The sequence below is a fragment of the Rothia nasimurium genome (assembly GCF_049068285.1).
Classification (GTDB): Bacteria; Actinomycetota; Actinomycetes; order Actinomycetales; family Micrococcaceae; genus Rothia; species Rothia nasimurium_I.
Window position 1 is genome coordinate 112468 of sequence record NZ_JBLKPV010000002.1, and the last position, 57671, is coordinate 170138.

Sequence of the window (57671 nt, forward strand, 5' to 3'; positions counted from 1 at the left end):
TTGCCCTCTTAAGTGTGTATTACAGAATGTCCAGGAAGCCCCTGCCTCCTGGCCTGCCGGTCTACAGCTACACGGGGTATCGGTCCCGGGGGACAGCTCCCTTCTGGACGGCCTTTAGCCTGCAAGCAACTGGGTCCTTGCTTTTCCTGCCCTTTGCGGACGTCCTCATCAACCTTCCAGAAAAAATCGTCCTGCTCATAGTGACAGCGGTGCTCCTCGGATCGGCAGTCTTGTTGGCTTCTAAAACCCGTGCCCTCCTCTCGGCGCTCCTCCTGACCTACCAGCTCTTGCTACTCCTGGGAGGCCTAAACTTCTTTACACTTTTCATGCTAGGTCTAACGCTTATAGGCCTCGTCACCTGGCGGCTGCTCAGCCGCGATGACAAGCCCCAGCTGCCTCCGGGCCCGCCACAACCTCTTGTACCACCGTTTGCTCCCCCAGCCCCACCACAGCAGCCCTTACCACCCAGCTCCCATCTGGGATCATCTGCCCAGCCGGCACCTGAGCCTCGCCACACCAAAGCTCCCTGGGCCTAAGGCACCTGGTTTCACAGACGGGCCGGGATTCCTGTGAATCCCGGCCCGTCTGTTGCTTCTTTCTTACTGCCCACAACGCCCCAAGAGCCGCTGGCTCAGGAGCCCATATTATCGGGGCTAAACCCGCATCCCTCACTGGATAAATAACTCAGGACAGCAGAAAACCCCCGCAGATGAATCTGCGGGGGTTTTCATTCGCTACCGCTTTTTACAGCGGTTCAAAATCTGCAGTAAGTCAGACTTACTTGAGGATCTTGGTAACGCGACCTGAACCAACGGTGCGGCCACCTTCGCGGATTGCGAAGCCGAGGCCCTCTTCCATTGCGATTTCCTGGATGAGCTCAACGGTCATCTCAGTGTTGTCGCCGGGCATAACCATTTCGGTGCCCTCGGGAAGGGTGATAACACCGGTAACGTCGGTGGTGCGGAAGTAGAACTGAGGACGGTAGTTTGAGTAGAAGGGGTTGTGACGGCCACCTTCATCCTTGGAAAGGATGTAAACGTTTGCCTCGAACTGGGTGTGGGGGGTGATTGAGCCGGGCTCAACAACAACCTGACCACGCTCTACGTCGTCACGCTTCAGACCGCGGAGCAGCAGACCACAGTTTTCGCCTGCCCATGCTTCGTCGAGCTGCTTGTGGAACATCTCGATACCGGTAACGGTGGTCTTCTGGATGGGACGGATACCAACGATCTCAACTTCGGAGTTGATCTTCAGGGTACCGCGCTCGGCGCGACCGGTAACAACGGTACCGCGACCGGTGATGGTGAAGACGTCTTCGATGGGCATGAGGAAGGGCTTGTCCTTCTCACGAACGGGGTCCGGAATGAAGTTGTCAACCTCGTCCATGAGCTCTTCAACCTTAGCAACCCACTCGGGGTCACCTTCGAGAGCCTTCAGAGCGGAAACGCGAACAACGGGAGCGTTGTCACCGTCGAACTCCTGTGAGGAGAGCAGTTCGCGAACTTCCATTTCAACGAGGTCGAGCAGTTCCTCGTCCTCAACCATGTCGGACTTGTTCAGTGCGACGAGCAGGGTGGGAACGCCAACCTGGCGAGCCAGCAGAACGTGCTCGCGGGTCTGAGCCATGGGGCCGTCGGTGGCAGCAACAACGAGGATTGCGCCGTCCATCTGAGCAGCACCGGTGATCATGTTCTTGACGTAGTCAGCGTGACCGGGGGCGTCAACGTGTGCGTAGTGACGCTTTTCGGTCTGGTACTCGATGTGAGCAATGTTGATGGTAATACCGCGCTGGCGCTCTTCAGGAGCGGAGTCGATCATACCGAAGTCGCGCTGCTCGTTCAGGTCGGGGAACTTGTCAGCCAGAACCTTGGAGATTGCAGCGGTCAGGGTGGTCTTACCGTGGTCAACGTGACCGATGGTACCGACGTTTACGTGAGGCTTGGAGCGCTCGAACTTAGCCTTAGCCAAGAGTATTCCTCCTATAGAGAAGATTTGAGAACCTGCACTCGGGTTTCACACCGGCGCACATCCGCCAAGAAGGCGGTCTAGCTACCACAATAGCGGATAAGCCCGATACTACGAAAGCTAGAAGTAGGTTCAATTACAAGGTTTTTTTGAAAAGCGGTGCGGCTCACACGGGGTGAGCCGCACCCGGGTGAGAATTACTCGCCGCGGCTCTTCTGGATGATTTCATCAGCGACGTTCTTGGGAACCTCAGCGTAGCTGTCGAACTCCATGGAGAAGACAGCGCGACCCTGGGTCTTTGAACGGAGGTCACCGATGTAACCGAACATTTCTGACAGGGGTACAAGAGCGTGAACGATCTTGACGCCTGCTGCGTCTTCCATGGACTGGATCTGACCGCGACGTGAGTTCAGGTCGCCGATGACGTCGCCCATGTACTCTTCGGGGGTACGGACTTCAACAGCCATCAGGGGTTCCAGCAGGACGGGAGCCGCACGACGGGCGCCTTCCTTGAAGACCATGGAGCCTGCGATCTTGAAGGCCATTTCTGATGAGTCAACGTCGTGGTAGGCGCCGTCGATCAGGGTTGCCTTAACACCAACAACGGGGTAGCCAGCGAGGATACCGAGCTGCATAGCGTCCTGGATACCGGCGTCAACAGAGGGGATGTATTCACGGGGAACACGACCACCGGTGACGACGTTGTCGAACTCGTAGAGCTCTTCAGCATCGAGGGGGATGGGCTCGAAGGAGACCTGGACCTTTGCGAACTGACCAGAACCACCGGTCTGCTTCTTGTGGGTGTAGTCGACCTTCTCGACTGCCTTGGTGATGGTTTCACGGTAGGCAACCTGGGGCTTACCAACGTTAGCCTCAACCTTGAATTCACGCTTCATACGGTCGACGATGATGTCGAGGTGAAGTTCACCCATGCCGCCGATTTCGGTCTGGCCGGTTTCTTCGTTGAGTGAAACGGTGAAGGTGGGGTCTTCCGCAGACAGCTTCTGGATAGCGGTTGACATCTTCTCCTGGTCACCCTTGGTCTTGGGCTCGATAGCCACGAAGATCACGGGAGCGGGGAAGGACATGGATTCCAGAACCACGGGGTTAGCGATGTCGCAGAGGGTGTCACCGGTGGTGGTGTCCTTCAGACCAATCGCTGCGTAGATGTGACCGGCCTGGATCTCTTCAACAGGGTTCTCCTTGTTGGAGTGCATCTGGAAGAGCTTACCGATACGCTCCTTCTTACCCTTGGTAGCGTTCAGAACCTGCTGGCCCTGCTCTGCCTTACCGGAGTAAACGCGGACGTAGGTCAGCTGACCGTAGAAGGGGTGGGCTGCAACCTTGAAGGCCAGAGCTGCGAAGGGCTCGTCAGCTGAGGGCTTGCGGGTTACTTCAACCTCTTCGTCGGTGGGCAGGTGGCCGATCATCGCGGGAACGTCCAGCGGTGAGGGCAGGTAGTCGAGAACTGCGTCGAGCATGGGCTGGACGCCGCGGTTCTTGAATGCTGAGCCACAGAAGACGGGGTAGGCTTCGTTAGCTACGGTGAGTGCACGAACGCCAGCCTTGATTTCTTCCAGAGACAGTTCGCCCTCTTCGAGGTACTTTTCCATGAGCTCTTCGGAAGCTTCAGCAACGTTTTCGATCAGTTCGGCACGGTACTGTTCAGCCTTTTCCTGGAGGTCAGCAGGGATTTCCTGGATCTCGTAGGAGGCACCCATGGTGACGTCGCCCTTGGCGTCGCCGGGCCAGACGTAGGCCTGCATGGTGAGCAGGTCGACGACGCCGACGAAGTCGTTTTCAGCGCCGATGGGCAGCTGCATAACGAGGGGCTTAGCGCCGAGGCGCTTGACGATGGTGTCTACGGTGAAGTAGAAGTCTGCACCCAGCTTGTCCATCTTGTTGACGAAGCAGATGCGGGGAACTTCGTACTTGTCAGCCTGACGCCAAACGGTTTCAGACTGGGGCTCAACGCCTTCCTTGCCGTCGAACACTGCAACAGCGCCGTCGAGGACGCGCAGTGAACGCTCAACCTCAACGGTGAAGTCGACGTGGCCGGGGGTGTCGATGATGTTGATCTGGTTGTTCTTCCAGAAGCAGGTGGTTGCCGCGGAGGTAATGGTAATACCGCGTTCCTGTTCCTGAGCCATCCAGTCCATGGTGGACGCACCGTCGTGGGTTTCACCGATCTTGTGGTTGATACCGGTGTAGAAGAGGATGCGTTCGGTGGTGGTGGTCTTACCGGCGTCAATGTGCGCCATAATACCGATGTTGCGGACCTTATTCAGGTCGGTAAGCACGTCTAGTGCCACTTTGTTCTCCCTTGTGAGAAACTCCGAAAGCCTGCCGCTATGTACATATGTAATAACGGCAGGCTACGAAGAAATTACCAGCGGTAGTGTGCGAAGGCCTTGTTGGATTCGGCCATCTTGTGAGTGTCTTCGCGACGCTTCACAGCGGCACCGAGACCGTTGGATGCATCCAGGATCTCGTTCATGAGACGCTCGGTCATGGTCTTTTCGCGGCGCAGCTTGGAGAAGCCAACGAGCCAGCGAAGAGCCAGAGCGGTTGCGCGGCCTGCACGAACCTCGACGGGGACCTGGTAGGTCGCACCGCCGACGCGGCGTGAGCGAACCTCGAGTGAAGGCTTGACGTTGTCCATAGCCTTCTTGAGGGTTGCTACGGGGTCTGCGCCGGTCTTCTGAGCAACGCCTTCGAGGGCACCGTAGACGATGCGCTCAGCGGTTGACTTCTTGCCGTCCAGCAGAACCTTGTTGATGAGCTGGGTAACCAGCGGTGAACCGTAAACGGGGTCGTTTACGAGGGGACGCTTAGGAGCGGGACCCTTACGAGGCATTACTTCTTCTCCTTCTTTGCGCCGTAGCGTGAGCGAGCCTGGCCGCGGCCCTTAACGCCCTGGGTATCCAGTGCGCCACGAACAATCTTGTAACGAACACCGGGGAGGTCCTTCACACGACCACCGCGAACGAGCACGATGGAGTGTTCCTGAAGGTTGTGGCCCTCACCGGGGATGTATGCGGTAACTTCGACGCCGCCGTTGAGCTTAACACGTGCGACCTTACGCAGTGCTGAGTTCGGCTTCTTGGGGGTGGTGGTGTATACACGGGTGCATACGCCACGCTTCATGGGGTTGCCCTTAAGTGCGGGCGCCTTGGTCTTAACGACCTTGGGTGCACGGCCCTTACGGACCAACTGCTGAATTGTAGGCACTTGTTCTCCGTTTGGTATCGGCCTCCCCGTTAGGGGTGACCGGTTTACTTGCCTTCTGACCCCATTACTGAGGGCAAAAGAAAATCTCACGACTTAGCAAAAACTGCCCAGACACGACGAAAAATGGCATTTAGGCCTCAAGATCGCTTTTCCGGCTTTTGCCGGGCGAACAAGGCCAAAGGACGGTGTCCGTTCTGCCATTGGTCTGCTGTACTGGAACTAACATAGCCGCTCATGGCGGACTGCTACTAAGTACTCCACAAAAAACTATATAGGGCTGGGAGCCCTTAATCTACCCCAAGGCCCAGCTTTTGGAGCATTAATTCTCGAAGCTACGGTGACCTTAAGCACCTCAAGTTACTTGAGCAGGTCAGACTATCCCTAGCTTGCTTCTGTCAGCTGGTAATCAGTGGAAATTAACTGCCCGGTTTTTCTGAGTTCAGGCAGAATCTGCTCCTTTAAATGAGTGAGTTCCCCCTGGCGTGTTCCCACCCGGGTAGATACGTTAACCGCGGCGATGATGTTACCGCTCCTATCGTAAATAGGTACAGCAATGGAACGTAGACCAGCTTCTAGAACCTGGTCTGACAGGCAGTAGCCCTGCTGACCTATATGGACCAGTTCCTGGACAAGACAATCCACCGGAACGTTTGAAGCATAGGTCTGCACATAAGACTTTACTTCTTCTTCCGTCAGCCCAGACAACAAAACTTTCCCCATCGACGTCTGAACAGCAGGGAGCCGGGTCCCAACAGTAATGGCTAACCGCATAATTTGCTGAGCTGAGGCACGGGCTATATAAACGATTGATTCTTCATCAAGAACAGAAACGGAAACTGACTCCCCCAAACGGGCAGAAAGGTCATGGATATGGGGCTTAGATACAGTCCGAAGGGACTGGGTGGAGAGGTAGGTGTAACCAAGCATGAGTATTTTCGGGGCCAGCCAAAAATACTTACCGTCCGTTTTAACGTACCCCAGGGTTTCAAGGGTATAGAGGTAACGACGAGCCGACGCCCGAGAAATGCCAGCGACCTTAGCCATATCAGCCAGCGTCATTTTCGGCTGATCACTGCTAAAAGCACGAATGACGTCTAAGCCCCTCTCAAGGGACTTCACAAAATCAGGTGAGTTCCGGCCGTCGCCCCCTGACTTCTCTTGTTCCTGAGCCACCTACCAGCCCCTTCCCCTCGTCCCTGCCATAGGGAGGACAAACCAGTGGTGTCAGCACGTCTTTGAGACTGACACCACCGATAAATTTCTAATCTAGATTACCGTAGGTGAGAGTAATCCCCGGAAAATGTTCAGCAAGTTCTGACTGACTGATACCGTGTAGCTCCCGAACAATAACCCCCTGGTCCTCATCTAGGAGGAATACCCCGTAGTCGGTATAGACCCTTGAAACACATCCGATCCCGGTTAGAGGAAAGCTACAGGCAGACACAATTTTGCATGTCCCGTCCTTAGCAAAAAGGTTCATCATTACGTAGGTATCCTTAGCCCCAATTGCTAAGTCCATGGCACCGCCAACCGCTGGGATAGCGCCAGGCTTACCGGTAGACCAGTTTGCCAGATCTCCCCTCACCGATACCTGGTAGGCACCCAGAACACAAACATCCAGATGTCCCCCGCGCATCATTGCAAAGGAATCCGCGTGATGGAAGTAGGAAGCCCCCTCCAACTCAGTGACCGGAATTTTACCCGCGTTTATTAAATCTTCGTCAATCTGATCGCCCAGAGCTACCGGCCCCATACCGAGCATTCCGTTCTCCGTATGAAGCGTTACGTTCTGCCCGGGTTCCAGGTAGTTAGACACCAGGGTAGGCTGCCCAATTCCAAGATTAACAAAAGAGCCAGCAGCAATGTCCTGGGCAACAATTTGGGCCAGCTCCTCTTTGGTAAGGGGCCGGTTACTCTGCACAAAATCACTCATCCTACTTATCTCTTTCCGTTTACTTGGCTGGGCCCGATGGGGCAGGAATCTCAACAACGGTGTCAATATAAATACCAGGGGTTACAACGTGTTCGGGGTTCAAGGCCCCTGGCAACACGTTATCAACTTGAATAATGGTCTTCCGGGCTGCTGTCGCCATTACAGGACCAAAATTCCGAGCAGTCTTCCGATACACCACATTTCCGTAGGAATCTGCCTGGTGTCCCTTAATAAGTGCAAAATCAGCGTGAATAGGATATTCCAAAACATACCCCTTACCATCTATCACACGGGTTTCCTTCCCCTCTGCGAGTAGAGTTCCGTACCCGGTTGGAGTGAAAAAAGCACCGATTCCAGCACCAGCTGCCCTCAACCGTTCAGCAAGATTACCCTGCGGTACTAGTTCAAGTTCAATTTCCCCCGTCCGGTAAGCCTCATCAAAATGCCAGGAATCAGACTGACGGGGGAAAGAACAGATCATCTTCTTAACCCGACGTTCCTTAATCAACAGGGCTAGGCCCGCGTCGCCCTGACCAGCATTGTTATTAACAATCGTCAGATCTCGAGCACCGGACTCCAAGAGGGCGTCAATCAGCTCCATAGGCTGGCCGGCATTGCCAAAGCCACCAATCAGAACAGTAGCCCCATCATGGATATCAGCTACAGCTGTAGCTACAGAATCAACAAAAACTGCCATTACTTTCTTCTTTCTAAGCCGGAGCGTCTTCGTTCTCAAGCACAAGGGCCAGTCCCTGCCCTACCCCAATACAGAGGGCAGCCACCCCATAGCGGATCTTCTCTTCCCGCATGGTCTTCGCTAGGGTAGCAACCAGGCGGCCCCCTGAAGCTCCCAGGGGATGGCCAATAGCGATAGCGCCACCCTTCCTATTAACAATGTCTTCCTCGATTCCCCAGCCGTCGATACAGGCCAGAGCCTGGGCGGCAAAAGCCTCATTGAGTTCTACAGCCCCAACCTTGTCCCAGGTCAACCCGGCAGCTGCCAGCGCCCGGTTCGCGGCTTCCACCGGGGCAAAGCCGAAATATCGGGGCTCTCCTGCTGCTACTCCACGGCCCGCCAAACGAACCAACGGATCTCGCCCTAAGATGTCATGTGCCCTACTGGAGCCCAGCAAGAGGGCGCTGGCCCCATCGCTCAATGGAGAGGCATTACCTGCGGTCACCCGACCGGTCCCATCCTTACGGAAAACAGGCTTTAGGTCTGCTAGGGCCTCAATTGTTGTAGATGGGCGCAATGGTTCATCTCGCACCAGGTCTGTACCAGGAATTTGTTCTACCAAGTCATCGTAAAAACCTGATTCCCAGGCCTGGGCTGTTAGCCGGTGGGAACGCTCTGCAAATCTATCCATACGTTCCCGATCAATTGAATACTTTTCAGCCAATTGCTCAGTAGACTCGCCCAGGGACAGGGTCCATTCAGGTTTCATGGCAGGATTAACCAAACGCCAACCTAAAGCAGTCGACTCTAGTGTCATATTGCCAGCCGGATACGGTTTTTCAGTCTTCGGTAATACCCAAGGAGCACGAGACATAGACTCAACCCCACCAACAAGAACTAGATCCATGTCTCCACAAGCCAGCGCACGTGAAGCCTGAATCGTAGCGTCTAAAGAAGAACCGCACAAACGGTTAATTGTGGTACCTGGAACCGAATCCGGAACACCAGCCAGCAGAGAAGACATACGGGCCACGTTCCGATTCTCTTCCCCAGCCCCATTAGCGTTACCGAAGTAAACTTCCCCAAGATCGGCAGGATCAAGGTCCTGGTTGCGAAGCAGAATCTGCTCAATGACGAAAGCTCCCAGGTCGTCAGGGCGGACCGAAGAAAGCTGCCCGCCATACTTTCCAAACGGGGTTCGAACTGCGTCATAAAGGTAAGCCTGTTCCATTTTCTTCTCCTTACAATTCACCGATGTCTTGCAAAACTTTTTGGGCCCGGGCGAAGGCCTCATTGGCAGCTGGAACCCCCAGGTAAATAGCTGCTTGCAAAATAACTTCCTTAATCTCGTCAGGTGTCAGGCCATTCCGGATAGCTGCGCGAACATGCATATCGAACTCAGTCCAATGCCCGTGCGCAATCATCGCTGTGAGGGTAATAGCGCTTCTCGTGTGGCGGGACAACCCTGGGCGAGTCCAAATCTCCCCCCAGGCATAGCGGGAAATCAGGTCCTGAAAGTCCTCTGTAAAAGGGATTGTCTTTGCAATTGCTCGGTCGACGTGCTCATCCGATAACACCTGCCGCCTGACTTCCATCCCTGCGGCCTTGACCTGTCCCAAGGTCTGTTCAAGGGAGACCTGCCCTTCCTCAGAGGCTTGAATCCCCTGAGCCGAGAAAAACTGGTGCAGGCAGGAAGAGAGCGCAGCGGGATCTTCTGCCGGGGGGAGGTGGGCTACCCCCTCTAAAATGGTCAGCTTCGCTCGGGGGATACCTGCAGCGATCTCTTCCAGTGACAATGGTGGGGTTGCCTGGTCCTGGCGACCTGCAACTGCCAGCACAGGTAGGCTGATAGCCCCTAAGTCTGCCCGCCGGTCAAATCTCGCAAGCTGACGGCATACTGCCCCATAAGAGAAACGGTCGGCTTCCTGTAGGCTGTGGAGCAACTCGGTGGCTTGAACGGGGTGCTCTTGCATGAATCCTTCTGCGAACCACCTCTGAGCTGACCCCTCAATCTGTGTGGGGGTCCCGGCCTGCTCGACAAGTTCAGCGCGTTGGATCCAGGCCTGGGGCGAGCCGATTTGGGCTCCGGTACAGATGAGGGCAGCTGCCTGGATAGCAGGTTGGGGACTAAGAAGTAATTCCAGACCAACAGCGCCTGCAACTGAGACGCCAGCATAATATACAGGCGGTGTCTTTTTTTCAGAATCAAAAGCCAGAAGAAGCTGAGCAATAAGTTCTTGTACTCCCCCAGCCAAATCTTGGAGGGTGAATTCCTTGGCAGGTGCACTGAGACCGTGGCCAGGCAGATCCCAGCCAACAACGGTGTAGTGCTCCCGCAAGATATTAGCAGCATTAGCCCACAGGGCTTTGACGGACGTCCCAAGGGAAGGTCCCACAATCAGCAGGGGTTTAGTGGTGGATAGTCCTTGCCCATCATGGATGCTCTGTGTTTCTTCCGACGAGGAAAAATAAGTAGCCCGAAGATTGACCATGTGCTTACTCCATTCTTGAACGATTCGGTGTGTTCTCTAATAACTAGTGAGTTGTTGTCCTACCTTCGGAGGCAGAGTACGAGAGGTTAGCGAGGATAACCTAATCTGCTAGCGGCCCAGGCCTCGAGAGAATGAGTAATCATCTCTTGCCCCAGGCTCCCCGAGAGATCCCTCTGAAGTTGCTCTTCTGGGAGGCTCTCACGCAGGTTCTGAGCCATACGATCCGGGAAAACTTCAAGTCCTTCAAGAAGCTCGCGAGCAAGCTGGGAAGCAATGACCGCGTGAGTTATCAAAGATCGTACCGGCTCCCACTCGGCATGCCAGGCCCCGGCAGGACGCTCCTCGTGGGCTAGGGCCGCTGCCTGGTAGAGGGCTCCTACAGCGGTGCTAGCCGATAAGGCAGAGCGGCGTATGAGAATAGAAAGGCTGGGGTTTCGTTTATGGGCCATTGCGCTAGAACTTCCCCGGCCTTCGGCCCTCGGCTCAGCTAATTCGCCGGCTTCCGTCCGGCTTGCCTCAATCACGTCGTTAGCAATCTTGCCCAAGGCTAGACAGACATCTGCTAGTGTTCGGGTTGAAGCAACCCAGGAGACCCGTTGGGTATGCCAGGGATGATAAAAATCAACGCGCAGGCCCAATTCCTCTTCCAGAACCTCTTGAACCGTCAGAATTTGCCCCTGTTTCTCTTCCTCCGGCAGGCTGGCTCCGCCAGCAAGTAGGGTGGAGGCGGTAGCCAGGTCACCTGCTGCACCAGAGAAGCTGGCCCTGATTTCAGGGATCTCCCGACGGAGTAAAGCATGGGCCTGGGTCAGTCCGTTGAGCCAACCCGCTGCCCGTAAACCAAAAGTGATAGGCAATGCGGCCTGCCCCAACGTCCGTCCCATCATGGGGGTACACCGATGACTTACCACCATATCTGCTAACGAGCTTCCGGCGGCCTGGAGCTGGCTGTCGATAGACTCCATTGCAAATTTGAGGCATAGGGCAAGGGCCGTATCAACTACGTCCTGGCTGGTCAAGCCAGTGTGAACGAAGCTGGCAGCCTTTTCCCCCAGGGCCTGAGCTACCCGCTGGCGCAGAAGGCGCACCAGACCAATCACGGGGTTCCCCCCAGCCTCTGCCTCCACGGCCAGGGCCTGGATTTCTGCTTCTACGGGGCTACCCATGCTCGCAAGGATATCCTCACAAAGAGAGGATTCAATTGCGCCACAACGCCCCAGGGCTACCACCCAGGCTTTCTCTACCCGGTACATGGCGTGCAGAAAGGTTGAGTCAGATATAAAGGGTGCAGCCCGGTGGGCTCCCGGTAGGAAAAGGTCACCAACCATCGTCTAGGCATCAATTCCGGGAAAGGCCAAAAAGACCGTTTCGTTCTCTCCTTGCAGATGGATGTCAAACTGCAAGGAACCATCTTCACCCCGACGCGCGATGAGGGTTTTCCGTCTCTCTTCGGGGAGGGAGCTGAGGAGGGGATCTTGACGAAGGGCCTCTTCATCTTCAGGAAGATAAATCCTCGTGAAAAGACGGTTAAGCAGGCCGCGCCCAAAAATGACCATAGAGATAAAGGGGGCATGGCCCGAAGCAACGGGCCCTGGGTTGACCGTAGTGAAGTGGTAGGTCCCCAGGTTATCTACTGCTGCCCGGCCCCAACCGGTGAAAGTGTAACCGTCACGTACTAAGGATCCCTCAGCCTCAAGAATCTTTCCCTGGGCGTCAGCCTGCCAAATCTCGACCATAAAGTCAGGCACGGTATCGCCAGCGCCATCGTAGATAGTCCCAGAAAGATGTACTGCCTGGGGATGTCCCGGGTGAACAAGCTCGTTCCCTTTCTCGTAGGGAAGAGCATACCCATAGAAGGGTCCGATAGTTTGCCCCGGGGTTGGGGTCAAATCAGCAGGCAGGTCAGCGACAGGGGCCCCATAGCTGACCGGGGCTGGTATATTTTCGCGTGTCATCAATGATCTCCTTCAGGTTCCATCCAGGTGCGGTTACTGCCGCTAAGAATAATGTCCCACTTATAGCCCAGCAACCATTCGTGCTCAGAAATATCATGGTCGTATTCGGCCACCAAACGATCTCTAGCCTTCTGATCAGTGATGGACTGATAGATAGGATCGAGAGCGAACAGGGGATCACCCGGAAAGTACATCTGAGTAATCATGCGCTGAGTAAAGTCAGTACCAAACAGGGAGAAATGGATATGGGCAGGACGCCAGGCATTACGGTGGTTCTTCCAGGGATAGGGGCCTGGCTTGATCGTTGTGAACTCGTAAGAGCCGTCGTTTCCAGTAATCACACGACCCACACCGGTAAAATTCGGGTCAATTGGAGCTGGGTGCTGGTCCCGCTTATGGATATAGCGCCCTGCCGCATTTGCCTGCCAAATTTCAACCAACTGGTTCCGCACCGGTCGTCCCTGACCGTCAAGTACACGGCCACGAACCTTGATCCGCTCACCGATGGGCTCACCCCCGTGCTGAATAGTCAAATCAGATTCGAGGATGTGAACGTCCCTGTGCCCAAAGGCAGGGCTCGTCAATTCGATGAGCTCAGGGTCAGTATGGTGCAGGTCTTTCGTCGGGTGTCGCAGGACGGAGCTGCGGTAGGGCGGAAAATCCAGACGAGGCTGAGTCTCCACGAGCCCAGATTTCTGGTAGTCAGCATGGATAGCTGCAATTTCACTATCTACAATCTGCTGGGAATCAGCTGCAGCGTCCGATGAGACGACCGGAGCTTGGTCCTTCTCTGCTTTCATCTCTTATCTATTCCTTCCGTAGGTGAGAAAATCTAGTCCACCGGTGTCAGTTCACTGTCAGAACCTGAGACTTCATACTCCTTGGCCCCGGCCAGTTCCCTGCCAGCTACGTATCCAAAGGTGAGGGCAGGGCCCAAATTGATACCACCTGCCGGGTAGTACCCTCCCATCACTGAGGCTGCGTCATTGCCGGCACAATAGAGACCAGCAATCGGGTTACCCTCTTGATTCAGGACCCGGGCCCGTCCGTCGGTATCAATCCCGGCGAAGGTACCAAAGCTGCCGGGGAGAATTTTCACGGCATAGAAAGGGCCTTCCTCAAGGGGAGCCAGGGAGGGGTTAGGGCCTACCGTTGGGTCACCACCATAGCGGTTGAACTCGGTTTCTCCTCGGTGGAAATCAGGATCAATTCCCTGTCGGGCATGAGCATTGAACTCAGCCACTGTCTTTTCAAGCTGGTCAGGGTCAATGCCACAAGCTAGGGCGAGTTCCCTCAGGGTCTTCCCCTTGACCAGGTACTTATTCTTGACGTAGGGCCACAGGGGGACGGGGAAAGGCTTAGCCATACCAAGGGGGTAGCGACGGACGAACTTGGAGTCAGCTATCTGCCAAGCCTGGACCGGTTCCCCCTCCGGCACTGACTTCACCATGGCGTCAACATAGTCGTAATAGCCGTTAGCTTCATTCACAAAACGACGCCCGTTCCTGAGCACCCCAATGGAGCCAGGCTTAGCCCGGTCCATAATATGGGGGAATACCCCCTCTTGCCCGTTAGGGTAGGGAACCAGAGACACAGGACACCAGGCGACAGAAGACGCCTCAAAGGTGCGGAAAGCAGCTCCCACTTCTTGGGAAACCCGCAGCCCATCGCCTGTTGCTGACTCTGGAGCCAATGAATAGTGCTCCCGCCCGGTTGGGGTACGGGGGAAGAACTTCTGCCTGAGTTCATGATTTTGGGGAAAACCACCGGTGGCAAGGACCAGACCGTCACGGGCTTCCACTTGGTACTCCCCCGCGGCTCCCCGAACCCGGGCACCCACAACCCGGCCATCCTGGCGAACCAAACCAATCAATTCAGCGTTCACACGAAACTCAACACCTAAATCCCGAGCAGACTGGGCCAAACGGCCCACCAAAGCAGTTCCATTAACCAGCTGCATATTACGACGGTGGACAGCCAGGTCCCAGAGGTGGGGGGTGAAACGACGGGCAGAGTGAACCCAACCCTTAACTTCGCCCCTTGATGCTGCAAGGAAACCCTGTAAATCGGGGCCAGCCATTATGCCCATACCCAAAAAGGAAGTCTCATACTTTTGGTGACGAAGGAGGGCTAGAAGATCAGGATCGATTTCCCGGGCGTTCCAGGGCTTAGGGCCTACCGAACGGTGCCCACGTCCTGCACCCGGCAGCTTTCCATAGATGTCTTTGATACCACTACCGGCCGTCCACTGAAGACGGGTCTTCTTCTCAAAAAACTCCACCATGTGGGGGGCTGCCTCTAAGAAGCAATCAAGTTTCTCCTCATCAAGGGCTTCCCCTACAACAGAGCGAAGATAGGTATTAAAGTCCTCTCGACGCTCCAACACGCCATCTTTTTGAGCCAGGTGGGTACCGGGGGTCCATGCCCAGCCACCGGACCAGGAGGTAGCACCTCCTAGCACCTTGCTCTTTTCAAGGACCAGAACAGATTTACCGTGATAGGCAGCTGTGACTGCTGCTGCCAAACCACCAGCTCCCGAACCGGCAACTACAACATCAAAAGTATTGTTCAAGACTTTTCCTCCTGCCTTTTCCTCAGTCTCAGTTCGCTTTATCGGAGCTATCAATAACGACCCTTGCAGCCTGATACAGCTTCTTAACCCAGACAGCAGCCCCGTGTTCCTGAACAAATGACGCAGAAACACATTCCACGCTGACCGGCAACGTGTCGGGGAGCGCGTTGAGGTAGGACCTCATATCAATCACCCCGTCCCCGGGCGCCCGGCGATCGTTACGGGACTCGAAAATAAGGGCCTCCCGATCTGCAGGGACTTCCTCTGCTGCGTCTACCAGCTGAAGAGCAGCCACCCAAGGGGCAACTTTCTCCAAAGCCTGGGGAGCAATGCCACCCCGGTGCAAGTGCAAGGTATCTGCCAGAATTTTGATTCCGCTGCATTCGGCAATCCGTGCTGCGTCTTCAACGGATCGAACACTCTGATAAGAAATGGGTTCTAAAGTAATCGTGATATCTGCTGAAGCCGCTTCTTGAGCCATAGAAGCGAGACGTTCAGTCAGTCTCATTTCGTCTGGGTCTGAAGCTGCTACGGTAAAGGTTTTTGCGCCAAGTGCCTGAGATATCTCGAGGGACCTCTTCCACTGGTATGACTGATCGGTCCCGTCGAGAAGCATAAACTCAGTGTCATGGACAGTGATTCCTGTGTCCTGACAAGCCTTTAGTAGACGCTTGAAAGCGGCAGAGCCAGGTGCCAAATCCAGGATGGGGTCTTGATCAGTAACTTTCTGAACTCTCACACCCACGAAATCAAAACCGACATCAGCAGCCATTCGGACCAGCTCATCCGGTGGTGTTGCCAGGGCAGACAGCGCGGCAATACCCAGAGCGCGACGAGGGAAGTGAGTCATGGAAGGTACCTTTCCAAATGGTGGGTGCTGACCAGTAGTTTTACAGGTTTCTGGCCAGCACCCCGAGCAAAATTTTGACTGTGGCTAGATTGTTTAGGCGTCTGTTGAGATATTCACTCGGTTTTGACGTACCTGCTTCTTGACCGCATGGGCTCCCAACTCATGGATAGGGGTGAAAGCTGTTTCGCGAGTTGTGAGGATAGTCAGGCAGGAGATAGTGATGGAAACGACAACGAAGGCTACGACGCCAATCCAACCGTGATTGCCTTGAATCCAGGTTGAAATTGATGGGGCAAAGCCAACCAGGACAAGACCAACCTGGTTACCCATCGCCATACCGGTAAATCGGACTGGGGCTGCAAACATCTCGGGGAAATAAACTGTCCACACAGCGTTCCAGCATGAGTAAAAAATGCCTTGATTAATAATGCAGAGGGCAAAGATGAGAGGCCAGTTAGCGTCAGTGATCGCCTGGAAGTAGAAGTAGATGGTGATGATACATCCAACCGCGCCGAAAAGAAGAACAGGCTTACGCCCCACCCGGTCAGAAATAATAGCGCAAAGGGGAATCATAATCATTGAAACCGTCATGGCCGCTGCGTTGACCAGCAACATGGTTGAACGTTCCAAACCGACAACCTGAGTGGCATAAGTGAGGGCGTACACCATAGTGACGGACTGGATGACAGAGTAGAAAGTAATGAGGAAGACACGAGCGACGTCGAGACCCTGAGTCTTAAGGACACCCATTGCAGGGACAGCCTGGATAGCGCCGGTTTCTTTTGCAACGTCGAAAGATGGTGTTTCTTCGAGGTGCTTACGGACAAAGTAAGCGACAAGGAGGACTACCGCTGAAAGTAGGAATGGGACGCGCCAACCCCAGGACATGAGCTGCTCTTCCGGGAGCAACATGAAGGGGAAGAAGACGACTGACGCCAGGACGTTACCTGCTGAACAACCCGCCATGGTGAAGCTGGTAAAGAAGGCTCGGCGTCCTTCAGGTGAGTGTTCCATGGTCAGGGTTGAAGACCCTGCTGCTTCCGCGCCTGCAGAGAAACCCTGGGCCACGCGGCACAGGACGAGCAGGGCTGTTGCCCAGTAGCCGATCGCTTCATAGGTCGGCAGAAGGCCGATTGCAAAAGAGGCCACACCCATGATGATGAGGGTAATCATGAGGGCTAGCTTACGCCCCATCTTGTCACCCACATGGGACATCACGAGCCCACCAATAGGACGCATGATGTAGGCTACGCCGAAAGTTGCCAGAGAGGCCATGGTAGCGACAACTGGGTCTCCGGTAGGGAAAAAGAGCTTGTTAAATACCAGGGCCGAGGCGGCACCGTAGAGGACGAAGTCGTAGTACTCCAGGGTGGACCCAAGGAAAGCTGCCAGGGCTGATTTACCTGGGGTCTTCTTTTCTTCCTTAGTAGCAAGCAGCTCTGCTTGCTGATCTAGGATCTTATGATCGGTCATGCTAACTCAATTCTTACGGAGAGTTGCTGGCTGGGCTAAACAACGCCCTTGAGCTAACTCTACACTTGCATTGTTCGCAATGCGAACGCTTGTGCGTATTACGCCCAAGTTGTAATATGGTTCATACTACAATGGAGTTTTGTGAGCCGCAACACCTCACCACAAAATAGTTTGAGCACCAGGAGAAGCCATGAGCCTACACGGAGAATCTTTCCTCGTCGGACTAATCGGAAGCGGAATCGACGCCTCCCTCACGCCCCCCATGCATGAAAAAGCCGCAGATACCCACGGGATCCGCTACCTCTATCGCCCTCTCAACATCGACAAGCTCGGCCCCCAAGAGCTAGCCTTTGCCCCAGAAGACTGCGGAACCCTCCTCAAGCAGGGCCTGGCTCTGGGCTACAGTGCTTTCAACATCACGCACCCCTGCAAACAGCTCATCATGGATCACCTCGACGAGATTTCCACCGACGCCCAGCGCCTCGGCGCCGTCAATACTGTAGTTCTCTCCCAAGGCAAAACAGTCGGCTACAACACAGATTACTCAGGCTTCGCTACAGCCCTCACCACCGGCCTAGCACCCACTCAAGACGATCTCTCCAGCGTCCTACAACTCGGGACGGGTGGGGCTGGTTCAGCCACTGCTTACGCCCTCCTCAGCCTAGGTGTTGAAACCCTCTACCTCTTCGACATCGCCTACGACCGAGCCCAAGAGCGAGCCCAAGAACTCCAAAAGCTCTTCCCCCAGCAGACCGTCCTCGCAGCTAGCGCAGACAACTTACCTGAGCTCATGCAAACAGTAAGAGGACTAGTCAACGCCACTCCCATCGGCATGCACCACCACCCCGGCGCTCCCATCGACCTCGCCCTCCTCCGTCCTGACCTCTGGGTAGCAGACGTCATCTACCTGCCCCAAGAAACCGAACTCATTACCGCTGCCCGGGCCCTCGGAGCCCGCACCCTCACCGGAGGCCACATGGCCGTCGGCCAAGCCGTCGACGCTTTCGAGCTCATCACCGGAATCCGCCCTGATGCTACGGCCATGCACCAGCATTTCAACCAGCTCACCACCAACTAGGGGCTCTCATGAAAACCAGTATCGCCACAGTCTGCCTCTCTGGAACCCTCAAGAACAAGTTCAAGGCAGCAGCAGTCGCCGGGTTCAACGGCGTCGAAATTTTTGAGCAAGACCTCATCGTTGCTCCCGAAAGCCCCGAAGAAATCTCAGCCTACGCTCAAGAACTCGGGCTAACCCTCGACCTCTACCAACCTCTTCGAGACATCGAAGGAGTAGACGAGGCTACATTCGCCCGCAACCTGCACCGAGCAGAAGAAAAATTCAAACTCATGCGCCGCATGGGAATCGACCTGATTCTCGTATGTTCTAATGTCGCAACCGCAAGCTACGATGACGATGCCCTAGCCGCCAAACAGTTAGGCCAGCTGGCAGACCTTGCTAGCGCTTACCACATCAAGGTTGCTTACGAAGCCTTAGCCTGGGGAAAGTTCGTCAATACCTATCAGCGAAGCTGGAAGATTGTTCAAGAGGCCAACCGCAAAAACTTAGGGGTTTGTTTAGACTCCTTCCACATTCTCTCCAGAGGTTCTAGCTTGGATGATATTTCCACGATTCCCGGTGACAAAATCTTCTTCCTCCAGTTAGCCGACGCCCCAGCCATGTCGCTGGATATCCTCGAATGGTCCCGCCATCACAGGCTCTTCCCAGGCGAAGGCAACTTCGATCTCACGGCTTTTCTCGCTGCCGTTCTATCCGCAGGGTACGCAGGTCCCCTCTCCCTGGAAGTTTTCAACGATACCTTCCGTCAGACTAATCTCTACCGAACTGCCCTAGATGCCCACCGTAGCCTCACCTGGCTGATCGACGAAACCCACCATCAGAACCCCAGCACCAGTAGAAGGTGGGCCCCCCTCCCCCGTCCAGAACTACCCCAAAGCATTGGGTGGGCAGAAATCCGGGGCCAGGAAACAGACCAGATTCAACAGACCCTCACCCACCTCGGTTTCCATAAGGTTGGTGAACACCACACCAAGCCTGTCCAACTCTGGGCCCAGGGAGAGGTCCGAATCATCATCAACGAAGACCATCTCACAGAAGAAGAACCTAACCTAGCTTCCCTGGCCTTCCGTGTACCTCACCAAGACTCAGCCGTCGCCCGCTGCCAAGCCCTCAAATTCCCCCAAGAAGCAAGAATCTCAACCCCTACCGACCAGCAATTCACGGTCTTTCTAGCCCCCGACCAAACCGAGATTTTCTTCCTTCCCCTCAACGCTGAAGAAGACCACTGGGTCAAGGAGTTTACCCGCAACACCGGTGCTACCCCCACCGAGCCCCCACTGATTACCAATATTGACCACATCAATCTGGTCCAGCCCAAACAGTACTACCCAGAATCCACTCTCTTCTTCCGGGCAGCCCTCGGCCTAACTCTCGACGACGCAACCAGTCTCCCAGCACCCGATGGGCTCGTCAGCTCCCAGGTGGCCCAAAACCCCAATCAAACTGTCAGGCTCCCCCTCAATATCGCACCAGAACTACGTACAACCGGATCTAGCGAGCACCTAGCATTCACTTGTACCGACATCATGGCTCTCTCGCGCCGAGCCCAAGCTGCCGGGTTAGCTGTCCTCCCTATCCCCGCCAACTACTACGAAGATCTCACTGCCCGCTACGGTCTCCCGAAGCACTTCATCGACCAGATTAGAGAGCTCAACCTCCTCTACGACCAAGACGAGCAGGGGGAATTCCTCCACTTTTATACCCAAACCAGCGGACGTATCTTCTTCGAAGTCGTCGAACGTCGGGCAGGCTATACCGGTTTCGGCGTGGCCAATGCCCCTGTCCGCATGGCAAGCCAACACCGTATGAATCAGGCCATAACCTATGGAAGGAACTAAGATGAACACGGCCATCCCCCATAGCTGGGATCATGACTACGACGTCCTGGTCTTAGGTAGCGGAGCCGCCGGCTTATCAGCTGCCCTCACCGCAGCTCAAGAAGGTCTGAGCGTGCTCGTCCTCGAAAAAACCGACTATATTGGCGGTACCACTGCCTACTCAGCAGGAACCTGCTGGATTCCCAATAATTACCATCAGCGGGCCCAGGGCAATACGGACGACCAAGACCGAGCCCGCCGGTACCTAGATACTCTCATTGGCGATAAATCCCCACGCCAGCTACGTGAAGCCTACCTCACTCAAGGCCCGCGCATGCTCGACTACATGAAAAATCTCGGCGTCAATTTCCTCCCTTCTCCCTATGTCGTCGACTATCACTCTGAACTACCAGAAACTGGTCAGACAGGACGTGCCTTAGAACCAGAGCCTTTCGACGGCAGGCTCCTGGGCAAGTACCGTTTCAGCCATATCAGGCCACCGGTACCTGAATTTGCACTGTTCTCAGGTACCCTCATGGTCCGCCGTCCCGAGGTTAATACCTTGCTGGGCCTCTTCTCAGGCAAGCCCACCACCGCTCTCAAGGCAACTGGGACTGCCCTCAAACTCGGTACCCGTTGGGCACTCGATAGGGTCAGCTATCCTAGAGGTACTCGCCTTGTCATGGGAAATGCCCTCGTAGCCCGCATGTACTATGAACTAATCCAACGGTCAGGTACCGTCTGGAGAAAAGCTAATACCCTCACCATCTACCGCAGTGATGAGGGCGTAGAAGGTCTACTCGTCGAATACCTTGGAAAAACCCACACTATCCGAGCTCGTCGTGGAATCGTACTAGCTGCCGGTGGCTTCGCTCAATCCCCACAGCTCCGCCGTCAACTCATGCCGCACCCTGCCCCCCAATACTCACGTGCAGCAGAAGGAGCAACCGGGGACACCCTGGCTCTAGCCCGGGCAATCGGAGCAGCAGCCGGGGAAGATAACGGGGAAAACGCTCTCTGGTTCCCTTCCTCCATCGGCACCAGGCCAGACGGTAGTACAGCGGTTTTCCCCCACATCTGGGACCGAGGCAAGCCCGGCGTCATAGCAGTCAATGCCGCCGGTCAACGATTCGTCGACGAATCTGTCTCCTACCACCGATTCGTCAGGGCCATGTACGAATCTCATCAAACTACCCCCACTGTGCCGGCATGGCTCATCGTCGACTCCCGGGCACTCGCAACCTACGGCCTAGGTATGGTCACTATGCCACACCTGCCCCAGGCTGCCCTAGCCCGATACATTAACACCGGCTACCTACACACCGGACAGACTATAGAAGAACTGGCCACACGTATCGGTGTCGATCCCCAGGGTCTAGCCAACACGGTCAAACGCTACAACACCTTTGCAGCAACCGGAGTCGATGAAGACTTCCACAAGGGTGAGCTGCTCTTCGGACAAGTTTCAGGCGATCCGAACCACAGCCCCAACCCCAATATCGGCCCGGTAGCCCAAGCCCCTTTCTATGCAATAGCCGTCTACCCTACCCCCCTCGCCACTGCCTACGGAATCACCACCAACCAGCAGGCCCAGGTCCTCGACGCAGAAACTAGGCGTCCTATCCCCGGCCTCTACGCCGCCGGTAACGACGCCCAGTCACCTATGGGCTCAGAGTACCCCGGTGCAGGTGCCCAGGTGGGGGCAGGCATGACCTTCGGCTGGATTGCAGCTCAAGACATCGCCCGCAACCGCTAAACCATAGCTGGGAAAACGTCCTCCCCAACATACAGGACGCCCCGCCCCGCTCCCCTGCCCTGAGGCAGGAAGCGGGGTGGGGCGTCCTCACATATCTAGGGGCGTCTAGTAGACCCGGAACTCGCGGGTGGTACCGGTAAAGGGGGTAATCCAACCCGATGAAGTCTTTGAATCCCCGTGGTAGACCAGGCGGTAGGTGCCGGGGGTAGCGTCAGCAGGAATCTGCCACTCAATAGTGACCCGGGACTGGGCAGCCAGGTGACGCTTCCACTTGAATCTCGTGTTGGGGTCGTTATCCCCAGCCACAGTCACCCAAGAACTACCCTGCTTCCGCTGGACCTCCAGGTAGGTAGAGTTCAGCTGCTGATCGTTATTGGGGTGAGCCCCCACAAAAAGGGCAGAGACCGTCCGGCCCCGAGGGGTATTACCCGGCTGGGTCAAAACCTTCCCATAGTGGTTCCCCAACCCCGGCAGGTCATACCAGACCTTACCAACAGCTGACTTCATGGGGGTTCGAACCTCCGGCTTATCCCCCAGCGGCAGGGCGGTGCCGTCCCTCAAAGAGGTACCCACAGTGTTCAGGACCTGCCGGTAGGCGCCCATCGAGTTAATACCAAAAATCGTTGCCCCACCCTCATACTGCTGGGAGACATACTCCTGCGGGGTAGCAACATAGTGGCTGTAGGCATTGGTTACGCCCTGGACAATAATCTGGGACTGGTCAACCCCCAGCAGCTGGGCCATGTCCTGGCGGTACTGCACACCAACAGCGCTATTGTGCTCACCCGGCAGCCCCAGCACATAGTAGGACCCAAAACGCATAATCTGAATAGGCAGCTTCTGCTGAATCTGCCCATGCACCGCCAAGAAATTAGCCTTGGGGTACTGGCAGGCAGTCAAGGGAGCAGACGCATTGTAGGCAAGCCAGTTAAAATCAGCCAGCACCTTATTAGCATTAGCCCCCTCATAGAAACCAGCCGCACCGGGGCCGTCCTCTAAAGAACCTGCCGCAAAGGGAGCCCCCAGGGAGGCATTACAGGTCGAGCCGGGGTAGCCGGTGCCGGTGAAGCGGGCCTCAACATTAATCTTGGAAAAGTCAGTGTAGGTAATACGCGAATCCAGGCCCTGGCCCACAGGGGTACCGGGGCTAGCCAGCTGGGCCCGTACCGCATCCGCCTGCTTGGTGCCCTGGATCTTGACATTCTCAAACTCGTTGGTGGTTGGCCCCATGCCCGGCTTCAACCAGGTATTGGGCGAAACGTCCCCGCTATTCGAATTCGCAAAAGCCGCGACGAAGGCGTCGTCATCTGCCCCAGCATTCAGGTTCACCCCGTGGTCAACGGTTTCCAGCAGGTAGGAGGCGTAGCCCTTATTATCTGAAGACACCAGAGTGTTCTGGTTAGTCAAGGAGGTGGGGTGAATAGCAAACCAGTTCAGGACGGCCCGGGTCACCCCGTTATGCTCAAAACGGAAGGTGGTGTTGGTGGGATCAACCCCGTTTACTAGCTCCTTCATCAGGTGTTGGGGGTTCTGCTGCTGGGCAACGGCAGAACGGTTCACGCCAATGCCGGTCACCTTAGTTGTCGAGACAGTGACGTTGCCGGGAGCCAGGTCGGCCAGGGCCTCCCGGATAGCTTTCATGGAACCGTTGACCTGGGCTCTGAAGGTCGGCTCATGGAAACCCAGGGTTGTGAGGTTATAGAGCGGGTCCTTGCTGACGCCACCGGGGGTGGCGTGGCTATGGGTAGCGGTAATCATGACGTTTGACTCGCCAAACTCCGGCCCAATCTCGCTCTTGAGGCGGTTCAGCAGCTCAGCGCGAACACTGTTCCAGCCGCTCAGGGCATCCAAAACAACCATGAGGTTGCGGGAGCCAGTTGCCGGATCAATCACAACAAAAGCTCGGGCGTACTGGCGGGTATGGATTCCGCTCCCCTTCTGGGTATCCGTCGCATAACCCATGAAGCCAACTTCAGCGACTTCCCCTGTCATATCAGCAACACCAGCCCCCACCAAAAAGGGATTCTGGGAGGTGGGGCGGGTAGCCTTCACCAGGGCAGAGATACTCGCTGACGAAACGGTTGCAGGCGTCACCTGCTGGGTTGCCTCAGCCGGAGGTAGGAGGGCACCGCCTGCCAGAGCCACGGTAGCGCCCAAGGCCCCAACCTTGATCCAAAGCTGCTTAGTCTTTCTCATCACTAACCTCTAATGTGCGATAGGCGCTCTACAGCGCCTAGAGTGGTGTGTAACCTATCTAGATTACGTTGTTTCGGGCAGCTTCCCTGCCTCATGTGACCAGTTTCAATCGTTCTTCCCCAAGGAATCTTGTGAGCACACCTGACCAGTCCTACCTCGTCGGTTTGATAGGTAGCGGCATCACCGCCTCCCTCACCCCGCCCCTCCACGAGTTTGCAGCAGATTTAGCAGGTATGCGCTACCTCTACCGGCCCCTAGACATCGACCGGCTGGGCCCCTCTGCCCGGTCAGCCCCCGCCCTGTCTGTCGGGCAGATCCTGAACTGGGGTTTCGACCTGGGCTACAACGCTTTCAATATCACCTACCCCTACAAGCAGGCGGTACTCCAAGAACTCGACGACGTTTCTGCCGAGGCCCAGCGCCTCGGTGCGGTTAACACCGTTGTTCTTCAGGACGGACGCACCGTCGGCTACAACACCGACGTCACAGGCTACCGGCAGGCCCTCACCACTGGCCTCTCCCCCAGCGCCACTGACCTCACCAGGGTTACCCAACTCGGTGTAGGAGGCGCCGGCTCTGCCACCGCAGACGCCCTCCTCAGCTTGGGAGTCCAGCACCTAGCCCTCTTCGATACAGACTACGAACGGGCAGCATCAAAAGCCCAGCACCTCTCAGGCCTCTTCCCCCACGCCTGCATACAGGCCGTCCAAGAAGCAGAACTCGCCGCCTCAGTCAGCGCCTCCATCGGCCTGGTCAATGCAACCCCCATCGGCATGCACCACCACCCGGGCAGCCCCCTGCCCCTGGACTACCTCCACCCCGGCCTCTGGGTATCAGATGTCATCTACCTGCCCCAGAACACCCCCCTCATTGAGCAGGCCCGCGCCCTTGGTTGCCGCGTCCTGCCCGGCGGGCTCATGGCCGTCGGCCAAGCCATTGACGCCTTCGAACTCATCACCGGCCACCGCCCGGACGCCACTACCATGCTGGCCCACTTCGAGCAGCTCTTAGCCAACCAGCAGGGCGACTCACCCAGCCCGAAATAAGCTGCCGGGCCGCCGTCCTCCCCTGCCTTCCCGACCCCTACATCAGCAGGAACCTAAACCAAAGGGCGCTCCCCCACCGAGGTGGGGAAGCGCCCTTCATCTATACCCTAGAAGTCGGTTTACTTACCGAACTCGTAGTCATCCAGCGGGATCGCCTGGAACTCGGGGCTAATAGCACCCTCGTTGGTTTCGGCGTAGCTGAAATCGTTGTAGGGGGTAGCGGTCTGAGCGTAGAGGGCTTCGCGGGCCTCGTCAGTAGGCTCAACCTCGATGTCGTTGTAACGGGCAAGGCCGGTACCAGCGGGGATGAGCTTACCGATGATGACGTTCTCCTTGAGGCCAACCAGCGGGTCTTCCTTACCTTCCATCGCAGCCTGAGTAAGAACTCGGGTGGTCTCCTGGAAGGAGGCAGCTGACAGCCAGGACTCGGTCGCCAGTGACGCCTTGGTAATACCCATCATCTCAGGACGGCCTGAGGCAGGACGCTTACCCTCAGCAACAGCTGCACGGTTAGCGTTCTGGAAGGCGATGTTCTCAACCAGCTCACCGGGGAGCAGGTTGGTCTCACCGGAATCAATGACGGTAATACGACGCAGCATCTGACGGACGATAACCTCAACGTGCTTGTCGTGGATACCTACACCCTGGGAGCGGTAAACGCCCTGGACCTCGTCCACCAGGTGCTTCTGAGCCTCACGAGGACCACGAATACGCAGGACCTCCTTGGGGTCAACAGCACCGGCAACCAGCTGGGTGCCGACGGTGATGTGGTCACCTTCAGCAACTTCCAGGCGGGCACGACGCAGGACGGGGTAGGCAACAGGCTCATCGCCGTTGTCGGGGGTGACAACGACCTTGAGGGACTTGTCGGTGTCCTCAATGGTGACGCGACCGGTGACCTCAGAAATCGGGGCAACACCCTTGGGGGTACGGGCCTCGAAAAGTTCCTGAATACGGGGCAGACCCTGGGTAATATCGTCCGCTGATGCGACACCACCGGTGTGGAAGGTACGCATGGTCAGCTGGGTACCGGGTTCACCAATGGACTGGGCCGCGATAATACCGACAGCCTCACCAATGTCGACCAGGTTACCTGAAGCCATGGAGCGGCCGTAGCAGAGGGCACAAACACCTACTGCTGACTCACAGGTCAGGACGGAGCGGACGCGAACTTCCTGGATACCAGCCTTGAAGAGGTCGTCGATGACGATATCTGACACGTCAGCGCCAGCCTCAGCCAGGACGGTGCCGTCTTCAGCCACAACGTCAACAGCCAGGGAACGGCCGTGGATGGAGGACTCGACGTTCTCGTGCAGGGTGACGACGCCAGACTCATCTGCCTGAATCAGGGGCAGGGTCAGGCCGCGGCGGGTACCACAGTCGTGTTCACGGACGATAACGTCCTGAGAAACGTCCACCAGACGACGGGTCAGGTAACCGGAGTTTGCGGTACGCAGCGCGGTATCTGCCAGACCCTTACGGGCACCGTGGGTTGCGATGAAGTATTCCAGAACCGACAGGCCTTCACGGTAGGAAGACTTAATCGGGCGGGGCATAATTTCACCCTTGGTGTTAGACACCAGACCACGGATACCGGCAATCTGACGGACCTGCATCCAGTTACCACGAGCACCAGAAGTCACCATGCGGTTAATGGTGGTGTTCTTCTCTGCCAGGTTCTGCTTCATGGCTTCAGCAACCTCGTCGGTTGCCTTGGTCCAAATATCGATCAGTTCGGTACGGCGTTCAACGTCATCGATCAGACCCATAGCGAACTGGGATTCGATGTCAGCAGCCTGAGCCTCGTAGCCTTCCATAATGGCGGGCTTGGTGGGGGGTGCTGCGATGTCGGTGACTGCAACGGTCACGCCTGAACGAGATGCGTAGTAGAAGCCGGTGTTCTTGAGGTCATCCAGGGTCTTGGCAACCACATGCATGGGGTACTTCTCAGCAAGGTCGTTGATGAGGGCACCCAGGGACTTCTTGTCGGCGATGCCGGTGTACCAGGGGTAGTCGGCGGGCAGGGTCTCGTTGAAGATGACCTGACCGACGGTGGTTTCTACCAGGACGGGCTGACCGGGCTCGTAGCCTTCGGGGGCTTCCCAGCCCTCGTAGGGTACGAAGTCGTCCAGCACGATCTTGACCTTGGTGTAAAGCTCAATCTCGTGACGGTCCATGGCCATGATGGCTTCTGCGTAGGACGAGAAGAGGCGGCCTTCGTTCTTTTCACCCTCGCGGGCGGTGGTGAGGTGGAAGAGACCGATGATCATGTCCTGGTCAGGTACCGCAACGGGGCGGCCGTCTGAGGGCTTCAGGATGTTGTTGGAGGACAGCATGAGGATGCGGGCCTCAGCCTGGGCCTCGGGTGACAGGGGCAGGTGGACTGCCATCTGGTCGCCGTCGAAGTCAGCGTTGAATGCTGAACAGACCAGGGGGTGCAGCTGGATAGCCTTACCTTCGACCAGCTGGGGTTCGAAGGCCTGAATACCCAGGCGGTGCAGGGTGGGAGCACGGTTCAGCAGAACGGGGTGCTCGGTGATGATCTCTTCGAGAACGTCCCAGACCTGGGGGCGGAAACGCTCAACCATGCGCTTAGCAGACTTGATGTTCTGGGCGTGGTTGAGGTCTACCAGGCGCTTCATGACGAAGGGCTTGAAGAGCTCCAGAGCCATCTGCTTGGGCAGACCACACTGGTGCATCTGCAGGGTGGGGCCACCGACGATAACGGAACGACCGGAGTAGTCAACGCGCTTACCGAGCAGGTTCTGGCGGAAGCGGCCCTGCTTACCCTTGAGCATGTCAGAGAGGGACTTGAGGGGACGGTTACCGGGGCCGGTGACGGGACGGCCACGACGGCCGTTGTCGAAGAGGGAGTCAACAGCTTCCTGCAGCATGCGCTTTTCGTTGTTAACGATGATCTCGGGGGCACCGAGTTCCAGCAGACGCTTGAGGCGGTTGTTGCGGTTGATGACGCGACGGTAGAGGTCGTTCAGGTCAGAGGTGGCGAAGCGGCCACCGTCGAGCTGGACCATGGGACGCAGTTCCGGCGGGATGACGGGAACGTAGTCCAGAACCATACCGAGCGGGGAGTTGTCGGTGGTCAGGAAGGCGTTGACGACCTTGAGGCGCTTGAGGGCGCGGGTCTTCTTCTGGCCCTTGCCGGTCTGGATGATCTCCTTGAGGGCCTCAGCTTCGGCCTCCATGTCGAACTTTTCCAGGCGCTTCTTGATGGCCTCTGCGCCCATGGAGCCTTCAAAGTACATGCCGTACTTATCGACCATGCCGCGGTAGAGGGACTCATCGCCTTCGAGGTCAGCGACCTTGAGGTTCTTGAAGCGGTCCCAGACGCGCTCCAGGTGCTCGATTTCGCGCTCCGCATTCTTGCGGACGGACGCCATCTGGCGCTCAGCAGCGTCGCGCAGCTTGCGCTTCTCAGCGGCCTTGCCACCTTCAGCCTCGATCTTGGCGAGTTCCTCTTCGGTTTCGCGGGCGATCAGGTTGATGTCGGCTGCGAGCTGGTCCTGCAGGACCTTCTTGTCGCGGTCGTGGGCTGCCTGCAGGTTGGGCAGGTCCTCGTGGCGGGCTTCTTCGTCCACATGGGTAATCATGTAGGCGGCGAAGTAGATGATCTTTTCCAGGTCCTTGGGGGCCAGATCAAGCAGGTAGCCCAGGCGGGAGGGCACGCCCTTGAAGTACCAGATGTGGGTCACAGGAGCTGCCAGCTCGATGTGGCCCATACGCTCGCGGCGTACCTTTGCACGGGTTACTTCAACACCACAGCGCTCACAGATGATGCCCTTGAAGCGGACACGCTTGTACTTACCGCAGTAGCATTCCCAGTCACGGGTGGGGCCGAAGATGCGCTCGTCGAAGAGGCCTTCCTTCTCGGGCTTCAGGGTTCGGTAGTTGATGGTTTCGGGCTTCTTAACCTCGCCGTAGGACCAATCCAGGATGTTCTGGGAGGTCGCTAGGCCAATACGCATCAAACCAAGTGAAGATTCGTTGGACATTTGGTCCTTATCTCTTTCCTAGTATTTTGAAGTCTTTGTGAACAGATGAGGGAACCGAAACCGGTTTAGACCTCTTCGACAGAGCTGGGCTCTGCGTGGGACAGGTCAATGCCCAGGTCATCTGCTGCTCGGAAGCCTTCGTCTTCTGCATCGCGCATTTCGATGGTCTGACCGTCGGTTGAGAGAACCTCAACGTTCAGGCAGAGGGACTGCATTTCCTTGATCAAGACCTTGAAGGACTCGGGCACACCGGGTTCGGGGATGTTCTCGCCCTTAACGATGGCTTCGTAGACCTTCACGCGGCCGTGAACGTCGTCAGACTTGACGGTCAGGATTTCCTGCAGAGTGTAGGCGGCACCGTATGCTTCCAGTGCCCACACTTCCATTTCACCGAAGCGCTGGCCACCGAACTGGGCCTTACCGCCCAGGGGCTGCTGGGTGATCATGGAGTAGGGGCCGGTGGAGCGGGCGTGGATCTTGTCGTCGACAAGGTGGTGCAGCTTCAGGATGTACTGGTAGCCAACTGATACCGGCTCGGGGAAGGGCTCGCCGGAGCGGCCATCGAGCAGGCGGGCCTTACCTGAGCGGTTGATCAGGCGGTCGCCGTCGCGGTTGGGGTTAGCGTGGTCCAGCAGCTCGAACAGTTCCTCTTCACCGGCACCGTCGAACACGGGGGTTGCGACGTTGGTGGGGCCGGTTTCCTTGGGGAAGTTGTGGAGCTTGTCGAGCCAGGCGGGGTTGCCCTCGATCTTCCAGCCCTGCTTGGCCAGCCAGCCGGTGTGAACTTCGAGTACCTGACCGATGTTCATACGACCGGGAACGCCCAGCGGGTTGAGGATGATGTCGACGGGGGTACCGTCTTCCATGAAGGGCATGTCCTCGATGGGGAGGATCTTGGTAATAACACCCTTGTTACCGTGGCGGCCTGCCAGCTTATCGCCGACGGTGATCTTGCGCTTCTGGGCAACGTAGACGCGGACCAGCTGGTTGACACCGCTGGGCAGGTCTTCGTCGTCGTTTTCGCGGTCGAAGATACGGACGCCGATAACGGTACCGGACTCACCGTGGGGAACCTTGAGGGAGGTGTCGCGAACTTCGCGGGACTTCTCACCGAAGATGGCGCGCAGCAGGCGCTCTTCGGGGGTCAGTTCGGTTTCGCCCTTGGGGGTGACCTTACCGACCAGGATGTCGCCGGCCTCAACCTCGGCACCGATGTGGATGATGCCGCGCTCGTCGAGGGCTGAGAGCACCTCTTCGGAGACGTTGGGGATGTCGCGGGTAATCTCTTCAGCACCCAGTTTGGTGTCGCGGGCGTCGATTTCGTGCTCTTCAATGTGGATTGAGGTGAGTACGTCATCGGAGATCATGCGCTGGGACAGGATGATACCGTCCTCGAAGTTGAAGCCTTCCCATGACATGTAAGCCACGAGCAGGTTCTTACCGAGTGCCAGCTCGCCCTTATCGGTGGAGGGACCGTCGGCAATCAGGCTACGCTCTTCAACGCGGTCGCCCACCTTGACCACAACGCGGTGGTTGTAGCAGTTACCGGGGTTGGAGCGCTGGAACTTGAGGATGGGGTAGGAGGTGGTGGTGCCATCGTCGTTACGAACGACTACCAGGTCAGCGGAGACCTCAGAGACCACACCGGCCTTCTTGGCAACGACGGAGTCACCGGAGTCAAGAGCTGCGTAGCGCTCCATACCGGTGCCAACGACGGGTGCTTCTGATTCGAGCAGGGGAACGGCCTGACGCTGCATGTTAGCACCCATCAGTGCTCGGTTAGCGTCGTCGTGTTCCAGGTAGGGAATCAGGGCGGTTGCCACAGACACCATCTGGCGGGGGGAGACGTCCATGAACTCAATCTCGGAGGCGTCTACCAGCACAGCTTCGCCAGAACCGTCGCCTGCACGGCAGAGGACCTGCTCTTCTGCGAAGGTCATGTCTGCGTTCAGGGGCGCGTTAGCCTGAGCGATGGTGTTGCCCTTTTCGTCATCGGCGGTGAGGTACTTGACCTCGTCGGTGACCTGACCGTTCTTGACGATACGGTAGGGGGTCTCGATGAAACCGAAGGGGTTGATGCGGGCGTAGGTTGCCAGCGAGCCAATCAGACCGATGTTGGGGCCTTCAGGGGTTTCGATGGGGCACATACGGCCGTAGTGGGAAGGGTGCACGTCTCGCACTTCCATGCCTGCGCGGTCACGGGAGAGACCACCGGGGCCCAGAGCTGAGAGACGACGCTTGTGGGTCAGACCTGCCAGCGGGTTGTTCTGGTCCATGAACTGGGAGAGCTGGGAGGTACCAAAGAATTCCTTGATGGAGGCAACCACGGGGCGGATGTTGATCAGGGTCTGAGGGGTGATGGCCTCGACGTCCTGGGTGGTCATACGCTCGCGAACGACGCGCTCCATGCGGGACAGACCGGTGCGGATCTGGTTCTCGATCAGTTCGCCCACGGCGCGGATGCGGCGGTTACCGAAGTGGTCGATGTCGTCAACATCAACACGGATGTCGACTTCCTGGCCGTCGCGGATGCCCTTGATGCTGGTGCCACCTGCGTGCAGGGTGACCAGGTAACGAATCATGGCTGCGATGTCGTCCTGGGACAGCACTGATGCTGAGGGGTCGTTGACGGGGGTGTCGATACCGAGCTTGCGGTTGACCTTGTAGCGGCCGACTTTTGCCAGGTCGTAGCGACGGGGGGTGAAGTACATGTTGTCCAGCAGGTTCTGGGCAGCATCAACCGTCGGGGGTTCGCCCGGGCGCAGCTTGCGGTAGATGTCAAGCAGGGCCTCTTCGCGGGTCTGGACGGTGTCCTTCTCAAGGGTGGCGCGAATGGAGTCAAATTCACCGAATTCAGCCAGAATCTTGGCTTCGCTCCAGCCCAGGGCCTTGAGCAGGGTGGTGACGGACTGCTTACGGCGGCGGTCCAGACGGACGCCTACCTGGTCACGCTTATCGATTTCAAGTTCAAACCAGGCACCGCGGGAGGGGATAATCTTCGCGGTGTAGATGTCCTTATCGGAGGTGCGGTCGGCGGTCTTTTCGAAGTAGGCACCGGGTGAGCGAACCAGCTGGGAAACAACGACGCGCTCGGAGCCGTTGATGACGAAGGTGCCGGATTCGGTCATCAGGGGGAAGTCACCCATGAACACGGTCTGCTGCTTGATTTCGCCCGTGTTGTTGTTCATGAATTCGGCCTTGACGTACAGGGGAGCTGCGTAGGTCGCATCGCGATCCTTGCACTCTTCCATGGTGTACTTGGGGTCGGCGAATTCGGGATCGGAGAAGGACAGGGACATGGTGCCCTGGAAGTCTTCGATCGGGGAGATTTCTTCGAAGATGTCGGCAAGACCTGAGGTCTGGCTGACGGAGGTATCGCCGGTTTCTGCTGCTACAGCGGCTTTGGCTGCCCAGCGTTCGTTACCGACGAGCTGATCAAAGCTGTCGAGCTGGAGCGCGAGCAGGTTAGGTACCTGCAGGGGCTCAGCAATTTTTGCGAATGAGATTCGGCGCTGCGAACCTACGCCGTTAGCGGCTTCAGTGTTAGAGGTGCTCGAGGCGACCAAGATTGGATCCTTCCACAGACATGTCTGTTCGTACCCGCTCCCCCACCAGGGGCGGTACGCTCAAGGACCCGTTGAAGAGGCAAACCAGCCTGTCATAGCACCTGTGCCGTGCTGGGTAGTGGCTAGATTGATGTTCGAGGGTACTGGGGCGTACTTAAAACCTGTTACAACCTGCCCACCGCTATATGAAGGCACAGAAGATTAGGGAAGCGCAAATATTCATGCTACAGCAAAATATTTGCGCTGTCTATACCCAATCTCCGCTCTTTTTGCAAACTCCGGTTAGCACTCCACCACGTTGACGGCCAGGCCGCCCATGGAGGTTTCCTTGTAGCGGTGCGACATATCTTCACCGGTCTGGCGCATGGTTTCGATGACCTGATCCAGAGAGACTCGGTGCTGACCGTCCCCTCGCAGGGCCATCTTGGCCGCGGTCACCGCGTTGGAGGCCGCCATGGCGTTACGCTCAATGCAGGGTATCTGCACCAGACCGCCCACGGGGTCGCAGGTCAGCCCCAGATTGTGCTCCATAGCGATTTCGGCGGCATTTTCTACCTGCTCGTTGGTGCCGCCCATAACCTGGGCCAGGCCCGCAGCCGCCATAGAGGAGGCGGTGCCAACCTCGCCCTGACAGCCCACTTCAGCACCAGAGATTGAGGCCCGCTTCTTGTAGAGGGCACCGATGGAGGCAGCCGCTAAGAAGAAGTCGACGACAGCATCATCAATGACCTTTTGACCGCGGTGACGCACCGAGGGCACATAGTTGAGGGCGTAGTGCAGTACGGCGGGGATAATGCCTGAGGCCCCGTTGGTGGGGGCGGTGACGATACGGCCGCCAAAGGCGTTTTCCTCGTTGACAGCTAAGGCGATGAGGTTTACCCAGTCAATAGCGAACTCGGGTGACTTCTTAGGATCTTCTGCCAGCAGGTCGCGGTGCCACTGGCCAGCACGGCAGCGTACTTTAAGCGGGCCGGGCAGGTAACCCATTCGCTCTAGAGACGAGCCAATGCATTCCTTCATGACCTGCCGAATATGCAAGATTCCGGCGCGGACTTCGCTCTCGCTGCGCTCGGTCTTCTCGTTTTCCATCTTAAGCTGGGCGATGGACAGGCCCGCACTATTGGCCATATCAAGGAGCTCTTCGCCCGACCCGAAGGGATAGGGAGCCTTAGATAGCCCGGTGGAACCCGATGATTCTTCGTTTTCTTCAACGATGAATCCGCCGCCGATGGAGAAGTAGGTGCGCTCTAGCAGCTGGCTCTCCCCCGCGTAGGCGGTGACCTTGATGCCGTTGGTGTGGCGGGGAAGTACGGTGAGCGGACGCAGGGTGATATCGGCTTCCTTGTAGGCCAGGACGGGTCCGCTCACCTTGGTTGCCTCTGGGCCGGGGGCACCGGACTCGAAGGCTGCCGAGGGGTAGCCTGCCAGGGGCAGGGTACCGTCCACCTGGTTGCGGTCCATGAGGGCCTCGGCAGCAGCAATATCGATGGTTTCGGGCACGAAACCAGCCAGCCCCTTAATGGCTGCGCTCATGGTGCCGTGCCCGGCGCCGGTAGCAGCCAGGGAGCCGTAGAGGTCGATGTGAACCCGGGTGACGTCCTTGAGCGTGCCAGCATCAATCAGTTCAGCGATGAACCGGTTGGTGGCTCGCATGGGACCCACGGTGTGGGAGCTAGAAGGGCCAATACCGATGGAGAACATCTCGAAGACGGAAATGTCGTAGTCCAGGGCTTCGGCTTTGGTTTGTGCTTCTGAGTGGGGTGGTTCAGAAAGATAATCGGGGGTGGCTGTTAGCTCCATAGGTGATGCTCCTTTGGGGTGTCAAGGGTTCCTAGGTCAGAAAGAACCCTGTGCTACCAACCGGCTTCCGACCGATCGTGGCGGGGTAACGGTAGCACAGGGTTCTGATCGAGATGCGCTCGTGGCCTACTTCTCGCGCTTGTAGAAAGGCAGTTCTACGATATCGAAGGGGGCAACCTTACCACGGATATCAACATTGACAGTCTCACCTACAGTGGCGTGCTCGATTGCCAGTAGGGCCATAGCCACAGGGTAGCCCAGAGTGGGTGAGGGAATACCCGAGGTAATCTCACCAATCTCGGTGCCGCTCTCATCGACCAGCTTGGAGCCCGCGCGGCCGGGGCGCTTGCCCTGGGCCTTGAGGCCCACCAGAGAACGAGCCGGGGTCTGCTCGGAGAGCTGAACCAGGGCGTCCTTACCCACGAAGTCGGCGGTCTTCTTCGTCAGGGCAATCTCAACCAGCTTGCTCATGCCGGACTCGAAGGGGGTGATGTCGCGGCCCAGTTCGTGGCCATAGAGGGGCATACCGGCTTCAAGGCGAAGGGAGTCGCGAGCGGCCAGCCCGGCAGGGATTGCCCCGTGCTTCTCACCGCGTTCAGAGGCCAGGGCCCAGAGCTGGGCAGCGTCCTCATTTGCGACGTAGATTTCAAAGCCGTCCTCACCGGTGTAGCCGGTGCGGGCCAGCAGGGCCTCGATGTTGCCGAAGCGAATCGGGGCAGCTGCGTAGTAGCCCATGGAGGTGATGGTCTCAGCGTCGGAGGGGTCCATCTCTAGCAGGATGGCTTCTGAGGCCGGGCCCTGAACAGCAACCAGGGAGGTCGCCTCAGTCTCATTGACCAGCTGCACATCGAAGCCCTCGGTACGGGCGCTCATAGCCTCATAGTCGGCAGCAACATTGGCTGCGTTGGGAATGACCAGGAACTCTTCCTCACCCAGGCGGTAGGTAATCAGGTCGTCGATAACGCCGCCGTCCTCGGCCAACAGCAGGGAGTACTTGGCCTTGCCCACCTTGAGAATGGACATGTTAGAGAGCAGGGCGTAGTCCAAGAATGCACCGGCATCGGGGCCGGTGACCCGGAATTCACCCATGTGGGAGAGGTCAAAAAGGCCAGCTGCTGATCGAACAGCCTTATGCTCTTCAACATCGTTGGTGTACTTGAGGGGCATGTCCCAGCCGCCAAAGTCGGTGAAGGCGGCACCCAGGTCAGCGTGGACCTGGTAGAGGGCAGTTTTCTGGGGTGACATAGGGGTAAACCTTTCTAGCCTTAAGCGCTGTGGACTTCGATGTCGAAGGCTTCCATGGGCGGGCATTCGCAGACAAAGTTACGGTCGCCGCCGGCACCGTCGATGCGGCCAACGGGGGTGAAGTACTTGTTCAGGCGCAGCTCGTGCACGGGGTAGGCGGCCTGCGAACGGGAGTAGGGGCGGGTCCATTCATCGGCGGTGACGACCTCGGCGGTGTGCGGGGCATTGCGCAGCACAGACTCCTCGGCGCTGACCTTACCGTCGATGACTTCCTGAATCTCAGCGTGTATCTGGGTCATGGCCTCAATGAAACGATCCAGTTCAGCTAAGGACTCTGATTCGGTGGGCTCGACCATGAGGGTGCCGGGCACGGGGAAGGCCAGGGTGGGGGCGTGGAAGCCGTAGTCCATGAGGCGCTTGCAGACGTCCTCGGCAGTGATGCCGGACGCGGCGGTCAGCTCGCGCAGATCCAGGATGCACTCGTGGGCGACCAGGCCGGTCTCACCCGCGTAGAGCACGGGGTACAGGGAGCCCAGCTTCTTGGCGATGTAGTTGGCCGAGAGGATAGCGGTTTCGGAAGAAGCTCGCAGGCCCTCAGCACCGGTCATGGCGATGTACATCCAGGAGATGGGGAGCACACCGGCTGAACCAAACATAGCCTGAGAGATAGGCAGGGGCGCATCTACCAGCTTGCCTTCGGCATCCGCTTCAAAGCCGTTACCGGGCAGGTACTTCTCCAGGTGGGCACCGACAGCAACGGGGCCGACGCCGGGGCCACCACCGCCGTGGGGGATGGCGAAGGTCTTGTGCAGGTTCAGGTGGGAGACGTCGCCACCAAACTTGCCGGGCTGGGCCAGACCCATCTGGGCGTTGAGGTTGGCGCCGTCTACGTAAACCTGGCCACCGGCCTCGTGCACCAGCTGGCAGACCTCAACAACCTGCTCCTCAAAGACACCGTGGGTGGAGGGGTAGGTAATCATGATGCCGGCGATGGTGTCACCGTACTTTTCAATCTTGGCCTTGAGGTCTTCAACGTCGATGGAGCCGTCGGGGGCGGTTGCCACACCGGCGACGGACAAACCTGCCAGAGCAGCGGAGGCGGCGTTGGTGCCGTGAGCGCTCATGGGAATCAGGACGACGGTGCGCTGGGTATCGCCGTTAGCCTCGTGGTAGGCGCGGATAGCACGCAGGCCAGCGTACTCGCCAGACGCACCGGAGTTGGGCTGCAGGGAGATAGCGTCGTAGCCGGTAATTTCAACCAGCCAGGCTGAGAGCTCATCAATCAGGGCCTTCCAGCCGGCAGCCTGGTCGGCAGGCACGTTGGGGTGGATGGAGGCGAACTCGGGCCAGGAAATGGGTTCCATCTCGGCTGCTGCGTTCAGCTTCATGGTGCAAGAGCCCAGGGGAATCATGGTACGGTCCAGGGCCAGGTCCTTGTCTGAGAGGGAGCGCAGGTAGCGCATCATGGAGGTCTCAGAGCGGTAGAGGTGGAAGACCGGGTGGGTCATGTAGTCGTCGGTGCGCAGCAGAGCCTCGGGCAGCTCGTAGGCGTCGGTCTCCCCCAGTTCACCGCCCAGGGCAGATGCCAGGGCTTCCAGGACCTCATCGGTGTGGGACTCGCCCACGGAGATGGAGATACGGTCTGCTGAGATTTTACGGACGTTGATACCGGCGTCCAGGGCCTTGGCCACCAGCTCGTCGGCGCGTCCTTCGGCCTCGAAGGCAACGGTGTCGAAGAAGGTCTCGTGGACCAGCTTCAGGCCGGCTGCGGTACCAGCGGCGGCGATACGGGCGGCATTATCGTGCAGGCGGTTAGCGATAGCCCGCAGACCCTCAGGGCCGTGGTAGACGGCGTAGGCACCGGCGGCGATAGCCAGCAGGGCCTGGGCGGTACAAATGTTTGAGGTGGCCTTTTCGCGGCGGATGTGCTGCTCGCGGGTCTGCAGGGCCAGGCGGTAGGCGGGCTTGCCGAAGGCGTCCTGGGAAACACCCACCAGACGGCCGGGCAGGTTACGTTCCATGCCCTTAGAGACAGCCATGAAAGCTGCATGCGGGCCGCCGTACCAGAAGGGCAGGCCAAAGCGCTGGGAGGAGCCAACAGCAATGTCAGCGCCCTGGTGGCCGGGGGCAGTCAGCAGGGTCTGGGCCAGCAGATCAGCAATGACGGTGACCAGGGCGCCGCGGTCCTTGGCAGCCTTGATGAGCGGCTCAATGTCGCGGACTTCGCCGTCGTGGCCGGGGTTGGAGATAATGACGCCGTAAAGGTCGCCCTCGGGCAGGCCATCGGCAAAGTCGGTAATCACAAAAGGAATGCCCAGGGCTTCAGCGCGGCCGCGGACAACCGAGAGGGTCTGGGGCAGGGCACGGGAGTCAATAGCGAAGAAGCCGTTCTTGACCTTGCGGTTGGCCCGGTGCATCATGACGGCGGCCTCAGCAACGGCGGTTGCCTCATCGAGCAGGGAGGCGTTGGCGATGGGCAGGCCGGTCAGCTCCATGACGGTGTTCTGGAAGTTCAGCAGAGCTTCGAGGCGGCCCTGGGAGATTTCGGGCTGGTAGGGGGTGTAGGAGGTGTACCAGCCCGGGTTTTCGAGGATGTTGCGGCGGATGACGGCCGGGGTGATGGCGTCGTAGTAGCCTGCACCGATCATCTGGTGCTTGACCTGGTTCTGGGCGGCGTAGGAGGCAATCTTGTTCTGGGCCTCAAGCTCGGACAGGGGGGCGGGCAGGTTGAGGTCGCCCTCTAGACGAATATTGGAAGGGATGACCTCGTTGATGAGGGCGCCGAGGCTGTCGTAGCCCAGCACCGAGAGCATGGTTTCTTGGTCGTTTGAACGGGGGCCAAGGTGGCGGTCGATGAATGACATGAAACTCTCCAGGGTAGAGGGTAAACCTGCCCACAGGGGTGCCCTGTGGTGGTGCCCTCCCCGCTCTGTTAAAACCTGAGAGTTTTAGTTCGCAGCTACCCATCACGCTTGGTAGCGGGCGCGAATTTTGCCCCTTCGGTGGGGGTTTGACGCCCCTCTCCAGAGTTGCCTAACTGAGCGGTACATGTGCCTGAGAGTTTCCCGGGGAGGGTTTGCTCCTTCGGCGCCGGTGCCCGTGGTCCCTCAACCTCGAGCATGTACGGTCTCTCCCGCACCAGTTGTAACGGCGTTTTAGTTGTAACAACCCTTATTGTGCCATACCTTACACCCAAAGCACCACATGAGGGACTTTTGGGGTGGAAAAGTCGATTTTACGGGGCGGACGCAACCGCGCCCCGCCCCTGCCCAAGGGCAGGAAAGCGGGGCGCGGGCGTCCGGAAATCTCCCTGAACGGGGAGTGCCAAGCCGAGCTTAGGCGGCGCGGGCAGGCTTCTTGTCTGAGGCCATCCAGAGGGAAACCAGAATAGAAATCACGCAGGTAGAAGCCAGAGCCAGCACGCCCCAGAAATAGTTGCCGAAAGCGGTGTAGGCAGCGCCCATAATCAGGGGCGGGAAGTAGCCGCCCAGGCCACCGGCTGCCGAGACCAGGCCAGACACGGTACCGGTATCTTGCGGGCGAACGACCTTGCCCAGCCAGCCGTAGATGGTGCCGGTACCGAAACCCACGAAGAGGGCCATGACCACGTGAAGCAGGGTGTTCACAGCGGTGCTCTCGGGCTCGAAGGCGATGCAGACAGCCAGCACGGTCATAGCAACAAAAACGATGAGGGTGGTGAGCTTGCCGCCGAACTTATCGGCTGCGACGCCGCCGAAGGGGCGAGCCAGCACGGCGCAGGCTGCGAACATGGCGGCGAAGGTACCACCAGCAACGGCCTCATAGCCGTAAATGTTCTGCATGTAGGTTGACAGGAAGTTGGAGAAAGCCACGAAGGCGCCGAAGACCACAGCGTAGATGAAGCAGAGCTGCCAGGTCACCAGTTTCTTAGACACAGCCAGAATCTTGGGTAGAACCGGCTCGGGGGTGCGGGCCTTCATAACGGGTGAGTCACGGATGAAGAGCCAGACAATGACGGCGTAGGTCAGGGCGACGCAGCTCATAATGACGTGGGTGGGAAAGTAGCCGAAGGCAGCCAGCATACGGGGGTTAAAGAAGGCAGCGCAGGCGGTACCGACCATACCCATGCCGAAAATACCGGTGGCTAGGCCCTTGCGGTGGGGTTCAAACCAGGCCGCGGCGAAGGGGATGCCCACCGCGAAGATAGAACCGCCAATACCCAGGAAGAAGGCTGCCAGCAGGAGCAGGGAGAAGTTACCCATCTGCCCCACCAGGCCGGTAACGAGCACCATAGAACCGGTCAGGGTCAGCATGATGGTGAACATAATGCGCCCACCGAAGCGGTCGGTCAGAGCACCCACCGGAATACGGGCCAGGGACCCAACGATCACCGGGGTGGCAATGAGCAGGGAGCGCTGCCCCTCGGTCAGGCCGTAGGTTTCGGTGTAGTACTTGGCCAGGGGGCCAATCATGGTCCAGCCCCAGAAGCCAATCATGGAGGCCAGGGCCGCCATAATGACGTACTTGAACTGGCCAGCAAGCTGCGGATCTTTCGCAGCAACAGCCGTAGTAGACATGGTGTTTTCCTTAGTGGTGGTGGTGCTGGCGCTCGACCGTGCGGGCGTCCTTATTCACGGAATCTGCGGTGCCGACCGGTGACCAGCCGCGGGCGTGGTTGCGCTTGCCGCGGGAGCGGTAGACGATGTAGGGCCGGAAGATGTAGTGCAGGGGTGCGGTGAAGGCGTGCACCAGGCGGGTGAAGGGCCAGAGGCAGAAGAGGATCATGGCCACAATGACGTGGATATGGAAGGAGGTAGTAGCGCTGGCCATGGCCTCGACGTTGGGCTGGAAGTAGAAGAGGGAGCGGAACCAGACCGAGACGGTTTCACGGTAGTTGTGGTGCCCCTCGATTTCCATGGCGTTGAAGAGGGTGGCAACTGAGCCAAGGACGATGGCTGAGGTCAGGGCTACATACATCATCTTGTCGTTCCAGGTGGTGGCGCGGAAGACGGTGGCCGAAGTGCGGCGGCGGTAAATCATGGCGAAGAGGCCGATCAGGGTAGCAACCGCTGCAATGGAGCCCAGTACCAGGGCGTTGATGTGGTAGAAGTGCTCCGAGATGCCAACCGCGTCAGTCCAGGACTTGGGGATCACCAGACCCACGATGTGGCCCACGAGCACGACCAGGATGCCGTAGTGGAACATGGGGGAGGCAATCCGCAGCAGCTTGGACTCGTACATCTGGGAGGAGCGGGTGGTCCAGCCGAACTGGTCGGTCTTGTAGCGCCAGAGAGTACCGCCGATGACGATGGCGAGGGTGATGTAGGGGAAGATGCCCCAGAGGAAGAAGTCGAGGGCGTTAACTGTGCCGGTCACAGGGTGGCTCCGTTCTTATGGTCGGCACCGATGGTGGCGCCGGGTGTCTGTTCGTGGGGCAGCAAAAGGGGTAGCAGGCGGGGGTCGCCAGGGGCCAGGGCCAGGCCGACGGCTTCTGCAGGCGGGCCTGCGGTGACCAGTTTCTGCACGTCCGCCTGAGTTTCTGGGGAAACTCCGGGTAGGGTCTGGCAGACCGCCTCAATCAGCTCGTAGTAGGGCAACTTGTCATCGCGCAGGGCCAGGCGAAGCAGTTCTAGGGAGGGTCGGTAGGCCTGTAGGGCTGCCCGCCCGGCCCGGGCGTCCACCAGGGCGGTGAATTCAAGAACCATGGGCAGGTAGTCCGGCAGTTCCCCGTGCAGGGTGGTGACCATGCCGGAGTCGCGGTACATCTGCTTGAAACGGGCCAGGGCCTCGCCGCGGCGGCGGGTATCGCCCTCGGTCCAGTAGGACAGGTGGAAGGCGTGGCGCCGTGACAGGTCGTACTCCTGTACGTATTCAGCCTGCATGGCGTCGAGCTCGGTTGTCTCGTACCAGGTCTTAATGCGGGCTACACCTCGCATTAGGTAGTCGTTGCCGGTTTCTTCGGCGAGCGCGGTGAGTTCGGGCAGCAGGGCGCGGGTTTCTTCGGAGGGGTAGCGCATGAGGACACTGGTGAGCTGGTAGACCACCGCGTCGGTGGGGTGCCCACTCCCCCAGTCCATGTCGAAGGGGTCGCCCGAGGGCGGGGTGGCAGGTTCCACCTCCGCCGCGTTGCGTTTGATGAGTTTGGAGAAGAATCCTGCCACGGCTAGACCTTCTTGCTTCCGGAGGTGTCGGGGAAGAGGGAGTCGGGGCGGGTTTTGCCATCCCACATGAAGATGTCGACCTTGCCGTCGGCGCGGGCGGCGTTAGCGTAGGAACCTGCGGAGACAGGCACGGGGCGATCACCGGGGTCGGTGAAGGCTCCGTCGTAGAGCATGCCGGGGCCGCCGTCGGTGTCGAGGGAGCAGCCGATTTCTTCGAGGTTGTGGGCGTCCTCTAGGTGGGCCGGAGGAATGACGTAGCGTTCTTCGTACTTGGAGATAGCCATGAGGCGGTACATCTCGTACATTTCTGCACCGGTCATGCCGACTTCGTGGGCGATCTCTTCGTTGCCGACGCCACCGAGGGTAATGTCTCGCATGTAGGCGCGCATGGCGGCTAGCTTTTTGAGCACATTGACCACGATGGTGGTGTCACCTGCGGTGAAGAGCTCGGCAAGGTATTCGACGGGGATACGCAGGGAGTCGATGGCTCCGAAGAGGTTGGCCTGGGACTCTGCGTCGTGGCCCTGTTCCTTGAGCAGGTCGATGATGGGTGAGAGCGGCGGTACGTACCAGACCATGGGCATGGTGCGGTATTCGGGGTGCAGGGGAAGGGCGATCTTCCATTCCTTGGCCAGCTTGTAGACCGGGGACTTCTGGGCTGCGGTGATCCAGGAGTCGGGGATACCCTGCTTGGTTGCCTCACGAATGACCTCGGGGTCAAAGGGATCAAGCATGATGTCGAGCTGGGCCTGGTAGAGCTGCTTTTCATCGGGTACCGAGGCTGCTTCGGTGACGCGGTCGGCGTCGTAGAGGAAGATACCGATGTAGCGCATGCGACCCACGCAGGTTTCGGCACAGACGGTGGGAATACCGTGCTCGATACGGGGGTAGCAGAAGGTACATTTTTCGGCCTTACCACTCTTGTGGTTGAAGTAGATCTTCTTGTAGGGGCAGCCGGTGATGCACTGGCGCCAGCCGCGGCACTGGTTCTGGTCGACCAGCACGATGCCGTCCTCTTCGCGCTTGTAGATAGCGCCGGAGGGGCAGGACGCCATGCAGGAGGGGTTGAGGCAGTGCTCGCAGATGCGGGGCAGGTAGAACATGAAGGTACGTTCGAACTCGAACTTGATCTTCTCTTCTGACTGCTGGCGTACCTTTTCAACCAGGGGGTCCAGGTGGCCGGACTCGTGGGCTCCGCCCAGGTTGTCGTCCCAGTTGGGGCCCCATTCGATGGAGGTGTCCTCACCGGTAATCAGAGATTTAGGACGCGCGGTGGGAAAGTCATCGCCTAGGGGCGCGTTGGTGAGGTTCTCGTAGTCGTAGGTCCAGGGTTCGTAGTAGTCCGAGAGTTCGGGCTGAACCGGGGAGGCGAAGAGGGTAAAGAGTTTCTTGAAGCGGTTACCGCTCTTGAGTTCCAGGCGTCCGCGCTTGTTCAGCACCCAGCCGCCCTTCCACTTTTCCTGGTCTTCGTAGCGGCGGGGGTAGCCCTGGCCGGGGCGGGTCTCGACGTTGTTGAACCAGACGTATTCGGTACCGGCTCGGTTGGTCCAGGCCTGCTTACAGGTGACGGAGCAGGTGTGGCAGCCCAGGCACTTGTCGAGGGCCATGATCATTGAAACTTGTGCCATGACGCGCATTAGTAGGTTACCTCCTGCTTGCGGCGGCGAATTCTTGAAACGATATCTCGCTGGTTACCGGTGGGTCCTAGGTAGTTGAAGGCGTAGGCCTGGTGGGCGTAGCCACCGATCAGGTGGGTGGGTTTGACCATGATGCGGGTGACGGAGTTGTGAATGCCGCCTCGCTTGCCCGAGACTTCTGACTTGGGAATGTTGACCAGGCGCTCCTGGGCGTGGTGCACGTAGACCACACCTTCAGGCATACGGTGGGAGACCACCGCGCGGCCCACGAAGACGCCGTTGGCGTTCTCGCACTCGATCCAGTCATGGTCCTTGACCCCGATTTTGGCGGCGTCCGCCGGACTCATCCAGGCGTGGGTGCCACCGCGGGAGAGGGTCTGCATGTAGAGGTTGTCGTGGTAGGAGGAGTGGATAGCCCACTTGTTGTGAACCGTAACGTAGCGCACAGCCACCGAGAGGTCGCCGGTCTCACCGATTTCAGGTTCGCCAAAGAGGTTGTGCATATCCAGTGGCGGGCGGTAGACCGGCAGCTGCTCGCCCATCTCGCTCATCCAGTCGTGGTCGAGGAAGAAGTGCATACGACCGGTGAGGGTGTGGAAGGGCTTGAGCTGCTCGATGTTGAGGGTGAAGGGGGCGTAGCGGCGTCCGCCGGTTTCAGAACCTGACCACTCGGGTGAGGTGAAGACGGGGCAGGGTCGGTCCTGGGTATCGCGGAACTTAATGCGCTTTTCTTCGTTACCCTCAGCCAGGTGGTGCATCTTTTTGCCCACCCGCTTTTCCAAGGCTTTGAAGCCCTTGAGAGCAACGGGACCGTTGGAGGTACCCGAAAGAGCCAGGATGGTGTCGGCCAGTTTGATATCGGTGTCGAGAGCCGGCAGGCCAGCGCCCTTACCGCTACCCATGACGCCGTGTTCCTCAGCAAGCTGGGCCAGCTGCTCGTTGACGTCCACGGTCACGAACTTAGTGGTGGTGCCCAGCTTGGAGAGCAGGGGGCCAACAGAGGTGTACATGTCGTAGATAGCCGGGTAGTCGCGCTCCACCACGGTGAAGATGGGCATATTCTTACCCGGGATACCCTTGATGCCCTGGTTCTTCCAGTCAGGTGCATGGCCGCCGGGCTGCGCCAGCTGACCGGGGGTATCGTGCTGCAGGGGCACGGATACCAGGTCGCTGCGCTTGCCCAGGTGCTTGGCTGCCCACTTAGAGAAGAGGTAGGCCAGCTCCTTGAAGACCTGGTGGTCGGTCTTGGTCTCCCAGGGCGGGTTGATGGCCGGGGAGAAGGCGTGGATGTAGGGGTGCATGTCGGTAGAGGAAATATCGTGCTTCTCGTACCAGGTAGCGGCGGGGAAGACGATGTCCGACAGCAGGGTGGATGAGGTCATGCGGTAGTCGGTAGTGACCAGCAGGTCCAGCTTGCCCTGGGGGGCTTCCTGGGCCCACTTGACCTCGGCGGGCTTGAAGTCCTCGGCGTCCTGGCCCCTCACGGAGTTGTGGGTGCCCAGCAGGTGCTTGAGGAAGTATTCCTCACCCTTGGCGGAGGAGCCCAGCAGGTTGTTGCGCCAGAGCACCAGGGTACGGGGCCAGTTGACCGGGTTGTCGACGTCCTCCACCGAGAAGTCCAAGTCACCCGAGTTGAGGCGCTGGGCCACATAGTCGGCCTCAGAAGCGGCGGTGCCTGCGGCAACCGCTGCGGCACCGGCGTCCGCCAGATCCAGGGAGTTCTCGGGGAACTGGGGGTAGAAGGGCATCCAGCCCATGCGCACGGAGCGGGCCAGGACGTCCGCGGTATGGACGCCGCGCAAATCCCCCTTGGCCAGGGGCGATTGCAGGGCATCGGTTGAGCGCCCATCGGAGCGGAACTGGTCGGTGTGCATGTACCAGAAGGCGGTACCGGCCTGGGTGCGCGGCGGGCGGATCCAGTCGAGAGCGTTGGCCATGTGGGCCCAGCCGGTGATGGGGCGGGCCTTCTCCTGGCCGACGTAGTGGGCCCAGCCGCCGCCGTTGCGGCCTTCGGCGCCGCACATCATGAGCAGGGCAAGAATTGCACGGTAGGTGGTGTCGCCGTGGTACCACTGGCAGATGCCGGCGCCCATGATAATCATGGTGCGCCCGCCCGAGTCAATGGAGTTCTGGGCGAACTCGCGGGCGGTGCGGATTACGGCTTCTGCGGGTACGGAGGTGATGGCCTCCTGCCAGGCGGGGGTGTACTGGGTCTCGGCGTCCTCAAAGCCTGTTGCCCAGTGACCGGGCAGGCCGGGGCGGCCGATGCCGTACTGGGCCAGCATGAGGTCAAAGACGGTGGTGACGGTCTTGCCCTCAACGGTAATGGTGGGCACGCCACGGGTGATGACCTTGCCACGGCCCGAGGGTTCATCGAAGGCAGGTAGTTTGATTTCGACGGCCCTTTCGGCCCCGGTGGGCAGATCCAGAATCGAGAGGGCAGGCTTGATACCCTGCAAGTCCAGGTTCCATTTGCCCTCATCTTCTGCGTTGTAGCGGTAGCCCATAGATCCGTTGGGTACGACAACCTCGCCGGTCTCCCGGTTGAGCAGGGCGGTCTTGAAGGCTGCATCGGGCACAGATGCGTGCTCAGAAAGGTTCGCTGCGGTGAGGAACTTGCCGGGTACGGTGGTGCCATCTTCCCGGGTTTCGAGGGTAATGAGGAAGGGGAAGTCGGTGTAGGTGCTCACGTAGTTCTCGAAGAAGTCCACGCGGCGGTCCACGAAGTTTTCTTTCAGAATCACGTGACCCATGGCCATGGCCAGGGCTGCGTCGGTGCCGGCCTGGGCGGGCAGCCACTCGTCGGCGAACTTGGTGTTATCGGCGTAGTCGGGTGAGACAGAGACGACCTTGGTGCCGCGGTAGCGCACCTCGGCCATCCAGTGGGCATCGGGGGTGCGGGTGACCGGAATGTTGGAGCCCCACATCATCAGGTAGGTGGCATCCCACCAGTCACCGGATTCGCGCACGTCGGTCTGGTCGCCGAAGACCTGGGGTGAGGCAACCGGCAGGTCGGCGTACCAGTCATAGAAGGAGGTCATCACGCCGCCAATGAGCTCAATGTAGCGGGCACCGGAGGCGTGGGAGACCATGGACTTAGCCGGAATGGGTGAGAAGCCGATGTTACGGTCAGGCCCGTAGGTCTTGATGGTGTGAATCTGGGCTGCAACGACCATTTCGAGGGCCTCTGCCCAGGAGCCACGCACCAGGCCACCCTTACCGCGGGCGCTCAGGTAGCGGGAGCGCTTCTCGGGGTCGCTCACGATGGAGGCCCAGGCTTCGACGGGGTCACCCAGGCGGGCGCGGGCTTCGCGGTACATTTCAAGCAGCACACCGCGAATGTAGGGGTACTTCACGCGGGTCGGTGAGTAGGTGTACCAGGAGAAGGCCGCACCGCGGGGGCAGCCGCGCGGTTCGTATTCAGGGCGGTCGGGGCCGACGGTGGGGTAATCGGTGGCCTGGGCCTCCCAGGTGATCACGCCGTCTTTGACGAAGACCTGCCAGGAACAAGAACCGGTGCAGTTAACGCCGTGGGTGGAGCGGACGACCTTGTCATGGCTCCAGCGGTTGCGGTAGAAGACGTCGCCTGCCCGGCCGCCGGTAAGGAAGGCGGCGCGACCGTCATCGGTTTCGTCCCACTTGGTGAAGAATTTGCCGAATTTGATGAGCTTATCAGTGAGCGGCCCGTCGGGCCCAGGTGTGTGTGATGCCTGCTGTGTCATGGGCACCAGTCTACCCAAAATATTGCGTAATAAATACCGAATAAAAATGTTCGCTAATTACGTATTCATAATGCATGTTTGCCAGGTCGGGCTAGCGGGCTTCCCGTTAGCCCCGTGTTTGCAACCAGGCATCCATTCCACCTTCAACACTGTAGAGGTCGCTAAAACCGGCGGCGGTGAGCAGGTTCAGAGCCTCAAGCGAGCGCACCCCGGCTGCACAGTAGAGGGCGTACCGCCCCCGGTGGCTAGGCAGCACGGTATCAATAGCAGGTTGAAGACCGGTATCGCTGGCCGCTTGGCGAATCAGGGAAAGCGGTAGGTTGAAGCTGCCCGGCACAGCCAGCGCCCTGTGCTCGTGCGGCTCCCGCACGTCAATCAGGGGCACTCCCTCAAAATAGGCGGAGCCTGAAATGTCGGCCCAGGTGACCTCCGTGCCGTACTGGTCAGGCTCGGCGGTAGCGGGCTCCCAGTCGGCAGCAGGCAGACGCGCAGGCTCAGCAGGAGTGGCGCGGGTGGACGATGCAACCAGGGGGATGTACTCCCAGCGGCCGGTCAGGCCGGTGTAGTAGCCCACTTCGCCCATGAGGGGCTGGCCAATGCCGGTCAGGATTTTGATGGTTTCCATGGCCATAGCCGTGCCGATCACCCCGGCGAGCGCACCGATGACACCGGCAGTAGCGCAGTTTGGCACTGAACCTGGTGCAGGTTCGACCGGGTAGAGGTCTTCGTAAATCGGCCCATGCCCTGCCCAAAAGACGCTCATTTGGGCATCAAAGCCGAGGATTGCACCCCAGACGTGGGGAATGCCCAGAGCGGCTGCGGCACGGGAGGCGGTGTAGCGGGTGGGGAAGTTGTCGGAACCGTCCACCAGCACGTCCACCCCGGCCAGCAGTTTTTCTGCGTTGGCGTCGGTCAGGCGTTCCTTGACGGTTTCGACCGCAACCAGGGGGTTGAGTTCACGCAGAGTCTGGGCGGCTGAATCTGCCTTGGATGCTCCCACCCGGGCATAGGAGTGGACCACCTGGCGGTGCAGGTTAGAGGTTTCTACCGTGTCGTCGTCAATCACGATAATGCGCCCAACACCGGCGCCTGCCAGGTAGAGCAAGGCCGGGGACCCCAGGCCGCCTGCCCCAATCACCGCAACCGTTGCCGCGCTCAGCTTTTCCTGGCCCACCTGCCCCATCTCCGGCAGAATCATCTGCCGCCCGTAGAGCTGGTAGGCCAGCGAGGTTAGTTCAGAGGTCATAGGAAGTCTTTCTCTAGAGTGGGGCTGAAGCCCACCTGCCATTTCGTACCTTCGACTCGAAAGCCTTAGCCGGTGGGCGTATCGATTCCCACCCACTGCACGCTGCCGTCGGTGAGTTCTTGTTCTTTCCAGATGGGCACCTGGGCCTTGATGCGGTCGGCAGCCAAAGAGCAGGCGGTGAAGGCTGTGCCGCGGTGGGCTGCCGCTGCAAGGACGGTGAGGGCGGATTCGCCGATAGGGATGGGGCCGATGCGGTGGGCAGCCCAGAGGCGCACGCCGGGGATTTCTTCTGCCACCGAGTGCAGGGCGCGTTCCAGGTAGTCGGACGCCTGGGGGTGGGCAGAGTAGGCTAGGGCGGCTACCGGCTGGCCATGGTCGTGGTCGCGCACGATGCCGTCGAATACAACGAGGGCGCCCATGGCGCGGGTCATGGTTGCTTCTTTCGCTCCTGCTAGGAGAGGTTCAAGGGGTTCTTCGGTGATGGAGGCGTGTACGACGGTGGAATCTACCGGTTCGAACGGACGCCCGGCGTAGGGATTAGCCACCGAGGGGGCTGTGGTGTGAGGGTCTGTGCGGTTAATGGTCATGGTAGTCCTCTAGCTGGCGGCAGATGTGGGTGACGAGGGGTTCGAGCACGGCACAGCCGTCCTTGACTCCTCCGGTGGAGCCGGGCAGGGTCATGATGAAGCTGGTGCCGATGACGCCGGCGATTCCGCGGGAGAGCACGGCGGCGGGGGTGTTTTCGAGGCCCCGGCGCCAGAAGGCGTGCATGATGCCGGGGACTTCTTTGGTCAGGTGGGGGCGCACTGCCTCAACGGTTGTATCGTCTGAGTTAAGGCCGGTTCCGCCGCTGGTCAGAATGAAGGTGGGCAGGTTACCGGTAGCGACCAGCCGGTCGATGTAGGCGGGGACGTCCGCGTCCGCCACCACAACGGCGTCGGGGGTGTCGAAGCCCTGGTCGCGCAGCCAGGCTACTGCTAGGGGGCCGGACTTGTCCTCGTAGATACCGCGGGCGGCACGGGTAGAGGCCACAATCACCAGGCCGGTGCGGTTCTCGGGCAGGGTGTAGCTACTGCTCACTGCTCTACCTTCCAGTCACCGGATTTTCCGCCGGTTTTTTCCAGGACCCGCAGGCCGGTGATGGTGGCCTGCTTATCGACGGCCTTGATCATGTCGTAGACGGTGAGGGCCGCGCCGGAGACCGCGCTCAAGGCTTCCATTTCTACGCCGGTGACTCCGCGGGTTTTGACCAGGGCTTCGATGCGGACGCGGTCGGGGTGGCGTTCGAAGTCGATGGTGATTTTGCCCAGGGGCAGGGGGTGGCAGAGCGGGATGATGTCGGGGGTTTTCTTGGCTGCCATGATGCCGGCGACGCGGGCGACGGGCAGGGCGTCCCCCTTGGGTAGGTCGGCGTCGAAGATTTTGTTGATGACATCCGCCCTGGTGATGACGTAGCCTTCGGCTATGGCGGTGCGGGTGGTTTCGTTCTTTTCGGTGACGTCGACCATGTGGGCGCTGCCATCGGCGCGCACGTGGGTGAGGTTTCCGTTGGGGGTGGGGGCGGTCATGGTCCTTGGCTTAGCCTCTCAACACAAAATTAATCAGTATTTACTATACGTGATTCGCTGACAGGGGTGTCTACCTGCACCTCACAGGGCAATATACCGCACCAGTTCACCGCCGCGGTAGATTCCCCCCGGTTCCAGTTCCACCAGGGCGTCGGCTCGGGCCGCCTGTAGGAGCAGATGGGAGCCGGTTGCGGCGTCCGGGGTCAGCAGGGTTAGGACGCTCCCGTCCGCCTGAGTCTGCCGAGTGAGGCGGGCTCGGCGGTACTGGGTTTTTCCATCCGGTGCCGCGATGGGGGCATCGAGCACCAGCTGGCCGTAGGTGTCCGACTGGTCTTCTGCTGCCAGGTGGGCCAGGGCAGGGCGCAGGAGCAGGTGGTAGCTGATGAGGGTGCTCACAGGGTTGCCCGGCAGACAGAGTACCGGCAGCACCCTACCGTCGGGGGCCTTAAGCAGGGCCAGACCTTGGGGGCCACCGGGCTGCTGGGCAACGTGGCCGAACCAGCTGGCTCTCATCTGCACCCCACCGACAGGAGCAGTAGCCAGAGCCGCCAACCCCAGACGCACCACCTCGTATTTGCCGTGACTGATACCGCCGCTGGTCACAATAAGATCGGGCGCCCAGCGGGCTAGGGCACCTTGCAGGGCCGCGCAGAAATCCTCTACCGAGTCCCCGATAGGCAGGTGGTCGGTGATGCAGCCCTCCTGAGCAAGCAGGGCCGCCAGCACCGGGCCGTTGGCGTCAAAAATCTGCCCGGAAGCAGGCGCCCGGCCTGCCCCAGCGACCTCGTCACCACCTGTCACCACCAGCACCCGAAGGGGGCGGTAGACCGGCACACTCGCGATTCCCTGGGCGGCCAGGGCACCAATGAGGGTCGGGGTCAGGCGACTGCCGCCCTCTGCTAGGAGCTGGCCTGCGGCAACGTCCTCTCCCACAGCCCGTACGAAAGCACCGGGGGCAGCCGGGGGTATATCCACCTGCCCACCCTCAGCTACGAAGCCCGCGGCGTCCGTCTCTCCTGCCAGAGGGCTAGTGCGCTCAACGGGGACAACGGTGGTGTACCCTTCCGGCAGCGGAGCTCCCGTCATGACCGGGTAGACCAGGGTATCGCTCACCGGTAGCCCTGCGCCGGTGGCCCCGGCAGGAACGTCCTGCCCCACCCGAAAAACCCGCTGGGCTGCCCGGGCGGCAGCGCTGGTGAGGGCGTAACCGTCCATCTGGGAGTTGGCGAAGGAGGGCTGGGGGGCCAGCGCGTAGAGGGACTCAGCGAGCTGAGCCCCGGCAGCCTCCCCCAGAGGCAGGTTATAGGGGGTGCGGGCGACAGTGGCAGCCACCAGGTCACGCACACAAGAAGCATAGGCCTGCGGCTGAAGGCGGGAGCCAGTGGGAAGCATACGGGCAAGGGTTTCTATAGGCAGCGTCATGAGGGGCGGCCTCCTTTCAGGTGCCCCAGCCAGAGAGCCAGGGCTCCGGCGGCTAGCAGGCCCAGGTAGAGGGCAATGAGCATGAGCGCTGAGCCCAGGGCTGCCTCCATGCGGTTGGAGCTCAGCGCCAACTCAATGGCCAGGGGGATAGTTCGGGTGACGCCCTCGATATTTCCAGCGAAGGTAACGGTTGCCCCGTATTCGCCCAGGGCGCGGGCAAAGGTCAGGACGGCCGCCGTCAGCAGGCCGGGGGCAGCCAGCGGTAGCAGCACCCGGGTGGTGACTTCCGCGGGGCTGGCCCCCTCTAGCCGGGCGATTTCTGCGTACTCGGGCGGCAGGGCCCGCAGGGTGGTGACCAGGGTGGCCACGAAGAAGGGCAGGGCAACAAAAGTCTGGGCCAGTACCACGGCCACCGGGGTGTAGGCCACTGAGATACCGGCGGTATCGAGCCAGGAACCGAGCAGGCCACGCCTCCCCCAGAAGAAGAGCAGGGCTAGACCCGAAACCACCGGAGAAAAAATGATGGGGGTATAGATCAGCCCGTAGAGGGGCCAGGTCAGGCGGCGGGCCCGCGATTTTTCCAGCACCGTGGCAAGTACTAGGGCGGTGGGGGTGCCCAGCAGGGCCGAGATAAGGGTGGTGGTCAGCGCTGTGAGCACCGAGAGCCTAACGGCGCCCAGGGCAGCTGGTTCCGTCAGAAGCTGGGGCAAGCTCCCCCAGGGGGTCCGCACCAGAAGGGCCAGCAGGGGCCCGGCAATCAGGGCCAGGGTCAGCAGGGTGGGGAGCACGGCGTGGGCAGGAACGGAGGTAAAGGGGCTACCGCCGGGCTTGGGCGGGGCGGGTGCGGGTGTGCTCATAGTCCTAGTTTAGGCAGGTTCGAAGCCGTAGTCGGTGAGAATCTGGGCAGCTTTCTCAGAGGTGGCGAGCCAGTTGGCGAAATCTTGGGCGCTCGTCTTGGTCTGACCGGTGGTGGTCAGCGCCAGGGGGTAGGCGTTACGTTCCAGATTGGGCAGGTCGATGACGGTGATGTCTTCGGTGGCCAAGAGAGCTGCGGCATCGGTGGTGTAGATAAAGCCGGCGTCGACCTGACCGGTTGCCACCTTGGTAGAAACTGACGAAACATCAGTCTCTTCGGTAGAGTTAGCCAGTTCTATGCCCTGACGATCAAGCTCCTGGTAGGCCAGGCGCCCGCAGGGCACCTGTGCAGCGCAGATGGCGGTCATGACGCCGGCGGCAGCGAGGTCATCGACGCTATCGATGGCAGCAGGGTTACCCGGGGCGGTGGCCAGCACCAGGGCGTTTGTGGCAATGGTTTCTGGGGTAGCACTGCCTAGGTCTTCAACCTTTTCGAGGGCCTGGCTCATGGTGGCGCTATCGGCGGTTAACAGTAGATCCGGTGTTGCCCCTTCTGCCATCTGGGTCACCAGTTGGGTTGAACCAGCGTAGGTGGCGGTAATCTGCACCCCAGGGTTATCGCTGCGGTAGGCGGTAATAAGCTCATCACCCACCGCGCTAAAGGATGCCGCGGCAAAGAGCTGAACCTCGGCGTCCTGCCCCTGATCCCGGGATGAGGACGCTGCTCCCCCGCAGGCGCTCAAACCCAACAGCAGGGAAAGGGTGAGGGGGCTCAGACGGCGCATGGGGTCTCCAATAACGGGGGGGGTAACAGTGGCAGTGGTGGGGCCTTTGTCTATAGATTAGTGTAGAGCCAGGTGGTGTTCTTCACCCGGTTTCGATAGGCTAAATATTACATCTGAAATACTGATTAAGACTTGTGAAAGTGTGGGTATGCCCCAATCCTCCGCCCTCGTTCCCCCGGTCCCCCTGGGTTCTACAATCCCCGTGGTCACCGGTGGTCTGACTGCCGCCACCCGGCAAGGGGCCCCCACCAGCGGGCCTCTCGCTGACCGCTGGGGTAGAAGCGCCACAGACCTGCGCATCTCGCTCATGGACAAGTGCAACCTGCGCTGTGTCTACTGCATGCCCGCCGAGGGGCTCAACTGGCTCCCGGGCAGCCAGCTTCTCACCCTCGATGAGGTGGTCCGCCTGGTACGGGTGGGCGTACAGGAGTTAGGGATAGAAGAGGTACGCTTCACCGGCGGCGAGCCCCTGGTACGAGCCGATTTGACCGACATTATTGCGGCAGTCCGTGCCAACCACCCCCACCTACCCATCGCCCTGACCACCAACGGCATAGGGCTCGAAAAAAAAGTGGACACCCTCGCAGCAGCCGGGCTCAACCGGGTGAACGTCTCCCTCGATACCATCTGCCCCGAAACCTTTGCTCAGCTCACCCGCAGAGACAAGCTGGCCTCCGTGCTCACCGGGATTGAGGCGGCCGCAGCAGCCGGGCTCACCCCCCTCAAAATCAACGCGGTCCTCATGGCCGGCGTCAACGATGAGCAGGGCCATGAACTCCTCACCTGGGCTTTAGAGGGCGGCTACCAGCTCCGCTTCATCGAACAGATGCCCCTGGACGCCGACCACAACTGGACCCGCGAAGGCACCATCACCGCCGAGCAGATTCGTCAACGCCTGGCTGACCACTACGACCTGCTGCCCCACGGGCGTCCGCGCGGGGCCTCCCCCGCAGCCCTCTGGGACGTCTACCCGCTGGGTCACGCCGGCACAGCAGAGCCCCTGGGCCAGGTAGGCATTATCGCCTCGGTCACCGAGCCCTTCTGCTCAGCATGCACTCGCACCCGCATCACCGCCGACGGCAAGGTGCGCTCCTGCCTCTTCTCCCTGACCGAAACCGACCTCATGGGCGCTCTGCGCGGCGGAGCCAGCGATACTGAACTGGCTCAGATCTGGCGCGGAGCCATGTGGGCCAAGCCCAAGGCTCACGGCAAGGATACCGTCGGTTTCGACGCCCCCGACTTCACCCAACCTACTCGATCCATGAGCGCCATCGGCGGCTAAGATTCAAGGACTACCCCATGCAGATTAACTTCTTCGCTGCGGCCCGGGCGGCAGCTGGCCTACCCGGCGTGACGGTTGAGCTAGAGCAGCTCCCCACCCCCACACTCGCCGGTCTCCAGGCCTACCTAACGCGCGAATTTACCGGGGCTACCCCCTCGGGTCAGACCCTGGCAGATATTCTGCCCCGCTGCACCTTCCTCGTGGACGGGGTTGCAGCAAGCACAGAAGCCCAGAATGATTCTGCCCTTCTGCAAGAGGCCCAGCGCCTGGACGTCCTGCCCCCCTTTGCCGGTGGATAGGCAGCACTTATGACCGATATGAAGTATTCGGCCTTGATCTTGGCAGGCGGACGTTCCTCCCGTCTGGGCGGGGTACCCAAGGCCCTCCTGTCGAATGGCTCATCCACCCTGCTTGAGCAGGCCCTGGCAGCCTGCGCCGGGGCTAGCACCCGCATTGTGGTGGGTCCAGCAGACCTTACCCTGCCCGGCGGGGTGTTGCAGACCCGGGAAGAACCAGCCTTCGGCGGGCCAGCAGCTGGGATCTCCGCTGGGCTGAGCGCCCTCAAGAAAACCAACCCGGGCCTCTTGAGCTCGTCCCAGCACTGGGTGCTAGTTCTTTCCTGCGACCTGCCCCGCGTTGGGGCCGCAGTTCCCCTGCTCCTTGAGGCGGCGGCGTCCGCACCGGAGCAGGTGACCGGCTACTGGGCTGTGGCGGAGGGTATCGCTCAGCCCCTGCTGGGTATCTACCGGGCTACCTCCCTTGCCCCGGCCTTTGAGGGAGAAACCGCAAACGCCTCCGTCCGCCGTTTTCTCAGCCCCCTTGCACCCACCGAGCTAGAACTGCCCGCCGAACTCACCGCCGACGTCGACACCTGGGAAGCCGCCCGCGCTGCTGGTTTCACCCAGGTTCCCCCTACCCCCTAAGGACAGCACCGTGCACCACACCAGCTGGCAGCAGGCCAGGCAGCTCCTGCACCAGGCAGGGACGACCCTTGCCCGAACCGATGAAGAGGTGCCCCTCGCCCAGGAGGCTATCGGCAGAACCCTGAGCAAGGACGCCCGCGCCCTGCTGCCGGTGCCCCACTATGATTCCTCAGCTATGGACGGCTACGCCACCGCTGGTGCTCCACCCTGGCAGCTGCTCACCCACCCGCCAGCAGTAGAGGGCGAGAATATCCACCAGCGAGTTCTGCCCCTTACCCCCGGCCAGGCTACCCCCGTTCTGACCGGCGGGCTTATTCCCCCGGGCACCGACGCCGTGATTCGCCAGGAACACGCCCTGGTAGACGGCAGCACCCTCAGCCCCGACCCCAAAGTTTTTGGTCAAGGCTACCCGGCACCCGGTGCCGATATACGACGGGCAGGTGAAGAACTTTCAGCCGACAGCACGGTACTTCCCGCGGGAACACCCATTACCGCCCGCCACCTCGGTGCCCTAGCCACCCTCGGCCTTGACACCGTCACCGTCACCGCCCGCCCCACCGTCGCTATCGCCTACACCGGCAACGAAATAATTAACTCCGGCCTCCCCGGCCCAGGCCAGGTGCGCGACGCCTACTCCATGGCCTTCCCCCACATCATCGAAAACCTGGGAGCCAGCGTTAGCAGCGTCCGCCGTCTGCCCGACAGCAAAGCCCAGCTCACCGACTGGCTCACCACCACCGGCGCCGACCTGCTGCTTATTACTGGCGGCTCCTCTACCTCCACCGCAGACTGGGTACGCCGCGCCCTAGCTGACCTAGACGCCAGCTACCTCTTCGAATCCGTCGCTATTCGCCCCGGCCACCCGGCCCTGGCCGCCCGCCTACCGACCAAGAGCAACCCAACCTCCCCGCTCGTCCTCGGCCTACCCGGCAACCCCCTAGCGGCCTATACCGCCCTCTACTCTTACCTACCAGCCTGGCTCACCGGCGCCACTGGTGCTCCCCTGGCCGAGCTGGCCGAAGGCGTCCTCACCCACCCGGTACCCGGCTACCGCAAACACGACCTGCGCCTGCTCCCAGCCGCCCTCACCCCTAGCGCTGAAGGCCTAACCCTCACCCCCCTGCCCAAGACCCAGTCCCATATGCTCACCAGCTTCGCCACCGCCAACGCTCTGGCGCTCATCCCAGCAGGGGGTGCCGAAGCAGGCACCAGAGTGCCCTACCTCCCCCTGGACTAAGAGAAAACGAACCCACCCGGCCATACCCCTTCCCATTTTTAGACCTGGCTCACAGCACATATAATGGAACACCTGACCAGAAAATCCATAGCTTCATCACGACCCACACCACCGGAGAAGAACGTGCCCCAGCCTAAACTCGGCGACGTCGCCGCCCTAGCAGGCGTCTCCCCCACCACAGTCTCCCGGGTCCTCAACAACCGCGGCTACATCTCAGAAGCAACCCGCACCAAAGTCTTCGATGCCATGCAAACCATCGGCTACCGGCCCAACGCCATCGCCCGTTCCCTGCAAGGCCAAAAAAGCCAGCTCATCGGTCTCATCTTCCCCTCCGTAGCAATCCCCTTCTACGGCGAAATGGCCTACCGCATCGAATCCCACCTTGCCGACATCGGCTACAAGACCATCCTCTGCAACAGCAACGACCACCCAGAATCCGAACAGCGCTACCTCGACATGCTGATCGCTAACCAGGTCGACGGAGTCATCACCGGCGCCCACTCTGAAGTCGTTGAAAACTTCCCGCACTTTGGAGCCCCCTTAGTCACCATCGACCGACTCGACACCGGCAAGGCTCCCAATGTCAGCTGCGACAACTTTGACGGAGCCTACCGGGCAACCCGCCTGCTCATCGAGACCGGGGCAACCGCAATCGCCCACATCACCTCCACCCTCTCCCCCCACAACAAGCGTCAGCAGGGCTACCGCCAGGCCATGGAAGAAGCCGGCCTAACCCCCCTCTACCTGGAACTCGGCTTCACCACCCCGCACCAGACCAACCGCGAACGCATCGAAGCTTTTCTTCAGGACAACCCGCAGATCACCGCAGTCTTTGCCTCCAACGACGTCTACGCAGCTGCTGTCCTCGACTATGCCCGAGCCCGGGGACTGAAAGTCCCAGAGCAGCTCCAGGTAGTTGGGTTCGACGGCTCGTCATCTGTCCGTTCCCTCCTGCCCCACCTCACCACCGTCGTCCAGCCCATCGACGCCATCGCCCAACGCGCCGTTGCCCAACTCGTTCACGCAATCTCCGGCAGCGAAGAACCCCTCACCGGCTGTGATGTTCTCCCGGTAGATATCAGCTACGGAAGTACAACCCTCCCGTTTTCCCAAAACCAATAAAACCAGAGGACCGCAAGCAACATGCTTACGGTCCTCGGTTTATCAAGCTATGAGGCAATTTACCTTAGCTA

At 59.4% G+C, this 57671-nt stretch carries 44 protein-coding genes, 1 pseudogene and 2 riboswitches (2 of these 47 only partly in view); of the genes and pseudogenes, 10 read left to right on the forward strand and 35 right to left on the reverse strand.

All coding sequences use genetic code 11. The features are described from left to right. Positions 1-536: the 3' end of a hypothetical protein gene (locus tag ACMXX3_RS02560; RefSeq protein WP_421083214.1), read on the forward strand. Its footprint begins 2677 nt before the window's first position; 536 of the gene's 3213 nt are visible here — the last part of the coding sequence; its start codon lies beyond the left edge, outside the window; the stop codon is at positions 534-536. Positions 537-777: 241 nt separating this feature from the next. Here the strand turns inward: ACMXX3_RS02560 and tuf are convergent, their stop codons facing one another. From tuf to ACMXX3_RS02640, 16 genes and pseudogenes are all read right to left on the reverse strand, one after another. Continuing rightward, the gene (gene tuf, locus ACMXX3_RS02565; protein WP_421083215.1) at positions 778-1968 is read right to left on the reverse strand and encodes an elongation factor Tu; all 1191 of its coding nucleotides are present in this window, start codon (positions 1966-1968) and stop codon (positions 778-780) included. 194 nt (positions 1969-2162) lie between these two features. After that, entirely contained in the window at positions 2163-4277 is a 2115-nt protein-coding gene (gene fusA, locus ACMXX3_RS02570) for an elongation factor G (protein ID WP_421083216.1), read from the reverse strand. Positions 4278-4351: 74 nt separating this feature from the next. Next, positions 4352-4822: a 30S ribosomal protein S7 gene (rpsG, locus tag ACMXX3_RS02575; RefSeq protein ID WP_185174277.1), complete on the reverse strand. Its 471-nt coding sequence runs from the start codon at positions 4820-4822 to the stop codon at positions 4352-4354. Next, complete coding sequence (gene rpsL, locus ACMXX3_RS02580; protein ID WP_083090707.1) at positions 4822-5196, reverse strand: 30S ribosomal protein S12; 375 nt, start codon at positions 5194-5196, stop codon at positions 4822-4824. Before rpsL ends, rpsG begins: the two co-directional genes overlap by 1 nt. A gap of 381 nt (positions 5197-5577) precedes the next feature. Continuing rightward, positions 5578-6369, reverse strand: a complete 792-nt coding sequence (locus ACMXX3_RS02585; RefSeq protein ID WP_421083217.1) for an IclR family transcriptional regulator domain-containing protein — start codon at positions 6367-6369, stop codon at positions 5578-5580. Between the two features lie 88 nt (positions 6370-6457). Next, entirely contained in the window at positions 6458-7138 is a 681-nt protein-coding gene (locus ACMXX3_RS02590; RefSeq protein WP_421083382.1) for a 3-oxoacid CoA-transferase subunit B, read from the reverse strand. Positions 7139-7148: 10 nt separating this feature from the next. Beyond that, positions 7149-7826 (reverse strand): 3-oxoacid CoA-transferase subunit A, encoded by a 678-nt coding sequence (locus ACMXX3_RS02595; RefSeq protein ID WP_421083218.1) that lies wholly within the window; start codon positions 7824-7826, stop codon positions 7149-7151. Between the two features lie 13 nt (positions 7827-7839). Further along, on the reverse strand, positions 7840-9036 hold the full coding sequence (locus ACMXX3_RS02600) for a thiolase family protein (RefSeq protein ID WP_421083219.1): 1197 nt from the start codon (positions 9034-9036) through the stop codon (positions 7840-7842). 10 nt (positions 9037-9046) lie between these two features. Then, positions 9047-9400, reverse strand: coding sequence for a carboxymuconolactone decarboxylase family protein (locus tag ACMXX3_RS02605; RefSeq protein WP_421083383.1), 354 nt, complete (start codon positions 9398-9400; stop codon positions 9047-9049). A 114-nt stretch (positions 9401-9514) separates the two neighbouring features. Continuing rightward, positions 9515-10297 (reverse strand): annotated as a pseudogene (locus ACMXX3_RS02610) (alpha/beta fold hydrolase); the annotation flags it as partial. 86 nt (positions 10298-10383) lie between these two features. Beyond that, positions 10384-11463 (reverse strand): lyase family protein, encoded by a 1080-nt coding sequence (locus tag ACMXX3_RS02615; RefSeq protein ID WP_421083220.1) that lies wholly within the window; start codon positions 11461-11463, stop codon positions 10384-10386. 165 nt (positions 11464-11628) lie between these two features. Further along, positions 11629-12252 (reverse strand): protocatechuate 3,4-dioxygenase subunit alpha, encoded by a 624-nt coding sequence (gene pcaG / locus ACMXX3_RS02620; RefSeq protein WP_421083221.1) that lies wholly within the window; start codon positions 12250-12252, stop codon positions 11629-11631. Then, positions 12252-13052: a protocatechuate 3,4-dioxygenase subunit beta gene (pcaH, locus tag ACMXX3_RS02625; RefSeq protein WP_421083222.1), complete on the reverse strand. Its 801-nt coding sequence runs from the start codon at positions 13050-13052 to the stop codon at positions 12252-12254. The genes pcaG and pcaH overlap by 1 nt, the downstream gene beginning before the upstream one ends. 32 nt (positions 13053-13084) lie before the next feature. Next, positions 13085-14824, reverse strand: coding sequence for an FAD-dependent oxidoreductase (locus tag ACMXX3_RS02630; RefSeq protein ID WP_421083223.1), 1740 nt, complete (start codon positions 14822-14824; stop codon positions 13085-13087). 28 nt (positions 14825-14852) lie between these two features. After that, the gene (locus ACMXX3_RS02635; protein ID WP_421083224.1) at positions 14853-15674 is read right to left on the reverse strand and encodes a sugar phosphate isomerase/epimerase family protein; all 822 of its coding nucleotides are present in this window, start codon (positions 15672-15674) and stop codon (positions 14853-14855) included. A 93-nt stretch (positions 15675-15767) separates the two neighbouring features. After that, the gene (locus ACMXX3_RS02640; protein WP_421083225.1) at positions 15768-17147 is read right to left on the reverse strand and encodes an MFS transporter; all 1380 of its coding nucleotides are present in this window, start codon (positions 17145-17147) and stop codon (positions 15768-15770) included. A gap of 190 nt (positions 17148-17337) precedes the next feature. On the opposite strand from ACMXX3_RS02640, the gene ACMXX3_RS02645 reads away from it, so the two are divergent. Genes ACMXX3_RS02645 through ACMXX3_RS02655 form a run of 3 tightly spaced genes read left to right on the forward strand, consistent with a single transcriptional unit; the run spans position 17338 to position 21798 of the window. After that, the gene (locus tag ACMXX3_RS02645; protein WP_421083226.1) at positions 17338-18225 is read left to right on the forward strand and encodes a shikimate dehydrogenase; all 888 of its coding nucleotides are present in this window, start codon (positions 17338-17340) and stop codon (positions 18223-18225) included. An 8-nt stretch (positions 18226-18233) separates the two neighbouring features. Beyond that, the gene (locus ACMXX3_RS02650) at positions 18234-20063 is read left to right on the forward strand and encodes a bifunctional sugar phosphate isomerase/epimerase/4-hydroxyphenylpyruvate dioxygenase family protein (RefSeq protein WP_421083227.1); all 1830 of its coding nucleotides are present in this window, start codon (positions 18234-18236) and stop codon (positions 20061-20063) included. Between the two features lies 1 nt (position 20064). Continuing rightward, on the forward strand, positions 20065-21798 hold the full coding sequence (locus ACMXX3_RS02655; RefSeq protein WP_421083228.1) for an FAD-dependent oxidoreductase: 1734 nt from the start codon (positions 20065-20067) through the stop codon (positions 21796-21798). 105 nt (positions 21799-21903) lie between these two features. Here ACMXX3_RS02655 and ACMXX3_RS02660 read toward each other — a convergent pair whose 3' ends face one another. Continuing rightward, the gene (locus ACMXX3_RS02660) at positions 21904-23994 is read right to left on the reverse strand and encodes a neutral/alkaline non-lysosomal ceramidase N-terminal domain-containing protein (RefSeq protein ID WP_421083229.1); all 2091 of its coding nucleotides are present in this window, start codon (positions 23992-23994) and stop codon (positions 21904-21906) included. A 131-nt stretch (positions 23995-24125) separates the two neighbouring features. Here ACMXX3_RS02660 and ACMXX3_RS02665 point away from each other — a divergent pair, with 131 nt between their 5' ends. Beyond that, positions 24126-25040, forward strand: a complete 915-nt coding sequence (locus ACMXX3_RS02665) for a shikimate dehydrogenase (protein ID WP_421083230.1) — start codon at positions 24126-24128, stop codon at positions 25038-25040. A gap of 119 nt (positions 25041-25159) precedes the next feature. Here ACMXX3_RS02665 and ACMXX3_RS02670 read toward each other — a convergent pair whose 3' ends face one another. The 17 genes from ACMXX3_RS02670 to modA form a co-directional block, all read right to left on the reverse strand. After that, a complete protein-coding gene (locus ACMXX3_RS02670; RefSeq protein ID WP_421083231.1) occupies positions 25160-29050 on the reverse strand; it encodes a DNA-directed RNA polymerase subunit beta' in 3891 nt (1296 codons plus the stop codon). Positions 29051-29115: 65 nt separating this feature from the next. Next, positions 29116-32616, reverse strand: coding sequence for a DNA-directed RNA polymerase subunit beta (locus ACMXX3_RS02675; protein ID WP_421083232.1), 3501 nt, complete (start codon positions 32614-32616; stop codon positions 29116-29118). A gap of 282 nt (positions 32617-32898) precedes the next feature. Next, entirely contained in the window at positions 32899-34416 is a 1518-nt protein-coding gene (locus ACMXX3_RS02680) for an L-serine ammonia-lyase (RefSeq protein ID WP_421083233.1), read from the reverse strand. Positions 34417-34542: 126 nt separating this feature from the next. Further along, the gene (gene gcvT, locus ACMXX3_RS02685) at positions 34543-35661 is read right to left on the reverse strand and encodes a glycine cleavage system aminomethyltransferase GcvT (protein ID WP_421083234.1); all 1119 of its coding nucleotides are present in this window, start codon (positions 35659-35661) and stop codon (positions 34543-34545) included. Positions 35662-35681: 20 nt separating this feature from the next. Further along, positions 35682-38525 carry an aminomethyl-transferring glycine dehydrogenase gene (gcvP, locus tag ACMXX3_RS02690; protein ID WP_421083235.1) on the reverse strand — a complete coding sequence of 948 codons (2844 nt, stop codon included), beginning with the start codon at positions 38523-38525 and terminating at the stop codon, positions 35682-35684. A gap of 55 nt (positions 38526-38580) precedes the next feature. Next, a riboswitch (glycine riboswitch) is annotated at positions 38581-38693 on the reverse strand. Then, positions 38694-38807: riboswitch (glycine riboswitch) on the reverse strand. Positions 38808-38996: 189 nt separating this feature from the next. Beyond that, entirely contained in the window at positions 38997-40217 is a 1221-nt protein-coding gene (locus ACMXX3_RS02695; RefSeq protein WP_421083236.1) for an MFS transporter, read from the reverse strand. A gap of 10 nt (positions 40218-40227) precedes the next feature. Next, the gene (gene narI, locus ACMXX3_RS02700; RefSeq protein WP_237185969.1) at positions 40228-41016 is read right to left on the reverse strand and encodes a respiratory nitrate reductase subunit gamma; all 789 of its coding nucleotides are present in this window, start codon (positions 41014-41016) and stop codon (positions 40228-40230) included. Continuing rightward, complete coding sequence (gene narJ, locus ACMXX3_RS02705; protein WP_421083237.1) at positions 41013-41801, reverse strand: nitrate reductase molybdenum cofactor assembly chaperone; 789 nt, start codon at positions 41799-41801, stop codon at positions 41013-41015. The genes narI and narJ overlap by 4 nt, the downstream gene beginning before the upstream one ends. Positions 41802-41803: 2 nt before the next feature. Further along, entirely contained in the window at positions 41804-43438 is a 1635-nt protein-coding gene (gene narH / locus ACMXX3_RS02710) for a nitrate reductase subunit beta (protein ID WP_237194736.1), read from the reverse strand. Beyond that, a complete protein-coding gene (locus ACMXX3_RS02715; protein WP_421083238.1) occupies positions 43438-47160 on the reverse strand; it encodes a nitrate reductase subunit alpha in 3723 nt (1240 codons plus the stop codon). Before ACMXX3_RS02715 ends, narH begins: the two co-directional genes overlap by 1 nt. Before the next feature lie 106 nt (positions 47161-47266). After that, a complete protein-coding gene (locus ACMXX3_RS02720) occupies positions 47267-48406 on the reverse strand; it encodes a ThiF family adenylyltransferase (RefSeq protein WP_421083239.1) in 1140 nt (379 codons plus the stop codon). 65 nt (positions 48407-48471) lie between these two features. Next, a complete protein-coding gene (locus tag ACMXX3_RS02725; protein WP_421083240.1) occupies positions 48472-48993 on the reverse strand; it encodes a molybdenum cofactor biosynthesis protein MoaE in 522 nt (173 codons plus the stop codon). Next, positions 48983-49486: a MogA/MoaB family molybdenum cofactor biosynthesis protein gene (locus tag ACMXX3_RS02730; protein WP_421083241.1), complete on the reverse strand. Its 504-nt coding sequence runs from the start codon at positions 49484-49486 to the stop codon at positions 48983-48985. Before ACMXX3_RS02730 ends, ACMXX3_RS02725 begins: the two co-directional genes overlap by 11 nt. Continuing rightward, entirely contained in the window at positions 49483-49974 is a 492-nt protein-coding gene (moaC, locus tag ACMXX3_RS02735) for a cyclic pyranopterin monophosphate synthase MoaC (protein WP_421083242.1), read from the reverse strand. The genes ACMXX3_RS02730 and moaC overlap by 4 nt, the downstream gene beginning before the upstream one ends. A gap of 81 nt (positions 49975-50055) precedes the next feature. Further along, positions 50056-51396 carry a molybdopterin molybdotransferase MoeA gene (locus ACMXX3_RS02740; RefSeq protein ID WP_421083243.1) on the reverse strand — a complete coding sequence of 447 codons (1341 nt, stop codon included), beginning with the start codon at positions 51394-51396 and terminating at the stop codon, positions 50056-50058. Further along, complete coding sequence (locus ACMXX3_RS02745) at positions 51393-52253, reverse strand: ABC transporter permease (protein ID WP_421083244.1); 861 nt, start codon at positions 52251-52253, stop codon at positions 51393-51395. The genes ACMXX3_RS02740 and ACMXX3_RS02745 overlap by 4 nt, the downstream gene beginning before the upstream one ends. 9 nt (positions 52254-52262) lie before the next feature. Continuing rightward, positions 52263-53036 (reverse strand): molybdate ABC transporter substrate-binding protein, encoded by a 774-nt coding sequence (modA, locus tag ACMXX3_RS02750; protein ID WP_421083245.1) that lies wholly within the window; start codon positions 53034-53036, stop codon positions 52263-52265. A 148-nt stretch (positions 53037-53184) separates the two neighbouring features. Between modA and moaA the strand changes: the two genes are divergently transcribed. The 5 genes from moaA to ACMXX3_RS02775 all read left to right on the forward strand — a co-directional run bounded on the left by moaA (position 53185) and on the right by ACMXX3_RS02775 (position 57600). Then, positions 53185-54318, forward strand: a complete 1134-nt coding sequence (gene moaA, locus ACMXX3_RS02755) for a GTP 3',8-cyclase MoaA (protein ID WP_421083246.1) — start codon at positions 53185-53187, stop codon at positions 54316-54318. Between the two features lie 17 nt (positions 54319-54335). Continuing rightward, complete coding sequence (locus ACMXX3_RS02760) at positions 54336-54617, forward strand: MoaD/ThiS family protein (protein WP_421083247.1); 282 nt, start codon at positions 54336-54338, stop codon at positions 54615-54617. A gap of 9 nt (positions 54618-54626) precedes the next feature. Beyond that, positions 54627-55241: a molybdenum cofactor guanylyltransferase gene (mobA, locus tag ACMXX3_RS02765; protein WP_421083248.1), complete on the forward strand. Its 615-nt coding sequence runs from the start codon at positions 54627-54629 to the stop codon at positions 55239-55241. Positions 55242-55251: 10 nt separating this feature from the next. After that, positions 55252-56478 carry a molybdopterin molybdotransferase MoeA gene (locus ACMXX3_RS02770; protein WP_421083249.1) on the forward strand — a complete coding sequence of 409 codons (1227 nt, stop codon included), beginning with the start codon at positions 55252-55254 and terminating at the stop codon, positions 56476-56478. Positions 56479-56601: 123 nt separating this feature from the next. Continuing rightward, positions 56602-57600 carry a LacI family DNA-binding transcriptional regulator gene (locus tag ACMXX3_RS02775; protein WP_421083250.1) on the forward strand — a complete coding sequence of 333 codons (999 nt, stop codon included), beginning with the start codon at positions 56602-56604 and terminating at the stop codon, positions 57598-57600. A gap of 64 nt (positions 57601-57664) precedes the next feature. Here ACMXX3_RS02775 and ACMXX3_RS02780 read toward each other — a convergent pair whose 3' ends face one another. Further along, positions 57665-57671 carry the 3' portion of a S8 family serine peptidase gene (locus tag ACMXX3_RS02780; RefSeq protein ID WP_421083251.1) on the reverse strand. 1976 nt of this gene lie beyond the right edge of the window, so the window shows 7 of its 1983 coding nt (coding positions 1977-1983); its start codon lies off the right edge, out of view — the gene reads right to left on this strand; it ends in the stop codon at positions 57665-57667.

Bases quoted from the DNA above. Each gene is read 5' to 3' on its own strand.
- rpsG (WP_185174277.1), bottom strand. From the start codon at position 4,822: ATGCCTCGTAAGGGTCCCGCTCCTAAGCGTCCCCTCGTAAACGACCCC.
- ACMXX3_RS02595 (WP_421083218.1), bottom strand. From the start codon at position 7,826: ATGGCAGTTTTTGTTGATTCTGTAGCTACAGCTGTAGCTGATATCCAT.
- ACMXX3_RS02600 (WP_421083219.1), bottom strand. From the start codon at position 9,036: ATGGAACAGGCTTACCTTTATGACGCAGTTCGAACCCCGTTTGGAAAG.
- ACMXX3_RS02605 (WP_421083383.1), bottom strand. From the start codon at position 9,400: ATGGAAGTCAGGCGGCAGGTGTTATCGGATGAGCACGTCGACCGAGCA.
- ACMXX3_RS02615 (WP_421083220.1), bottom strand. From the start codon at position 11,463: ATGGGTAGCCCCGTAGAAGCAGAAATCCAGGCCCTGGCCGTGGAGGCA.
- pcaG (WP_421083221.1), bottom strand. From the start codon at position 12,252: ATGACACGCGAAAATATACCAGCCCCGGTCAGCTATGGGGCCCCTGTC.
- pcaH (WP_421083222.1), bottom strand. From the start codon at position 13,052: ATGAAAGCAGAGAAGGACCAAGCTCCGGTCGTCTCATCGGACGCTGCA.
- ACMXX3_RS02635 (WP_421083224.1), bottom strand. From the start codon at position 15,674: ATGACTCACTTCCCTCGTCGCGCTCTGGGTATTGCCGCGCTGTCTGCC.
- ACMXX3_RS02640 (WP_421083225.1), bottom strand. From the start codon at position 17,147: ATGACCGATCATAAGATCCTAGATCAGCAAGCAGAGCTGCTTGCTACT.
- ACMXX3_RS02645 (WP_421083226.1), top strand. From the start codon at position 17,338: ATGAGCCTACACGGAGAATCTTTCCTCGTCGGACTAATCGGAAGCGGA.
- ACMXX3_RS02650 (WP_421083227.1), top strand. From the start codon at position 18,234: ATGAAAACCAGTATCGCCACAGTCTGCCTCTCTGGAACCCTCAAGAAC.
- ACMXX3_RS02655 (WP_421083228.1), top strand. From the start codon at position 20,065: ATGAACACGGCCATCCCCCATAGCTGGGATCATGACTACGACGTCCTG.
- ACMXX3_RS02660 (WP_421083229.1), bottom strand. From the start codon at position 23,994: ATGAGAAAGACTAAGCAGCTTTGGATCAAGGTTGGGGCCTTGGGCGCT.
- ACMXX3_RS02670 (WP_421083231.1), bottom strand. From the start codon at position 29,050: ATGTCCAACGAATCTTCACTTGGTTTGATGCGTATTGGCCTAGCGACC.
- ACMXX3_RS02680 (WP_421083233.1), bottom strand. From the start codon at position 34,416: ATGGAGCTAACAGCCACCCCCGATTATCTTTCTGAACCACCCCACTCA.
- gcvT (WP_421083234.1), bottom strand. From the start codon at position 35,661: ATGTCACCCCAGAAAACTGCCCTCTACCAGGTCCACGCTGACCTGGGT.
- gcvP (WP_421083235.1), bottom strand. From the start codon at position 38,525: ATGTCATTCATCGACCGCCACCTTGGCCCCCGTTCAAACGACCAAGAA.
- ACMXX3_RS02695 (WP_421083236.1), bottom strand. From the start codon at position 40,217: ATGTCTACTACGGCTGTTGCTGCGAAAGATCCGCAGCTTGCTGGCCAG.
- narH (WP_237194736.1), bottom strand. From the start codon at position 43,438: ATGCGCGTCATGGCACAAGTTTCAATGATCATGGCCCTCGACAAGTGC.
- ACMXX3_RS02715 (WP_421083238.1), bottom strand. From the start codon at position 47,160: ATGACACAGCAGGCATCACACACACCTGGGCCCGACGGGCCGCTCACT.
- ACMXX3_RS02720 (WP_421083239.1), bottom strand. From the start codon at position 48,406: ATGACCTCTGAACTAACCTCGCTGGCCTACCAGCTCTACGGGCGGCAG.
- ACMXX3_RS02725 (WP_421083240.1), bottom strand. From the start codon at position 48,993: ATGACCATTAACCGCACAGACCCTCACACCACAGCCCCCTCGGTGGCT.
- moaC (WP_421083242.1), bottom strand. From the start codon at position 49,974: ATGACCGCCCCCACCCCCAACGGAAACCTCACCCACGTGCGCGCCGAT.
- ACMXX3_RS02740 (WP_421083243.1), bottom strand. From the start codon at position 51,396: ATGACGCTGCCTATAGAAACCCTTGCCCGTATGCTTCCCACTGGCTCC.
- ACMXX3_RS02745 (WP_421083244.1), bottom strand. From the start codon at position 52,253: ATGAGCACACCCGCACCCGCCCCGCCCAAGCCCGGCGGTAGCCCCTTT.
- modA (WP_421083245.1), bottom strand. From the start codon at position 53,036: ATGCGCCGTCTGAGCCCCCTCACCCTTTCCCTGCTGTTGGGTTTGAGC.
- moaA (WP_421083246.1), top strand. From the start codon at position 53,185: ATGCCCCAATCCTCCGCCCTCGTTCCCCCGGTCCCCCTGGGTTCTACA.
- ACMXX3_RS02760 (WP_421083247.1), top strand. From the start codon at position 54,336: ATGCAGATTAACTTCTTCGCTGCGGCCCGGGCGGCAGCTGGCCTACCC.
- mobA (WP_421083248.1), top strand. From the start codon at position 54,627: ATGACCGATATGAAGTATTCGGCCTTGATCTTGGCAGGCGGACGTTCC.